The organism is Paenibacillus pabuli NBRC 13638, assembly GCF_001514495.1.
GTDB lineage: Bacteria > Bacillota > Bacilli > Paenibacillales > Paenibacillaceae > Paenibacillus > Paenibacillus pabuli.
Genome location: NZ_BCNM01000022.1, coordinates 1 through 57,671 on the forward strand (window position 1 = coordinate 1; position 57,671 = coordinate 57,671).

Here is a 57,671-nt window from a genome sequence, read left to right on the forward strand (position 1 = left end):
TTGCCCCGCGAGCACACGCACGAATGAACCATAGCAAGATCAAACCAGCCACCCCTGCACCGCTTGTTTGGCGGGTGTCCAGAGGGCCTGCCAAGGTCCTATGGGGTCCTCCCGGGCGGGAGGATTTAGGAGGGGCGAAAAAAAGGAGATGATTCCACTTGTCCGAAGCATATAAAAAGGCCGGCGTCGATATCGCGGCAGGTAATGAAGCGGTTGAACGGATGAAAAAACACGTAAAGCGCACCTTCCGTCCGGAAGTGATGACAGATCTGGGGGGCTTTGGCGCCCTGTTCGGTTTGAACAAAGATAAATATGATGAGCCGGTACTCGTATCTGGAACAGACGGTGTAGGAACCAAGTTAAAAATCGCGTTTGCCATGGACCGTCACGACACGATCGGTATCGACGCGGTAGCCATGTGTGTGAACGACATTGTGGTACAGGGGGCAGAGCCACTCTTTTTCCTGGACTACCTCGCATGTGACAAAGTCATCCCTGAGAAGATCGAAGCAATCGTTGCGGGTATCGCGGAAGGCTGTCATCAATCGGGCTGTGCATTGATTGGCGGCGAAACGGCTGAAATGCCGGGCATGTACAGCGAAGGGGAGTATGATATTGCCGGATTTACCGTAGGTATCGTGGACAAAGCCAAGATCATCAACGGTACAACCATCGCTCATGGTGATGCGGTGATTGGTCTGGCTTCCAGCGGTGTGCATAGTAACGGGTTCTCGTTGGTACGCCGACTGCTGCTAGAAGAAGCAGGATTGGATCTTCACACTGACATAGCGGAACTGGGCGGCAAGCTTGGTGATGCACTGCTGGAACCTACGAAAATCTATGTGAAACCACTTCTATCCCTCCTTGAAAAGGTAAACGTAAAAGGCATGGCTCACATTACTGGTGGCGGCTTTATCGAGAATATTCCGCGCATGTTGCCAAGCAGCGTAAATGTAGATATTGATTACGGCTCTTGGCCGATCCTGCCGATCTTCAACCTGTTGCAGGAAAAGGGAACGGTCTCGAACCGTGACATGTTCACCACATTTAACATGGGTATTGGACTTGTACTGGTCGTGAACGAAGCAGATGCAGCTGAAGCGCTGGAACATTTGAAATCTTCTGGCGAAGAAGCGTACATCATTGGACGTGTTACAGAAGGAGATGCGCGAGTAACCTTCACGGGAGCGGATGTTTAATGGCGAACTACCGTATTGCTGTATTTGCCTCTGGTGAAGGGTCGAACTTTCAGGCATTGGTTGATGCAGCACGGAGCGGAGGACTGGGTGCATCCATAGATCTGCTGGTATGTGACAAGCCGACTGCACGTGTGGTGCAGCGAGCACAGGATGCTGGCGTGGAATGCCATCTGTTTACTCCCAAAAATTATGATTCCCGCGAAGCCTACGAGGCTGAGATTGTGGAAGTGCTTGAATCCAAGAAGATCGACTTGGTTGTTCTTGCGGGATATATGAGATTGCTGACTGCTGTTGTGGTGGATCGTTACGCAGGGCGGTTGATTAACATTCATCCATCCTTGCTACCGGCATTTGCAGGTAAGGATGCGATTGGACAGGCTCTTGACTATGGCGTGAAAGTTACGGGCGTGACCGTGCACTTTGTGGACGGTGGCATGGATACAGGGCCGATTATTGCCCAGCATCCCGTTCCTATTTTGCCAGAGGATACTGCTGAATCCATCAGCCGTTCCATTCATGCGGCCGAACAGCAGTTATATCCTGAAGTTGTTTCCTGGTTCGCTCAAGGTCTGGTTCAGTTAGACGGACGTCACGTCACTGTTAACAAATCGGTTTGATATAAGTTGAAAATTTTTTTTACACATTCACGGAGAGGACAGAAAAAACCTGAAAAAGCGAAGCTAAAAGCTTTCTGCAAGAAAGCTGCATCGGAAGCATAAACTTCGCCTTTATCACCGGATTTTCCCTTTAAGAAAAGGGAATCAAAAAATCTGGGGATAACAGCGATTGGAAGGTTGTTCTGTAATCGGAGTGTCCCGTGTAAACATCTTGGTTCCACTTATATAACAGAAGTCGAATATTGGTACGCATTTTGTGATATTTCTCGGGAAATAAATCGGTTGTGTTTCGTCATGAAACGCGAAGCCATGGGACATTAAAGGAGGAGCATATTGTGAGTATCAAAAGAGCGCTGGTCAGCGTATGGGATAAAACAGGCATCGTGGACTTTTGCCGCGAGCTGTCGCAAATGGGTGTGGAGATTATTTCGACAGGAGGTACAAGCAGCCTGTTGTCGAAGGAAGGCGTACCTGTCATCGGAATTTCGGATGTGACCGGATTTCCGGAGATCATGGATGGACGTGTCAAAACATTGCATCCGGCAGTTCATGGTGGTTTGCTGGCTGTTCGTGACAGCGAAGAGCACAAGCGCCAGATGGAAGAGAACGGACTGGGTTATATCGACCTTGTAGTTGTGAATCTGTATCCGTTCCAGGACACCATCGCCAAACCAGACGTAACGTATGAGGATGCGATTGAGAATATTGATATCGGTGGTCCAACCATGCTTCGTTCTGCTGCCAAAAACCATGCATATGTTAGTGTCGTTGTAGACACCGCAGATTATGGCAAGGTGCTTGAAGAAGTTCGCAGCAATGGGGACACCACACTCGAAACACGCAAACGGCTTGCGGCAAAAGTGTTCCGTCATACGGCGGCTTACGATGCAGTCATTTCCGATTATCTCTCCAACCTGAATGGTGATCCATTGCCAGAGCGTCTGACGGTTACTTACGAAAAACTCCAGGATTTGCGCTACGGCGAAAATCCACATCAGCAGGCGGCATTCTACCGCAAACCGCTGGCAGCCCAAGATACGTTGACAACAGCCGAGCAAGTGCACGGCAAAGAATTGTCTTACAATAATATCAACGATGCAAATGCAGCTTTGCAGATCGTTAAAGAGTTTGAAGAACCGGCCGTTGTGGCGGTTAAACATATGAATCCTTGCGGCGTAGGTATTGGCGAAAGCATCTACGAAGCTTATGGCAAAGCCTATGCGGCAGATCCAACTTCCATCTTTGGCGGAATTGTGGCAGCTAACCGCATTATTGACAGTGATACAGCAGGCAAATTGAGTGAGATTTTCCTGGAAATTGTGCTGGCTCCTGACTTTACACAAGAGGCGCTTGATATTCTGACCAAAAAGAAAAACATTCGTTTGCTCAAAACGGGTGAACTGAACACTGCCCGCAAACGGGAGAGCCAATTCGTAGTCACTTCCATCGACGGCGGCATGATTGTACAACAAAGCGATGTGCATTCGATCGAAGCGAGCGAGTTGAAAGTTGTTACTGATCGTGCACCATCGGAAGAAGAACTGAAACAGCTGCTATTTGGCTGGAAAGTAGTTAAACACGTGAAATCCAACGCAGTTGTACTTGCTGCGAATGATATGACGGTAGGTGTGGGCGCTGGACAAATGAATCGTGTGGGTGCAGCCAAAATTGCGATTGAGCAAGCTGGCGAGCAAGCAAAAGGTGCCATTCTGGCATCCGATGCGTTCTTCCCAATGGGTGATACGCTGGAACTGGCAGCAAAAGCTGGAATTACGGCCGTTATTCAACCAGGTGGCTCGATCAAGGACGAAGAGTCTATCAAAGTAGCGAATGAATACGGAATTGCCATGGTCTTCACAGGCGTTCGTCACTTCAAGCACTAAGCAACAACAATATATAAATCCCATGTGATGTTATCTTGGGGAAAAACAGATTAAGGTCCTACAGTTGGAGGGAATAACGTCTCTGTGATCCGTTAAACTGCAAATCTGTAGAAACTGGCGTAAATAGAGTGCATTCAATTCTTTAAAGTGGAAATGCACTATCAAGGGGTGTCCCCGTCATGCTCATGACTTATGGGACACCCTCTCTTTTTCAGCTTTTTTGCGAGCATAGGCAGACAACATCCTGTAATTCATGGAGGGGGAAATGAGCAAATGGATATTCTGGTAGTGGGCGGCGGAGGCCGGGAACATGCAATCATTTGGGCGCTGGCAAAGAGTCCAAAGGTAGACAAGATTCATTGTGCGCCTGGAAATGCAGGTATTGCACAACTCGCCGAGTGTCATCCGATTGCGGTCAATGAATTCGATAAACTGACGGCGCTTGCCGTGGAACTTCAAGTGGGTCTGGTGGTGATTGGGCCAGACGATCCGCTTGCAGAAGGCATTGTAGATGCTTTTGACAAGACTGGCATTCCGGTATTTGGTCCACGCCGTAATGCAGCGGAGATTGAGGGCAGCAAAACGTTCATGAAAGATCTGCTGCACAAATACCATATTCCGACTGCAGCCTATGAGAAATTTGATAACTACGAGCAGGCACAGGCTTATCTGGATGAGCAAGCGATTCCGGTGGTCATCAAGGCAGATGGACTTGCAGCGGGTAAAGGTGTTACAGTCGCCTATTCCCGTGAAGAAGCGAATCAGGCACTTCGCAGTATCATGGTGGACAAGGTGTTTGGAGAAGCAGGAGCCAAGGTTATCATCGAGGAATTTCTGGCAGGTCAGGAAATGTCGATTTTGGCTTTTGTCGATGGGGAGACCGTTCGTCCAATGGCGGCTGCACAGGATCACAAACCGGTATTCGATAACGACCAAGGGCCAAATACAGGCGGTATGGGGACGTACTCACCATTGCCGCATATTCCCGCATCGATCATTGAGGAAGCCGTGGAGACGATCATCAAACCAACAGCCAAAGCAATGGTTTCCGAGGGACGTCCGTTTCAAGGCGTATTGTTTGCAGGATTAATGATCTCGCCGGATGGCAAACCCAAAACGATCGAGTTCAATGCCCGTTTCGGTGATCCCGAGACACAGGTGGTATTGCCGCGTCTGAAGAGTGATCTGTTCGATATCTTCTGGGCGACCGTTCACGGCAAATTGGCTGACATCGAGATTGAATGGAGCGATGAAGCTGCGGTATGTGTAGTGCTTGCTTCAGGAGGTTATCCGGGTCCTTATGCGAAAGGCGTAGCCATTGAGGGACTGGATCAGATTGATGATGCGGTGGTATTCCATGCAGGTACAGCTCGGAGTGAATCTGGAGAATGGGTGACGAACGGTGGGCGGATTCTAGGCGTTGTGGGTCTTGGCTCTGATATTGCCGCAGCCAGAGCGAAAGCCTATGCTCAAGCGGAACGAATCCATTTTGACGGAAAACATCAGCGTTCCGACATCGCTGCCAAAGCTTTGGTTTAACCCGTTTTAATTGAATACAATCACACATGAGGGTCCGTAAAGATGTGCACCGGAAAAAGGTGTTTGCATCCTGCGGGCCCTTTTCAACGTATACAGGGTTATGATGTAATTTGCTGGACTTTCACTGTCTGGATCCGGCCAAGAGAATGGTTGTAAATAAAGAAGCCTAATAGGTTTAATTCAGTAAAGTAGAGGGTAGTACTTCTATAAATGTCTATACTATACATGTGAACAATATCACAAAAAATCTGTGGTAAAAGTGGGAAGACGATATACATAAAAGTTTATTTTGTGAACTCATTCTAGAACTCATATGTCAAACCATAACGTGCAACTGGATGGTTTGACGTAGATCATGTTATACTTTTCCGAAACAGGAATGAACAAGAGGGGAGGTGGATATCTATTGGGAAGGCGATATTGTAAACTGTCCAAATGGAGAATTTTGGTGGAGTAAATCGAGAAACCATGACAGCATGAGGGGAAACCCTGTTTTAGTGAAGTTGTTTCTGTAAATGATGGACTTCATCCTGAATTCCTGTTTTGAATTTACAAGGTCAGAGTACAACCTATACGAACGTTATGATCAGATTGATTTTATATAAGGCATATGCTGTGTTTGAACGAAAATCAGCGGTTGAATGGTTAACACAGTTAACAGATCACGCTGTAACTAACTCTGGAGGTGAATCCCTGAGAAGCGGGGAAATCATTGGACATAATTACCATATTGAATATTGTATTACTCATTATTTTGATTGCGTTAACCGCATTTTTCGTTGCATCCGAGTTCGCTGTGGTCAAGATTCGTACGTCAAAAATAGATCAGCTTGTTGCCGAGGGTAATAAGAAGGCTGTTTTGGCCAAAAAAGTAGTGTCGGATCTGGATTATTATCTGTCAGCCTGTCAGCTCGGTATTACCGTCACTGCCCTTGGATTGGGTGCGCTCGGTAAACCCACTGTTGAGAGGCTCTTATATCCGGTATTTAATTATCTAGACATACCGGCTTCAATCTCGTCCGTTGCATCGTATGCGATTGCATTTATCCTCGTCACGTTCCTTCACGTTGTTGTTGGTGAGATGGCTCCCAAAACGATGGCCATTCAATTCTCGGAGAGATTGACCCTGCTGCTCTCCCCGCCATTGTACTGGTTTGGAAAAATTATGTACCCGTTCATCTGGACTCTCAACGGGGCATCCCGTGTCATTCTTCGGGCTTTTGGCGTAAAGCCTGTCGGTCATGAACAAGCCTACTCGGAGGATGAGATCAAGATCATCATGAACCAGAGTTATGAGGGTGACGAGACCAATCAAATGAAGCTTTCATATATGGCAAATGTATTTGTGTTCGATGAACGTGATGCCAAAGATATCATGGTTCCGAGGACGGAGCTTGTGACACTGAATCAGAATATGACTTATAACGATATTATTCCAATACTGGATGAATATAATTATTCACGTTATCCCGTGATCGAGGATGGAGATAAGGACCGAATTGTCGGTGTAGTGAATGTGAAAAAGATTTTGCCTGATATGGTTGCCCTTAGGGAGCACCAACTTGTCGATTTTGTTCGCGAAATCCCTTTCGTTTCTGAAGTTACAAGTATCCAGGATGCCATGATCAAGATGCAGCAGGAACGCGTGCACATGGCTGTGGTCGTGGATGAATACGGAGGTACTTCGGGAATCATTACAATGGAAGATATTCTCGAGGAGCTTGTCGGCGAGATACGTGATGAGTTCGATGCCGATGAAGTTGCTGATATTCAGGAAACTGGACAGAACCAATATCTCATTAACGGCCGGGTGCTTCTGGATGAGCTGGAGCGGCAGTTTGGGCTTGTTTTTGAAGGCAATGAAGAGATGGATACCGTGGCCGGATGGATTCAGTTCCAGAAGGGTGTCGGTGTGGAAAAAGGAGATACGGTAGACCACGGTGATTATATCTGGACCGTTGTGGACGCAGAAAATTTCCACATTAAGCAGGTTCTGCTTGAACGTGTAAAGGGTGCTGAGGTCGATGAATCTTCCAGTGATCTGGCGTGATTTTGATTCGATCAGGGCTGTAATTTTGGGTTTGACTGCGCAATTGGCTATGCCCTCAGGATTTAAAAGTTTTGGCAACGTAGCAATGTAGGGACGGAATCGCTTCTGAAGAAGCGTAGCGCGCGTTTGCAAACAAATTTTAAACCTTTGAAAACAACAATCAGGGAAATTTGGAGGCAATGGCGATCGGAAGAACGAGCCGTCACCGGAACGTCAATCGTGCAACCTTATTTTAAATTTTAATGGAGGTGAATCCCTCATATTGAGGGAAATCATTGGACGGAATAATAGCCTTAAACTTATTTTTAGTAGCCGTATTTATAGGTCTGACCGCCTTTTTCGTTGGAGCGGAATTTGCAATTCTGAAAGTACGGATGTCCCAAGTCGATCAGCTGATCCTGGAAGGGAACAAAAAAGCGGTATTGGCCAAAAAAGTGGCTCAAAATCTAGATTATTATCTATCTGCGTGTCAATTGGGTATCACAATCACGGCTCTTGTATTGGGTGCATTGGGAGAACCTACTGTTGAGAAAATGCTGCATCCCCTGTTTGAGCGACTGGAAGTGCCAGCAGCCTTGTCTACAGTGCTCTCTTACGGGATTGCCCTCGCGATCATCACGTTCCTGCATGTCGTTATCGGGGAATTGGCACCAAAAACACTGGCGATTCAGTTTGCCGAGAAGATGACACTTATGCTGGCACCACCGCTGTACTGGTTTGGCAAGATCATGAATCCGTTCATTTACGCGCTGAATGGGGCTGCCCGTCTATTGCTTGGCATCTTTGGTATAAAGCCTGCCGGTCATGATACGGTTCACTCTGAAGAGGAATTGAAGCTGATCATGGCACAAAGTTATGAGAGTGGGGAGATTAATCAGACGGAGCTGGACTACCTGAAGAACATTTTTGCTTTTGATGAGCGTCTGCTCCAGGAGATTATGATCCGCAAAGAAAAAATCGTCACGCTGGACAAAGAAATGCCGCTCAATCGTATGATTGAGATTCTACAGCAGCATGAATATACACGTTTCCCTGTGATCGAAAGGGGAAATTCGGATCAATTCGTTGGATTTATCCATACCAAAGAGATGCTTACAAGTGTTGCCGCAGGTCGGGCATTTAACATGGATACCTATATACACGACATGTTGAAATTTTCGGAGTTATCGCCAATTAAGGATGTTTTGGTCCAGATGCAGCAGAGTCGTTCCCATATCGCTGCGGTGCATAATGCAGCGGGGGAAACGGTTGGTCTGGTTACGATGGAGGACATTCTTGAAGAAATTGTTGGGGATATTAAGGATGAGTATGATAGCCATGATCTGGTTCAACCGCCAAAGCGATTAAAGTTAACTAAAGCCTAACACGACTTTTGAGGATCGATGCTGGGTGGCGGGAAATAAACAAGATCAAGGAAGGCGGGTTTCCGAGTAATCGGGAACCTGTTTTTTGTTAATGAAGGGAGCTCTAGCTATGGCGCAGCAGGGTGAAGAGCGATAATATCTTTATTTTAAAACAAAAGCTTGCATATTGACCGAGAATGAATTAATATAAATTTAAAGAATCTTAATTTAAAGATAAATAACAAAATGCAATGCATAACCAACTGCCAAATATAACAATGCTACGAATAAAACCAAAGGGAGTGGAGATTAATGTTCAGAACTTCAGGGATCCATCACGTTACGGCTTTTGTAGATGACGCACAGAAAAATGTTGATTTTTACGCAGGTGTATTGGCACTGAGACTGGTGAAAAAAACAATTAACTTTGATGCACCGGATGTATACCATCTGTATTATGGCAATGAGGATGGGGCACCGGGCACTATTATCACATTCTTCCCGCAGCAAAATGCCAGAAGAGGTGTGATCGGCTCAGGACAGACTGGTGTAACGGTATATGCCATTCCGATGGGCAGTCTGCCATTCTGGAAAGAACGTCTGACTTCCTTCGATATTCCATTTGAAAATAAAACCAGATTTGGCGAGCAGTACATTCGCTTCTTCGATAAGGGCGGCCTATTGCTCGAATTGGTCGAGCGTGAAGGAGGTCAACCAAGTCAATGGGCTTTCAATGGTGTACCGACTGAACATGCGATCAAAGGCTTTGGCGGGGCTGTATTATTCAGCCATGTACCTGACAAAACAATGGATGTGCTGACAACGATGCTCGGTCTGGAGCAGGTTGGAGAAGAGGATGGAATCATTCGCTTGCAGGCGACTGGTGACATCGGTCAACTGATCGACATTCAATCGACGGGAATCCAGCGGGGGATTGGCGGAGCAGGTACGGTTCACCATATTGCATGGCGTGCAAAAGATTATGTCGAGCATGAACAAATGCAGCAGGATCTTCAAAAAGCAGGATACCATCCTACGCCGGTCATTGACCGCCAGTACTTCAACGCCGTCTATTTCCGGGAACCGGGAGGTATACTGTTTGAACTGGCTACGGATCCTCCAGGATTCGCACGGGATGAACCACAGGAGAGCATGGGTCAGAAACTGATGCTGCCTGAATGGTATGAACCACAGCGTGAGCAGATTGAACAGCTGCTTCCACCTATTCAAGTACGTGAATGGAAAGGAGAGTCCAAATCATGACTACTACCAATACAATGAAACATATTTATAAAGCAGGTGCACAACCGGATGCCCCTACACTGCTGCTGCTGCACGGGACAGGTGGAACGGAGAATGATCTGGTAGGGTTGGCCGAGATGATCGCGCCAGGAGCAGGTATTCTGGGTGTGCGTGGTAATGTATCCGAAAATGGAATGCCCCGTTTCTTCCGCCGTTTGGCGGAAGGGGTGTTTGACGAAGAAGATCTCATTGCGCGGACAGCAGAACTGGGTTCATTTGTGGATGCGGCTGCTGTAGAGTATGGCTTTGATCGTGCCAATGTCTTCGCACTGGGCTATTCCAACGGTGCTAATATCGCAGCAAGTCTGATCTTCCATCAGGCTGACGTATTCAAAGGAGCCATTCTGCACCATCCGATGGTACCGCTGCGCGGTCTTGAACTGCCGGATCTGAAGGGACTGTCTGTATTTATCGGAGCTGGAGAGAATGATCCAATCGTGCCAAAACGCGAAACGGATGAACTTGCTTCACTTCTGAGTGGAGCAGGCGCAGGCGTTCACATGCACTGGGAGCGTCAGGGTCATCAGTTGACCCGTACGGAGGCGGAAGCCGCCGCGGCTTGGTTTAAGAACCAAGGCTGAAAATCTGACTCACTGCCTAAATAATTCTTTGAAAAGGGATGCCCCGTTAGTCATGTAAATGACGAGGGACACCCTTTTTGGTGTTTATACAGGTTCACAACCCGAGCACACGCTATGAGTGCCAATTTTCACAGGTCTACGTTTTTATGAATCAGAGCGACACTATGCCTTGTCCTAAAGAGTGGAATAATCTATAATCAAGTAATTGATAATCATTTTCAATTAGATTCGGTTTATGATGACGATGCGTGTAATCAGGAGGGGAAGATGAAGCCTAACCATAGCCCTGGGGGCTGGTAGCACCTGCTGTTGCTGTCGTCAAACAGTGAGTACACTATCTAATAACAAAAGTGATACAATAAAAAGAAAAAGCAATGCTTGCATTGCCAACCAAGATAAGCGGAGTGTGGAGAAGAGATGAAACCAGTGGAACAAGAGCCAACGGGAACTACAAATCCCGGCCGTGCCAGTGTTGGCATGGAAGATATCGTGCGCGCACATCATGTGCTGCGTGAAGTCATTGTAAGAACGCCGCTGCAGCGGGACGCTGTATTGTCGGCCAAATATAACTGTAACGTATATCTCAAAAGGGAAGACTTGCAAGTGGTACGTTCATTCAAAATTCGCGGTGCGTACAACATGATTCGCAGTCTGACTCCGGCAGAGATGGAGAAAGGCATTGTCTGTGCCAGCGCAGGAAACCACGCACAGGGCGTTGCTTTTTCCTGTAATGCGCTAGGCATCCACGGCAAAATCTTTATGCCGAGCACGACTCCCAACCAAAAGGTAAAACAGGTGCGCCGGTTTGGTGGAAATAATGTTGAGGTTGTGCTTACGGGCGATACGTATGACGATGCTTATGAAGAAGCAATACGTACGTGTAATGAACAAGGCATGACATTTATCCATCCATTCGACCAACCAAAGATTATTGCGGGCAATGGTACGGTAGCGATGGAAATCATGGAGAGCCTGGATGAGAATGCGGACTACATGTTTGTTACGATTGGCGGCGGCGGTCTCGCTGCTGGAGTCGGAACCTATATGAAGACGGTCAGTCCGGAAACACGTATCATTGGTGTAGAGCCACTTGGCGCGGCTTCCATGAGTGAAGCCATGTTCCGTAAGCAGGTAGTCACGCTGGATGATATCGATAAATTCGTGGACGGTGCTGCGGTAAAACGCGTGGGTGACCTGACCTTCGATATCTGTAGTGGCACGCTGGATGACATTGTGAAGGTACCAGAAGGTAAAGCCTGCACCACCATTTTGGAGTTATATAATGAAAATGCCATTGTTGTGGAGCCTGCCGGTTCTTTGGCGGTTGCTGCACTGGAGCAGTATCGTGAGCAGATTGCAGGCAAGACCGTTGTTTGTGTAATCAGCGGTGGGAATAATGACATCGACCGGATGCAGGAAATTAAGGAGCGTTCATTAATCTACGAAGGTCTTAAATATTATTTCATGGTTAATTTCCCACAGCGTGCGGGAGCTTTGCGTGAGTTCCTTGAGGAAGTATTGGGACCGAATGACGACATTGCCCGTTTTGAATATACGAAGAAGACTGATAAGGAAAACGGCCCTGCCTTGGTAGGCATCGAGTTGATGTACAAGGAAGATTACCAGCCGCTGATTGAACGCATGAATCGCAAAGGCCTCGCGTATACGGAGCTGAACAAAAATCTTAATCTGTTCAACATGTTAATCTGATGAATCATTCCCATGTGAAGTCGGACCGTAGGGAGACACAACCTCTGTTGAGACCTGCTCGCAAAGAAGATGCAGCACAAGTCATTCCTCTGCTCTATCAGGCGATTGGTGATATTGCCTATGCTCTGGCCGGTGAAGAGGACCATGAGAAGGCGATGCAGATTTTGCAGCAATTTTATGTGCAGGAAGACAATCGGATCAGTTATCGCAATATAACGGTAATGGAGCAGAATGAGCAGGTCGCGGGAATCCTGGTAGCGTATGATGGCGGAGAAGCGGACATTCTGGATCAGCCGATTCTGGATCGGCCTGGTCGGAGTACAGATAAGAAATATACGTTGGTCAAAGAAACCCGTCCGGGGGAGTATTATCTGGATACTTTATCGGTAAGCGAAGCATATCAGGGGCAGGGGATCGGCAAGGCGTTGATGGCTGCTTTTGAGCAGCGTGGCCGAGAACTTGGACACTCGCAGGTGTCTCTCATTGTAGAACGTGACAATGGCCGGGCCTTGATGTTATACGAACGGCAAGGGTACACCAAAGATGATGTGATTGTAATTGCCGGACATGAATATCATCATATGGTCAAGCCAATTCTATAGTTCTTAACTCTGAGTTAGCCTGGAGAAGGACATTCAATTCATCGATAGAATCCAAAGAAAACCGACATGGGAGCGAATCCTATGTCGGTTCTTTTGCGTTCATTAGGTGGTTAATATCATGAAGCATTAGTAGCCGGCATTCGCCCCGGTCGGAACATTCTGTTCCAGCCATTTCTCCACCGCTGCTGTTTTCTCATACTTCGCTTCCTTCACCACATCCATAAAGGCATCCAGCTTGGTGAGGAATTCGCTATCGACCGATGCAAGACGCTGTAAAACGCCGTTGTAGCCTCTCTGAGCGTTCGCAACCATTTTGTTCGTGTCATAATCAAACAGCGGTGTGTTGTTCAGCCCATAAAAGGTATACAGGGTATAACTGTTCAACAGATCCTGCACCTGTTTAGCCCGATTCGATTTCGGATGCAGCTCCAGGAATCTTTCCTGGCTGAGTGCTCGATGGAGAATTTCCTGATAGCCAATGACCAGAGCTCCGTCATCCGCAGGCAAGTTCTTCGTTTCCTTCGTCATGATAAAGATGTAGCTTGAGATATCCTCAGTAATATCAGAGGTATATTTCACGAGTGCCGCATAATTCATAATGGGGTAGAGGGAGCCTTCGAGCATGACGAGGCGATAGCCGCTGTCACGGGCTTCTTTTAGCAGTGCACGCAGATCGGAGTCCTGGGTACGCTCCATGAGTTTGGTGAAGCTGTCGTTCGCTTGATATGCCTTGAGCATCTTATCCTGAACGTTTGGCACGAGCAGACGGTCCGTCATGGCGGTTAGAGCCTTCAGGCGTGCATTCTCCAATTGGAGCACCATGAGGGTAGCGTGATGCGTTGTTACTTTTTTGATATTGGATTCCAGATAAGTGTCAGCGGCGGGTAAGCCGTTCTTTTTTTGGAGCATGGACTGAAATGTTTTATATATGGTGGTTGAACTGCTGGTGGTTACTTTGGCATCCGGACTTGTGGGAGCTGCAGCAGCGAGTTCAGGTGTGGCCGCAGTTCCTGTGACGATTGCAGCAAGGGCAGCGAGGGTGATGTAGAAACGCAGCCCTTTACGCTGGCCTGATCCATCTGTTGGTGTCATTCTGTAAACCTCCCGTAGTTTTAGAGATATTAAGGTGTTATTTCCTATACATTAACCGAAATGGGGCAGGATGTGGTTGCGGAATAATGACAAAATATTCTGTTATTTTTAACCTTTCGCAGGTAGATGATGGAAGGGTATTTCTGCGAAAATATTTTTTGTGGGATTGGAAACTTTTACGCTTATTCAAACGTCTTAGTTGTGCACAGGAAATTACAGGAATTAATGAAATTCAAAAACGAACACAATTATCTTAAATAATGAAGAGAATGGGGATACTGGATATGAAGAAAGCGGGAGGACGCCAAGTAAAAAAGGTGATGTCAGCACTGGCCGTGTCGGCCATGTTGATGTCTGCACTACCAACGTCGGTTATGGATGCAGCTGCAAGAATCAGCATATATATTAACGATGCGGAGCTGGCATCAGCACAAGCGCCTGTCATGAAGGGTGGACGCGTACTGGTTCCGTTGCGCTCCATTTTTGAAGGCTTGGATGCAACAGTAAAGTATACGAACAAAACCAAAACGATTACCGCAAGCCGGGATGATCAGGAAGTGATCCTGAAGTTGGGCTCCAAAACGGCATACATCAACGGAGAAGCGATCTCATTGGATGTACCTGCGAATACAATCAAAGGCAATACGATGGTTCCCATTCGTTTTGTCAGTGAAGCATTTGGAGAAAAAGTATTCTGGAACTCTCGTAAACAGCGGGTAGATATCAAAACAACATCCACCCCTCCTGTGGATGAGACGAAATATGCAGCATGGAACGTTTATGGTTCTGTATCCGGAAGCAATGGGGATGGTCGTGATCTGACCGTAAGCTTCACGCGTCCATCGTCCGAGAAAGCTGTATCCGCATATCGAATTATGCTGGTGAAAACACGTGATGTGAATAGCTTTAATGAGTCTGCGGCATCGGCTGTGCCTGCTTCAAACTATACATCCGTTACTCCAAATGGCAGTAACCCTAGACTGACGCTTAATGCACAGACCCGTGACGTGAACGGGGATCTGTTGAATTCCAATGAGACCTATCGTCTGTATGTGCTTACAGTGGGGAACAGCAGCAACAGCTACAAAAATCAGCTGGCGTGGTCTTCCCAGTCCTTGAAACTTAACAATGTGAAAACGACGGTTCAACCTGTCACGGGCCTGAAGATCGCAGATATCAGTGACTATGGGGATGGTCGTGACCTGGAAGTGAACTTCACACAACCGAGCACCACATCCAATATTACGTATTACCGTGCTTTTGTAGTCAAGGCGAAAGACGCTTCTTCCTTCAATCTGACTGCGGCGAATAATGTGTCCAGTTCGAATTCAACCATTATATATAAAGGTAACAGCACAACAGTCAAAAGCCAGCTAAGTTCCTCAACGCGTGATACATCCGGGGAATTGATCAAAAGCGGTACATCCTATGTCGTCTACATTATGTCCGTAAGCTCCAATGCGGCAACAGCAGACAACAAACTGTCGGCAGTATCATCTTCGCTTACGCTGGGAGTAAATACAGCAACAGCCCCTGTCATCACGTCAGTGAGAGATATTACGGATTATGGAGACGGCCGTGATATTCAGGTGAGCTTCAACCGTTCATCGGATGAGTCCAAAGTTGCTAATTATCGAATTTTCGTAGTTCGCAACTCGGTATCCAGCAGCTTTAACCTGACTACGGCGAGCAATCTGTCTTCGAGCTTGTACTATACTGTGAACAAAACAGGCAACAACATTACAACCACACTGCCATCCTCCATGAAGGATACCAGTGGTTATAACGTAACGAATCTGCAGGATTACCGGATCTATGTGATGGCAGTGGGTAATCAGCAGAATGGATATACCAATGCGCTGTCTTTCTCGTCAGGGCAGTTGAGACTGACAACGAATAGTAATGCTGGAGTCGCAAGCAACATCGGCGTGGCTGATGTGAGTGACTACGGCGATGGGCGTGACTTGAAGGTTTCGTTTACGAAAGCTTCAGATGAATCCAATGTGTCTGCGTATCGGGTGTATGTAGTGCGTTCCAACATTGCAGGCAGCTTCACGCTGAGCGCGGCTAATGCATCGAATAATTATTATCAGGTGAACAAGACGGGTGGAAATCAGTCCTTTACTCTTCCTAGCAATGCGGTCGATACCAGTGGTTACAGAATTGCTAACAATGTAGGCTATCGTGTATTTGTCCTGTCGGTAAGCACAAGCGGGAACTCCAGCCAGAACGCGCTGTCCTCGTATTCTTCACAGATTACGTTAACACAGAACGCCACTGCAGCGGCTCCGACCAGCGTGACTGCAGCAGACATCGGAGATAATGGAGACGGTCGTGATTTGCAGGTGACATTTAATAGATCGTCTAATGAGGCGAATGTTTATCATTACCGTGTTTTCGTAGTCAAAACTGGGAACTTGAGTGGGTTTGATTTGGCAGAAGCAAATCGGAACTCAAACTTTAAGGTTGTAAATAAAGCTAGCGGAAGCGGAAATTATACGTTGACTTTAAATGATGTAAAAGCAACAGATGGTACAAATATTCGCAATGATGAAAACTATCGTATATTTGTGCTCGCAGTAAGCAATACAGGCAACTCTTCCAACGTGCTGTCGACAGCGTATGCTGACATTAAATTGTCTGTAACGAGTGCCGTTGGAGCAGTTAAAATCACCGATGTAGAAGTTAAAAATGAAGAACAGGCAGCTGGAGATGCAACGGATGTGACTTTGCGATATACAGAACCTGCTTCCAAAGTAGGAATTGGACGTTATGTTGTAATGATTGCCCCGACTGGAAGCGCATTTGATCTCAGTATGGCGAAGAACATTGCATCAGCTAAAAATAGTAGATCTGTAGGGATAAATGGAAGCCCGGCCTTACTGTCAAATGCTCTGTTTGATATCAACGGTCAGAAAATTGAAGCAGGTAAATCGTACACTGCTTATATTTTATCGGAATCTTCAGACAACAAACGTGATTCCAGTCTGGCTTCATCGTCTGAATTCACGATTAATGGCAAGAAACAGGCACCAGTGCCTGTTGAAAAAGCTACTGGTGTGACAGCAACAGCAACTACTTCTTCAATTGATGTCAGCTTCACCAAGCCGGCAAGCGAAACTGGAATTGCACGCTATGATATTTACATTGTCAAAGATACGAGCAACACACTCGATAACGGTCGTGGTATTCGAGTAGGAACGGTGAATAGTGGGGCTGGCAATCCTTCAACAGCGAACGTTAACATTACCGGTAATTCAACGGATTCAGATGGAGTTGCCTTTGGTCCAGGAAAATATAAAATCAGGGTAGTGTCAGTAGCTAGTGATGTGAAATATACAACCACCCAGTCAGAAGTAGCTACATTTCCCATTCCTGCAGCTCCTACGGGTACAGACCAAGGAAGCAGCAATACACCTGCGCCAGCATCCAATCCGGATACTGGTAATCCAGCAACTGCTGGAGACACACCATCTTCATAGTAATAAAGAAAGTTTAAAGTAAGTTAAGTAGTTCGTTTTGATGAGCGCTAAAAGTAGTGGAGGGGACGGAATCGATTCTGAAGAAGCGATAGCGCTCGCCTTTGTCTCCGAATTTAAACCTTATAGAGGTTGAATCAAATAAATTTGGAGACAACAGCGATCGAAAGAACGATCCGTAACCGAAACGGTCACTCAAAGAAAGAATAATCTTATCAATCAGTTTTGTTAACAATCCAGGCTCCCTTTCCATATGAGAAGGGGAGCTTTTTGTTATTATGATCGAAAAGTTGTTCTGTTACCCGAGTAGTACACGTTAGGTCTAAGGATCGAATGAACTCCATTTTAAAAATCCTGTCACCAAAAAGGTTCCTTTGACCGTTGCTGCAACGGGGCAAGCCGAGGGATAATAGGAGAAAGAAGAGCATGATCCGAAAGGAATGATGGAATGCTTGCATTGCGCTTGACTGGCCTGCCGGATTCCCGGTTGCCTCTGTATCTGTATTGTGTCGGAACACAAGAAGAGAAAGTCCAGTTCAGACCGGATGGATTTCCGGTGTATCAGCTTTTTTTGTTACGCAGCGGCAAAGGGGAATTCAGGGTTCCAGGCAAGGGAACATGGAGCGTAACAGCGGGGCAGCTGTTCGTGATGGAACCGGGGACGGCACACGAGTATATTCCACATTCCAAAACACATGGGGAGCTTGGATATATCGGCATTGGTGGAGAGGCGGCGGGGGCGGTGCTTCGGTCGGCAGGACTGCTCCCTATGGGGCCACGAAGATTGTCCGAATTGGAACAGTTCTGGTCACGCATGACAGATATCTGGCACTCGCTGGGCAGGATGACTGAAATGTGGAACAGCTCAACAATCCTCTACCAGCTTATTCTGGACATGTCACGGTCCACCCTCCCGCTGCATGATGAGACAGAAGAACGAGAAGCACGGAGTGGGTCATTAACGCGTTCAGAGCGCGAGTCGGAATCGGCCAATGAAGCATTCACCCGCGCTGTGTCGCTGATGCACACACACTACCAGGATGATCTGCTGCTGAAGCATGTAGCTGAAGCCGTTGGTTATTCGGTGCAGCACCTGAACCGATTATTTCACCAGAGACATGGGGTGACAGGACATCAGTACATGCAGCGATTGCGTTTGCAGAAGGCGTCCGAATGGTTGGACAAACACCCACAAGCAAGTGTAAGAGAGGCTGCGGAGACGGTTGGTATGGAAGTGAACTACTTTATCCGCATGTATAAGCGAGAATTCGGAGAGACCCCGGGCAAGGAGATCAAGCATCGCATTCAGCTCAAAATAATAGAGAAAGATCTTTACCTCTGATTGAGTGAGATCGACACTTGATATTGTCCCCTCACGAAAGTCATTACTTCCTTTTCACACACCATATTCCGTTGTGACTGTGTTGCTGCTCCACAGTGGGCAATACTTATGCTTTCTTCTGTCCGAAGAGTGGTCTCAATGTCGCCAGTCCCACAATCCCGATGACGAGACTTATCCACGGAGCCAGCGTAAATACGGGAAGTCTGTCACGCAGCGGATAACCTACGAATAAGACCAGCACAACGATGACGATATAAATGACGATTCCGCGAAGGTTGATTTGTGGTCTGGCCGTCTTGTCTGCTCCCTGATCGTCTGGTCGCTCAGCGAGACGACGAAGCATTTCTACCAGTGCAATTCCGCCAACTGCCGCTACAATTAGCGAGAACAGGCTGATATGGCTAAACGGTTCCGTATCTCCACCTGTCCAGCCGACAAATAGCCCTACACCACCCTGAATCAGCATGACAAAAGACAAAGCAGCCCAGGAAATCATGGCATACCATTTGGGCGTGCGTCTGATCTGCTCTGGTGTCTCCGAAGATTCGGGTTTATCCGTTGGATCTTTCTTCTTGGTGGAAGCATTGTGTGTGTTGAATTGGTTCCGTGTACCGGATGCAGCTGTACTTGAAGCTCCGGATGGGTGAACCTTGGCATGGACAGCAGTGGCCTCCTGTGTATGCTCTTCAACCCCAAGCTGCGAACGAATATCCTGCTCCAGATCAGGTCCATATAACTCACGAGCAGGCTGTCCATCACGCTGAGCTTGTACGATGGCTTTTCCTGCATAGAGAATCCATTCCTCCTGCGTTCGCTCGTCAGCAGGTGTATGGCGCGCAATGGTGCTGATCTGGTCGAACAGCTTTACATGTTCAGGCGTCATTTTACTCATTTCGGTCATTTGGCGATTCTGTATTTCTTTCAACTTTTTATAGGAAATTCCCAATGATTGCTCCCCCTGTCTACACACGTTCTGATCCCCGACGATCTGGAGACCCTGACGGTATTTTAGTATACGGGAAGGGCTATCGTTTCGCAAAGTCATTCCTTATAAAACAACTGTTTGTGATTCGCCCATAGCCATGCGCAGGCCAGAATGACACAGGTGCACAGCAGCACCAGCTTACCGTGACTGCGAATCCATTCCAAGATGTGTTCCATGAGTTCAATCCTTTCACCGGAAGGAATCGAAAGGCAAATGTTGCCTGAGATATATGGTTTATTTTCCCCTTGATCCGCCGTAAATATGCGCAGGGTTGTGTTCATTTCCAACGATTGTGTGAAGCATGAATAAAGTAGAGCCGAATCCACCACAATAGTAGCATTTCCAACAGAAACCAGGGATTGGAGTGTGCCAGATATGGATGAACAATTAACCAGAAAGCTGTTGTTAAACAGTAACTCTCGTGGAGTTAAGGACGAGGTTGTGCCTATGGAAGAGACGCTGGAGGATACTGAATATGCCGAAGAATATACAGAAGGCACCTTTCCGTCAGGAAGCTTCTGGGAAGGCTCCAACTCGGCACATGAAGAGGATTGGCAGGGACGGGTGGAGACCCATGCGATGTTCCGGCGGAGCTACGAATAGCTGTCTCGCCAGATATTAAGCTCCCAATATCAATACGATCAGGTCACCTTCGACAAGAGACTCGGATGAGCAAGTTATTCGCCTATCTTCATGTATAAACAAGTTTAGGAATGATTCGAGTCAGCTGCTCTCAGCATGGCTCATTTTTTTTGGGGGAAATTCCGATAAAATGGTGACAAGCAGCCTCTTGGAAAAGGACATTTCCTCTCGTTGACTTGAGGATCACAGGATGATAATATACTAATATCATCTTAATACACATTAAACTTATCGGATTTATAGATAATTAACAAAATGAACATGAGCAGGGAAGAATGGAAAGGGGAAATGAGCATGGAGCGTCAGATCAGTATTCGTCATGGGCAGGAGGAATTAACAGCTACGATTCATTATCCGGTTGTGAAAGACATCAAGGAGGAGAATCAACAGAAGCGTGTACCTCTGGCTGTCATTTGCCATGGCTTTGTAGGAAGCCGGATCGGTGTAGATCGTCTGTTTGTAAAAACAGCTCGTGAGTTGGCCGAAGATGGGTATCTGGTTCTGCGCTTTGATTATATTGGCTGCGGGGAGAGCAGTGGGGAGTACGGCGCGGAGGGACTGGAGTCCATGATTCTTCAGACGCGCTCCGTGTTGGATTACGCGGTGAATTGCAGTGATGTAGACCCAACCCGTGTAACGTTAATCGGTCATAGTCTGGGCGGCGCTGTGGCCCTGCTAACCGCGGTTCGAGACAAACGTGTCAAAAACCTGGTAATGTGGTCATCCGTAGGATATCCATTCAATGACATCGTGAAGATTACGGGACGGGAAGTTTACGATGAAGGGGTGAAGCAGGGTTCTGCCGATTATCTCGGTTATAAGTTCACGCCGGCATTCTTTGAGTCACTCGCTGAGCATCAGCCATTCCAGGAAGCTGTTAAGTTTAACGGGGATGTTCTGGTGGTACACGGCACTTCGGATGAGATCATTCCTGTAGATTACGCCTTCCTGTATCAAAAGGTACTCTGGATGCGTCAGGAAGGCCGCTGCGACAAGGAGATTATTTTCCAGGGGGATCATACCTTCTCTTCTGGTAAAGAGCGGGAACAACTGATTACTCGGACGAGAGAATGGCTCGGAGAGCGTCAGAAGATTGAACAGGATTGGCAGCACTGGATGATCTAAGAGCAATATGGATTGAGTATCTTCCTTCCGTGCCGTTGGAACATCACAGGGTCAACATGATCGATCTAAATGGCAACATGGGAGTCCGTAGGGCAACAGATTGGGATGTCTGCTTGGAAAAGCGCCTTCTTCGGAGTAAAATAGGGGAGTAAGCATCCTATCGTGTCTGGAGGTTGGCAGCAATGACATTACCCGCATTTTTCATTGCGCATGGTTCTCCCGCTCTTGCGGTGGAGAGCAATGACTACACTCACTTCTTGAAACAGCTTGGAGACAGGCTGCCGGCTCCGAAAGCCATTGTTGTATTTACGGCGCATTGGGATTGTCCCGAACCGTCCGTCACAATGGATGATACACATCAGACTCTGCATGATTTTTACGGATTTCCATCTAATATGTATACAAAGGATTACCCTGCACCTGGCCAACCAGATATTGCGAATGAAATCTGCGCTTTGTTCGCCCGGAGTAATCTTCCGCATCAACCGATCCGAGGCCGTGGTCTGGATCATGGCGTATGGGTACCGCTGTTACACATGTATCCAGAGGCCCAGATTCCTGTAATAGCGGTGTCCGTGGATTCGCTGCGTTCCCCGCAGGAACAGTATGATATTGGCCGGATGCTGGAGCAGCTGCGTCATAATGATGTGCTGATCCTTGGCAGCGGTGGAACGGTCCATAATTTGCGCTTGCTTGGGAGTGACGATGAACCGCAAGAATGGGCGGTTGAGTTCGATAACTGGATTGGCGAGCGACTCATACAGTGGAATACGAGAGAGCTGTTTCAATATGACAAAAAAGCTCCCCATGCTCGCACAGCTGTTCCATCCTATGGAACGGAGCACATTGCACCTTTGTTCTATGCCATGGGTACAGCGGATATGTCGCGTTCTGCCAAACGTCTATTTCAGTCGTATCCTTACGGTACGCTCAGTTTGAACTGCTGGCAGTTTGGTGACGGCGCGTAACTTGGAGCAGACAACAGAGCGTATATCGGATCTTGAACATCTGGTTGTCCTATGCAAAAAAGACAGACGTTTCGTTGAATAGCAAGAGAAAAAGGTTTCTGCAGCCAGCATGGTGGGCTGCAGGAACCTTTTTTAACTTGGGCAACTTTTGTACGATACGTTAACTACTTGCGAATCTCGAAGAGCTCACATGCTGTACGTGAATGATAAGCCAGTTCACTAACACTAGACTGCACAACAACCGTGTTATTGTCGAACCGGATAATGACGCCACCGGAGTCAATCTGGTGGTTATCTTTAAAAACACGAACCTTATGCTTCATTTCCATGGCTTCCTGGAAGTCGGCATCGGTTTCAAGACGGCGCTGGGTTGGCATGTCATGTACTCCTTTAATTATAATCAATCGATATGTTCATCATAATACGTGTTTCTGTGGATGAGCAAGCGAGACTGAATACGTAGCTTATGAAAAGAACAAAAAAGTTCTGCTCTCCAGGGGGAGAAGAGCAGAACCGAGTGATTCATCGAATGATTAAGCTGTTTTATGTGTAGGGCTGATCGTTGGTGTGTCTTTAGGCTGGTTGCCTTTATTACGAGTAAACAATCCGCGGAGGTAAGGCATTACCCAACGATCCAGACCGATCTTACCAGCGTTGGCACCAGCGACCACAAGGAAGATTTCCAACAGAACCAGTTGTGCATTCGTGCTTACAGTTCCCGAGAAGAGGAACGCGAAGTTCATGACCATGGCCATCAATGCTGCCAGTGTTGTGAAGCATCCAAGAATGAGGCCCAGACCTACAAGGAACTCACCGAGAGGGATGACGAAGTCGAACAGTCCTGCATTCGGTACTGCAAATTTCTCAAGGAAGGTTGCCCACCAAGCTTGAACTGCTGGATGATCACCCGTTGCTTTCTCTACAGCTCCAGCAAGGAAGCCACCTGCTTCAAATCCGCCTGTCAGTTTGCCCCAGCCGTGTGTCATCCAGTCGTAACCGATATACACCCGAAGTACTGTCAAAATCCACATTGCCACTTTGTTTTCTCTAAGCCATTGGTTGAAGCTGAACATATAAACCACTCCTTCATGGAATTTAGTGTGTGTTGTTTTTGTTTTTCTAAGTGATCACCTTTGATGTCTTTATTGTATAGTTCAAAAGTCATCTTGTTTGTGATTAAAATCACAATCTAGTTCAAATTTTAAGTAAGGTTTGAGAAGTTCACATTTAGGACTTATTTTCATGCCCGTATGAAGTTTCATACATAAAATACAGGGTACCAAATGCTCCTCTAATCGAAGACAAATGCGGTAGTGTGTGATTAAATGGAAAGAAATACGTGAAATGGTTACCTGCATAGAGCAACCACAACTTAGATTTCAGCCATACCGTCCAGGAGGTACATATATTGAAGCAATGGAAATGGAACAAAACGACATCTGCGGCGTCGCTGCTCATTCTGGCCATGAGTCTGGTGGCTTGTCAGAACAAGGAGATGGTCCAGCTACCAGAGCCGGAGTCCGTTCCTGCACCTGTACAGGAAGAAACCATAACCGAGGAACCTGCCACGTCACTCTACACAGCACCGCTGACGGGGCTGCCTGCGGATGAAGCCATTACGCGCCGCCCGCTGGCCGTTATGATTAACAATGCACCTGCAGCAAGGCCCCAATCAGGTCTGAGTGCGGCCGACATTATTATCGAAGTGCTTGCCGAGGGTGGCATTACCCGATTTATTGCAATCTTCCAGAGTGAAGGAGGTACGGAGACGGTGGGTCCTGTGCGCAGTATTCGTCCTTACCTGATCGAGCTTGGCGAGAGTTATGATGGTGTACTGGTTCATGCGGGCGGGAGCCCTGAAGCCTATTCCATTTTGCAAAAGCAGCAGAAGCAGCATATGGATGAGATCTCGAATGGCGGCCCCTATTTCTGGCGTTCCTCCGATCGTAAAGCACCGCATAATCTGTACACGTCATCGGACAAGCTGAGAGAAGGAGCGGATACCAAAGGCTATAGTCACGACTTCAAGTCGCCTGTGTATTCGTATAACGAAGAAGGTTCTGCTTCCTCTGGCGAGACGGCCAAGCGATTCGATATTCATTATTTATTGGAGAGTTACCGGGTCACGTATGATTATGATGAAGTTAGCGGACGATATATGAGATTGGTGAACGGGAAGACAGATCAGGATATGGATAACGACGAACAGATCGGAGCGGCCAATATTATGGTCGTCGGTGCGAATCATAAGGTGCTCGACAACGTGGGCAGACTGTCCGTTAATCTGGAGCAGGGCGGGGAAGCTATGCTGTTTCAGAAGGGGAAGGTCATTCATGGACAGTGGGTAAAGAAACCGGGTGATATTATTCGTTTTGTGCAAAATGGGACCGAAATGGCCCTTGTTCCTGGCAAGACCTTTATTTGTATCGTTCCGAATCAGCCTGACTTTGCAGAGCATGTCGAAATTCAAAATTAATCCAATTTCAGGAGAAATGTAAACGCAGTGTAAAATTTCATCATCATTTTTCCAGTCATTCCAAATAATTAAGATTCATTTCAGATTTATGTGATAAGAATATAAAAAAGGATCATGCCTTATGTACAAACCGTGAAACATTTATGATAAGATATCAAAGGTTGTCATTTCATGTTTCATCGGTTATCGGCAATTTCTCGTAAAGGGGATAGAGCTATGAAGCTTAAGAAGAAGAAGGATATATTTTTTGAAACACTGGAGAACATGGCAGATACGGTTGTTCAAGCGGCAGATTATTTCTCCCAGCATGTTTCCAACCTTCAGGATGTGACTCTTTTTGCCAATGAAATGAAGAAGTACGAGTCCCAATGTGATGACTATGTGCACACGATCATTACAGAACTCAACAAAACATTTATCACGCCGATCGAACGCGATGATATTATGGAACTGACAACGACACTTGATGACGTATTGGACGGACTCGAAGCAACGGCTTCCCGTTTCTATATGTACCAACTGACTGACCCGGACGAATATATTGTTCAATTCGCTGAAATTTTGCGCCAATCGGCTTACGAAATTCAGAAGGCCATTCATTTGCTGTCTCAGAAAAAATTGCTGGCGATTCGCGAGTACACGATTCGTTTGAATGATCTGGAGAACCAGGGCGATGAAGTGCTGCGCAACTGTATCAAGAACCTTTTCGCAACAGTGCCTGATCCGATTGAATTGATCAAGCGCAAAGAAATCTATGAACGTCTTGAGACAACAACGGATGCTTGTGAACATGTTGCGAACGTGCTTGAATCCATCATCATGCGTAATTCTTAAGGAGCCAGAGAATAATGGAAACAACGATTTGGGTATTGGGTATAGTCGTCTTCCTTGCACTGGCGTTTGACTTCATTAATGGTTTTCACGATACAGCGAACGCCATTGCAACTTCGGTCTCGACACGGGCACTAACTCCGCGCCGGGCAATCCTTATGGCTGCCGTGATGAACTTTGTCGGTGCCATGATGTTTACAGGAGTAGCGAAGACGATTGGGGGCAGCGTAACAGACCCCACCAAGCTGGATAACGGGATAGAGGTCGTCATCGTCACCTTGATCGCCGCGATTATCTGGAATCTGGTTACATGGTGGTTCGGTATTCCTTCTTCATCCTCGCATGCACTTATTGGAGCCCTTGCAGGAGCAGTACTTGTTGGTGCGGGCGCTGATAAAGTGAAATGGAGTGGATTTATTGATATCGTCGGAGGATTGTTGTTATCACCTCTGATTGCATTTGCCATAGGTTATGTGGTCATGACGATTCTCAAATATGTTTTTGCGAAACGCAGTCCGCATAACGTGAACAAAGGTTTCCGTACAGTTCAGATTTTTACAGCCGCTCTCCAGGCGTTTACACATGGTACGAATGATGCTCAGAAAGCCATGGGGATTATTACGTTTGCATTGGTTGCAGCCGGGGTACAGGATCATCTGGATGTCCCGCTGTGGGTTAAAATCTCTGCAGCAACAGCAATGGCTCTGGGTACGTCCATCGGTGGTTGGAAAATCATCAAAACGATGGGAACCAAAATCTTTAAAATTGAACCGATTAACGGTTTTGCCGCGGATTTGTCAGCTGCATCCGTTATTTTCTCAGCAACTTTGCTTCATCTTCCAGTAAGTACAACACATGCGATCACATCGGCCATTCTAGGTGTTGGTTCCGCGAAGCGTTTTTCTGCTGTAAAATGGGGACTAGCTGGACGTATTATTATTACGTGGTTTATTACGATTCCGATTACTGGGGCGTTGGCAGGATTGTTGTACTGGATCATTTTCTAATTCGAAAAAGTGTTCTAGGACAAATTCTGGGTTTAAGGCAAACTGTTCATAACTATGTGAATATCGGGATATGTGGACAATTATACAACCAAAAAGAAGAGACGCCTGTGCATGAGCGTGTGGACAGGCTGGATATGTGGATAGCCATCCGTGGAATGATAAACCAAAAGAAGATATTCCTGTGGATACAGGGAACTGTGGATAGGGAAATGAGAGAAGCCAACAGGGTTGGCTTTTTTTGTTGTCGCGTCCCCAGGATAAGTGGGATCATGGGCCTGCTGCAGGAGACGATTCAGTGGTTAAAGTTGTACAATAACGTAAAGGATACAAGACAAGGACGTGGTCTGATTTATGATTCGTACACTCGCGATTACACGGGAACATCAGGTTTCCGTGAATGTACCGCTGACACAGCTGGACCTGCAGGATTATGCTTGGGTATGGGCAGACTTCAACCAGCCTTCGGAAGAGGAAAGCCGATTGCTGGATACATATTTTCATTTTCACCCATTGGCGATTGAAGATTGCCTACATGTATTACAGCGCCCCAAACTCGACTATTACGACAATTTGCAGTTCCTTGTACTGCATGCATTGAATCCATCCACATTGGAAGCAGAAGAGGTGGATCTGTTCCTCGGGACGAACTTTCTGGTGTCCTTTCATCATGGCGTACTGGAAGAAGTGGATGAAGCATGGGAACGGTTGTTGCATCATGCACACGAACGAACCATTTGGGCTCGTGGCCCGGTGGCAGCAGCATATACGGTGATGGACAAGCTGGTTGATCATTATTTCCCGTCGCTGTTTGCCATTGAGGATGAGCTGGCTGAACTGGAAAACCGGGGTGGAACAGAGTCGGTGGAAGATCTGATGAACCAGGTGTTTGACCTGCGGAGTCGATTGCTGAAGCTTAGACGCACCGTAGTGCCGATGCGGGATCTGCTGTATCGAGTGGTCAATTCCCAACATGTGCAGCGATCAGGGGAGCATACGGCATATTTCACGGATATCTATGATCATCTGCTGAAGCTGACCGACATGATTGAAGCCGATCGGGAGATGACCGCAGACCTGAGGGACAGTTATATTTCACTGAATTCCAACCGAATGAATGCCATTATGAAGACTCTTACGGTAATTACGACCGTCTTTATGCCGCTGACGCTGATCGCCGGAATTTATGGAATGAACTTTGCCTATATGCCTGAGCTGCAATGGAAGTATGGATATGGGGCGGTAATGCTGTTGATGTTCGTACTTGGCGGGATCATGGTGGCTTGGTTTGTAAAGCGCGGCTGGTTTAAGTAGAGTAAATGGAGCCAGATATCAATGTGGACAAGTCCAACGTATGTATTGTAACCAAGCGATGATCTTTTTGGCAATTGTGGCTGCGCCATAAAAAGATCATCGCTTGTTGTCTCCAAAATTCCAGCAGGCGGCTGGATGTTCTAGAATGTAGGGTTACAGTGAGGGTCATCAAGATCGGGATGCTCCGAAATTTCCCGGTAATGCTGAAGCTTATACGCTATAATTTCTGAGGTTTCGTTCAGTCTGGATATCTCCTGCTGAATTTTACGTTGATGCTCTTCAAGGATGGCGTATCTGGCAGACAGGGTTTCAGGGCCCTGTTCAGAGAGCTCCCGATAGTACTTCATTTGTTCTATGGTCATCCCGGTTGCCTTGAGCCGTGTTAAAAAAATGATGCCAAGGATATGATCCTTGCTATATTGTCGATGTCCGTTCGTTTTTCGCTCTGCATAAGGCAGGAGGCCTACTTTTTCATAATAACGGATAGTATCTTCAGTTAAACCGGTTAGCGCTGCTGCTTCCCGGATGGACGTAACGATGTCTGGAATGTCCTGCATGAGATCAAACTCCTTAGTGTTGGATTACCAAGGTAGTTCTCCATCGTTTCCATGGAATCCTCCTGTTGGACCATCTTCATCCAAGACAGCTAACTTAACCACAATAGCAGCAGCTTGCTGCACGGTGCCTATTCCTGTGAAGCCGTTTAGATCGGTTGCCGTAAAGCCGGGATCGGCAGAATTGATTTTGAGCGGTGTATCCCTGAATTCTTTGGCAAGTGTAACGGTGAACATATTAACCGCTGCTTTACTGCTGTTGTAAGCGAGCAGGTTAAATTGAGCATGTTCGTGCTCGGGATCGCTATTAAAGGCAAGTGAGCCGAGACCACTTGTCAGGTTGACGATTCGTCCTGCAGGGGATTGCTGCAATAAAGGCAGCAGGGCCTGAGTAACGGAAATCATACCAAAGAAATTGGTGTCGTAGGTTTTCCGAATGTCCTCCAAAGAAATCTGACTGGGCAGAGCAGCCCCTCCAACAGAGATTCCTGCATTGTTAATCAGGACGTCCAGCGAGCCAAACTTTTGCTCCATTTGACTGACAGCAGCCTGAATGGTATCTTGGCGGGTTACATCAAGCATGATCCCATGAGCCTCGATGCCCTCGTTAACCAGGATTCGGGCGGCTTCCTCGCCTTTGAGTTCATTTCTCGCTCCCAGGAGAATAACATATCCCATTTTTCCTAACTGCCGAGCGGTTTCGAACCCGATTCCCTTATTTGCTCCAGTAATGAAAACGTACTTTTTCGTTTGCATCTGTCATTCCTCTTTTCATGAATAATGTAATGTAGGGTGATGATCTCCGAATGGTACAACTTGGAGTGTACTCCAAGTCAACAGGGAGTTTGGAAGATGATGATCGGGGCGAGTGCTGTGAGTGCGCCAAATAACCGAATACCCGTCTGTAACAGACTTCTGCATTCGGTTAAGGGTGTTTTTAATCTTATCCACATGTGAATAAATCTTTTTATTCATAAGCTGTGCATAACTTTTTCGTTGGACTGTACTATTCTTGTTCCAAAACAAAGGCCGTGCTGGCCGCAGGTTGTCCATTTACAACAATCGTAAGTGTATGCAATCCAGCATAATAAAGTCTGGTCGTAATCACTTTGAACGATTGTTTCGTTGAAACCTTGGTTCTTCCGGTAGGGTAAGTCTTGTCAGAGCACTTAAAACGCTTTGGTGCCTGCTTGCCATTCGCTTTCATGTATCCGATCTCATATTCGATACGCAGCATCTGTGACTGACCACTTTCATTAACGACATCAAAGGAAAAATGAAGATCTTCCCCAATGGCTACGGTATCTCTTGCAAGTTGAAGATGCTCGATATGTGTCGCATCCTGCTCGACATATCCAAAGAGACTCAGCGCTTTCGGATGTCCCTTTTTCAGCAAAGAGCGGCTTGCGTGACGAACGATCCAGTCCGTATGCTCATGTTGTCCGTACCAGCTTGAGGCCAAATCCAGGACCAGTTCCGGATGGTCTTTCGAGATATCGTTCAGATGATTGGCAACACTCTTTCTAACGTATAAGGACTCGTCCTGCTTCAATGTATGCAAAATCGGAAGTACAGGCGTTGGATCGGTAATAAATCCCCGTAGTTTGGACCCCCACGGAAGCCGCGGGCGGCTGCCTTCACTGGCAAGTCTGCGAATATGTTCATTGGAGCTGTCTGCCCACTCCATCATGTGTTTCATCGTTTCGATCGGGTAACGTTCAATAAACGGGCGTACCGCGAACTCGGAACTGGAATAAGGTGTGAAAACGGTCAAGTATTTCATGGATAGCTCGTAGTTTTCCGATGCCAGTCCGTTCACTTCAATAAAATCCGGTACGAACAAATACTCAACGCCACGCATATATGGTGCAGCCTGCTCGATAATCGTCAATGCTTCTTCATAGCTGTCAGGCAGCACTTCAGTCAACGCCAATGTGATTCGGCGAATACGGGCTTTGAATTCCAGTTGATCCCAGCCCTCGGCAAATACAAGTTCTCTGAATTGCTGTATGTTCAGCTGGGGATAGAATTGGTGCAGCTGCTCTCCGGTTCGATGGATTAAAGCGGGAGTATATTTATCTTTGATCAGTTCCATAGTCCGCCTCCTTTACCTGCATCCAGTATACCTCAATTCACATGAATAAGAACATAGGTTCCTGGTCAGCCATGAACAAAAGATGAAGGCACCCTCTTTATGCAAGAGAGTGCCTGGGAATGGAATTAGATTTTTTTGCTGCTTTTGGGACGACGTCTGGTAGAGCTGGATTTACGACTGGGTTTGCTGCTGGAGCTGCGTTTACGCGGTGCAGCAGTCGTTTTCTTACGGCGTTTGCGTGAGCGAGGCGGCGAATATTCTTCATAATCTTTATCCGCAGCGCTGCTGTTGTTTTTTCCTTTGCCAAAAGGAAGCATACCCATTACGAGCTTCATCATTGGTGCCATCTGCTGAAAGCCGCCAACGACCTTTTGCATTTTGCCGATCCCGTTCATGATGCCATCGATTCCTCCAAAGCGGTCGATCATACCCTTCAGTTCTCCGATGTTGGGCAGTGAAAAGCCAGAGGAAGATGCAGGTGCTGTCACCGGAGCAGGAGGGGCTGCAGGGGCTCCTCCGCCAAAGAGACTTCCTCCGGGTCCTCCCGGGCCCCCTGGACTATAAGGCACAAGTCCGGATGCTTCGACTTCCTGGAATGGAGGATAATATGGATCAACTCCAGGATATACGGGGTGAACCTCCACTTCATTCAATGCCCGCGGCGGCATGTATGCAGATGTATAAGCCTGCCGAGGCGAATGGGAAGAGGGACGCTGCCGCGAGGCGGGCTGGCGGTGATAATAATGCTGTGGCATGAACTATCACGTTCCTTCTATGTTGGATTTCGGAATTGCGTTCCATCAGCTGTATGACAGATGTGCATAACATACCGAGATGGAACTCCCTTTTGATATACTGTATGTCATTAGCGGAGAGACGGCGTAGGCGCTTATCCCGGAAAACGGGATATTTGCGGATTTGGGCGCAGAGGAAGATAAGAGGTTTTGAGTTGGGTGATATAGTTTAGACACAAATTTGTAACATTTTAAATGTATAAAATCCTACTTAATTAATCGGATATACACAGGTGAAAAATGGGGAAAATCGCGATATAGTCAGGGGTTGTACACGAGGGAAGGACAATAGTACCTATTGAAAGCGGTAACATGTATTTTTATTCTGTACTGCGTGAAATCGTTAACGCTTGAAATACCAACTCAGGGTGGGTACAATGAAGGTACACAGTAACCGCTAGGGGATGATGATGAAATGCAGCTGAAAAAGCTAAATGATAAAAGTATTGAACAACTATTTGAGGCCATTTTGACTCTGAAAGATATTGAAGAGTGCTATGTATTTTTTGATGACCTCTGCACCGTAAATGAGATCCAATCCATGTCCCAACGGCTGGAAGTAGCTCGTATGCTTGGCAAAGGAAATACCTATAACCAAATTGAAGCAGAGACGGGGGCAAGTACAGCCACGATCTCTCGTGTAAAACGCTGTCTGAATTATGGCAATGACGGTTATAAAATGACGCTGGAACGCCTGGGACGTTAAACAATGAAGAAACCGGGTGTACTCATCATTAGTCACGGTTCTCAGGAGAAAACCTGGGTGGAATCCGTCGATGGCGCGGTCTCCCGGTTAAATCTGCCTGAACCATTACCCGTTGAAGCCGTGTTTCTTGAACTTGTGGAAGGGCGCCTGATCCAGGACGGTATCGACCGACTGGAAGCAGAGGGTGTAACGGACATCCTGGTGGTACCTTTATTTGTTTCCTCCGGCAGTACACATGTGGATGAAATTGAATATGCCATCGGTGCCAAAGAAGCCCCGGAACGCGAGACTGATCTGGAACCGTTTAACGTACAAGCGCGGGTTCACTTCGGTTATCCTGTGGATAATGATCCGGATATTGCGGTCATGGTGTGGGATAAGGTGAAGTCCCTGTCGCAGCACCCAGAACAGGAAACGATTCTGTTGATAGGACATGGAAGTATCCATAATGGATTCCGTCAGCGCTGGGAAACAGGAATTTCTTCCCTCGCACAGCGGGTACAGGAAGTCAGCGGTGTCGCGCATACCGATTATGCGCTGCTTAATCCGGATAGTGTGTATGACAAGGCGAAACACTGGATTGAAGAGCGGGGGAGCCGTGTTATTGTGGCGCCGCTGTTTTTGAGTGCCGGTTATTTCACCATGAAGGTGATCCCAGACCGACTGAAGGAATTGGATTATGCATATAGTGGTGAGACGCTGCTTCCGCATCCGCTGTTAGGAAAGTGGCTGGAGCGTCAGATTCAACGTTTACTGGAAAGATGTGATGAGGTTAAGGTTTCTTTCTGAAAAGGGCCTTGGCTTCACGAATGAGCGTATTACTGGCAGCGAAGCCTGTTCGCGGAGCGATCCGATGGGTTTGCCAAATAAACGAAGCCACGTCCTCGGGACGTGGCTTTTTGTGATTACAAGTGATTTAGCAAACCGATCGGGTTTAACCCTTCACTGAAGAAGGAAGAACCAGATGAAGCTCTAGCAAAGACATCAATTCTTCGACGATCTCCTCTGCTGGATAAGGCATAGAATTCATGATCCACCATTCCATCAGGCCAGCGGCGGCAGAAGCCAGGAATTGCACAGTGATTTCCCTATTGATCCCCTTATGAATGCCACATGCATCAACCTGCTCCTCCACCCCCTGAATCAGGAGCACCATCAGCCGATTACGGAAGGCTGGAATTCCTTTCCGGGTTAATAGCGTGGTATAAACGGAAGCGTGCTGTTCCAGGTAACGGAAGGTGCGAAGCAGTGCTTCCTTAATGGTCATGGGAGTCGTAGGACTCTCGACCATACAGCTGTCCACCAATTGCTGCAAATAGGTCTCAATGCTTTGATCCAGCAGATCGAATTTGTCTGTATAGTGCAAGTAGATGGTACCTCGGTTGACATCAGCCCGATCGGCAATATCATTTATCGTAATCTGCTCGAAATCCCGCGCTTCCAACAACCCGATTAAGGCATCGGTTATGGCTTTTCTTGTTTTGACCACTCGTCTGTCCATGGCGCCTCCTCTGATGTTTTCAACATTATCGATTCATTCGTTGATTATTCAACAATAACGGATATTTTAGCGATTGAAGCATTGCGGTTGCTTTGTTACTCTTATTTTATCAACAACTGTTGATAAAGCAACGATTATCCATAAAATCTGAAATAAAGGGGCAACCAATGAATATATTAGTGTATGGCGCTGGCGTTCTGGGTAGTCAACTGGCTCAGGTTTTGGTGCGCGGGGGAAATGACGTCACCATTCTGGCTAGAGGAAAGCGGGCAGAGGAACTGGAAAGGGACGGGATCGTCATTCGTCATGTGTTCCAGTTTAAAACAACCGTTGATCCGGTTCGGGTAACCCGGAGCCTGGAAGAGGACGACATCTATGATCTTATTTTCGTGGTTATGAAATATAACGATTTTCCATCGGTGCTGCCTATTTTGGCGGCCAATCGGAGCAGTAACGTGGTAATCGTAGGCAACAACGCCGATGCACGAAGCATGCAAACCTTTTTGGAGGAAAACAGCAGAGTGGAAAAGAAAGTCGCATTTGGTTTTCATGTCAGCGGCGGGCGGCGGCAAGAAGATCGCATGTTATCCATTGGTGGAGCAGGTGGACAAATGGTGATTGGTGGGCTGGACGGTGAGATTGCCTTTAAATCCATACTGGATCAAGCTTTTGAGAAGACGAAATACAAGTTGAATTACCTGGACGATATCGATGCCTGGCTGAAAAGCCATATTGTGCCCATTCTGATGCTTAATGGGGTGAGCTTCAATGAGAAGCGTGAGATGATCAAGCTGGACGGAAACAGAAAGCAACTCCAGCATATGATTGGAGCGATGGATGAAGGGTTTGGCGTGCTTGAAGCTATGGGCATATCGATTATACCGGAGATCCAGGCCAAACTGATTCGAAAGCATCAACGGATGCTTTACCTTCTATTGAAGATTTATAGTGTGCTTCCGTTGTATAAACTGGTTGCGGGTTCTTTTGGAGAGATCGAGGCGTTAAATGATGCCTTTAACGGTTGGAAGAAGGTTACCCACATGTCTACTCCTCATTGGGATGTGCTTAAAAAGGGATATTCTAACCTCAAATGAGATGACTATTGCTCGAAATCCCGATCCCGGCTACAATTAAACCAACTAATAAAATGGGGATAAGGTGATATGCAGATGCGGGAAGTACCTATGCGCTATGTCAAAGCGAACCAAATCGGGATTGTGCTAGTTGTAGTCCTGTCATTTCTGTTCAACCAGCCGTTAATTCTGGGAGCGTTATGGATTATCCAGGTCGTCGGTCTGGCATCTGGAGGCAAGCTTAATCTGTTTGTGCAGATTGGTAAGGCCGTGTTAACGGGAAAAGGGACAGAGACACAGGCAGTGGAACTGCAACGCTTCAACAATGTTCTGGCCGTATTGTTTCTTACGCTGGCCCTTGTCTCATTCGGCCTTGGTTGGCAGGTAGCGGGTTATATTTTCTCGTCGATGCTTCTCCTCGCTGCAAGTGCCGCATTGTTCGGTTACTGTGTAGGCTGCACCGTATATTTTTGGTATAAACAGCTCCGCGCTGGCAGAAAGATTGGCTTCTAAACTACATGTGAATGCACAAACAATCCCCTCCAAGTTCTGTGTCTACTTGAAGGGGATTTTACTTTTTTATAAGAGGATGGCTGTTAATCTGTTCTCTGCACGAAAATGTTTCATTTTATTTGTCATCTCGTTCGGTTCTTTTGTAAATTTTTTGAAGTATATAGTTGTTCTCATGATTTGAGAGGATAGAAGACTAATTCCTGTTCAGGCGGGCAGAATGGTGATGGATGGTTCTGGATGACGGGAAATTCATAGGATTAGATTCAAGAGGAGTGGGATAGGTTTATTTTGTAAAAGATAGCAGGATCGGAAATATGGGAAAGCATGCCTGCAATGCTGCCGGAGAGAGGTGGCTCTCTTGAATTTGGTGTTATTGTCCTCGCAATGTAAAAATCAGTTTTCTGAATATGAAAATAATTACTTATCATTCGCAGGCTAGGACATCTTTACATTTGATGATATGATAGTACATAAAGGCTTTGGAATGAGATGGAATTCCTTATGCATAGATATAGGTATGGGTGAATATTTGATCTGTATTAACGGATGTGAATGATTGAGTAAAATGATACCTGATTATATTTGCTCGCAAATGAACGAAAATGAGGTCGATCAGACTCATGGATAATGTGGAATAGGTGGCGTATGAGATGAAAAAAGCTCGCTTAATATATAATCCGACCTCAGGCCGGGAAGAAATGAAGAAACGTCTGGCTGATATTTTGCAGCGTTTGGATCAAGGTGGCATCGAAGCCTCTTGTCACGCAACTACGGGTGAGGGAGATGCAACCCGTGAAGCGGAGCTGGCGATAGAGCGCGGATATGACATGATTATTGCTGCTGGCGGCGATGGTACGCTGTACGAAGTCATTAACGGTATGGCCGAGCGGGAGAATCGTCCTCCGCTGGGTGTGTTTCCTGTGGGAACAACGAATGATTTTGCGCGTGCGTTGGGAATTCCGAGACAGTGGGAAGATTACGTAGATCTGGTCATTAACCAGCAGCTTCGTCCACTTGACCTGGGAAAGGCAAACAATAAATATTTTATCAATATTGCAGGCGGAGGTTCGTTAACCGAACTGACCTATGAGGTGCCAAGCCGTCTCAAAACGATGATTGGGCAGCTTGCCTACTATATGAAGGGTATTGAGAAAATGGCGAGTCTGTCTCCGCAGGAACTGGTTATCCGCGCGGCAGGTCAGGAAACGATTCATGATGAGTTCATGCTGTTCCTGATCGCCAATACGAACTCTGTCGGCGGCTTCGAGAAGCTGGCTCCGGGTGCAACTATTGATGATGGTCTGTTCGATGTGATCGGTGTACGCAAATGTAATCTGGCTGACATGATTCGCCTCGTAACCCTTGCGCTGCGTGGTGAACATCTGAATGACAAGAAGGTTGTTCATTTTCAAACGGATTATATGGAAGTGACGTCACCAGGGTATGTTCAGTTGAACCTGGATGGCGAGCTGGGTGGCACATTGCCAGCGACCTTCAGAAACCTGCGTCATCACCTGATGTTGTATCGTTAAGAATGGTGTGGGCAATGTGTTTTTCCAGTTGCCGTCCGTGTAGGGATCACGTATAATCTCAGGGTGAAACGGTAAAGATCGAATGGAATGAACTCCCCAAGCATGGGGTGATATATAAGAAGAAAGAAGTGAATGTACGTTGTCTAATACGAACCGCAGCGGTCGTGGAAAAAACCGCCGGAATTCGGCTGCCTCTCAGGGGCCAGGGAACGCTTCAACGTCCCGTCAGTCAAGCAAATCAGCTCGTCCATCTACACGTCAGCAAGGGAAAGAGGTGCGGTCACAAGGCGCATCTCTTTCTGCCGTTCGTCCAAAGGGACGGGAACGTCAATCTGCATCAATCGAAGGACTTCCTGTTAGCAAAAATGAAGAGACTGTCATCGACATCATTGGTATGAACCATGACGGTGAGGGTGTCGGTCGTGCCAACGGGTACACGTTGTTCGTGCAAGGCGCGCTTCCGGGCGAAACCGTACGCGTGAGAGTGATGAAAACCAAGAAGCAGTACGGCTACGCCAAACTGCTGGAGATTGTGAAGGCCAGCCCGGATCGTGTATCCGCGCCTTGCCCGATCTACGATCAATGCGGCGGCTGCCAGATCCAGCATATGAGTTACGCCGGACAGCTTGCGTGGAAGCGCCAGCTGGTGGTGGATAATTTGCAGCGGATTGGCAAGCTGAACGTGTTGGTGGAGGATGCGGAGACGCTTGAACAGAGCTTGCAGGATGACACTTCAGTTGGTGAGGTGAAGCTGGAGGAACGGTTGAAACAGAATGCGAACCAGGCAACTGAACCAACACAAGAATCTTCCGAAGTACAACTGAAGGGAAACAATCGTATTCGTCTTCGAATGGAAGGTATTATGGACGAAGAAGGTACTGAGCACGCGATCCGTGTGCTGCCTACCATGGGTATGGACGAGCCATGGCGCTATCGCAACAAGGCACAGGTGCCGATCGGTGTGACCGAAGGTGGTTTGGTAGGCGGATTTTATGCCAAAGGAAGCCATCGGATCATCGACATGGAGACATGCCTCATTCAACACGAACATAATGACGAAGTGGTGGCGAAGGTTAAGGAGATCGGCAGTCATTTTGGAATCAGCGCATATAACGAAGAGACAGGTCGCGGTTTGCTGCGCCACGTAGTCGTTAAGAAGGCATTTCGTACAGGCGAGATGATGCTCGTCCTCGTCACCAATGGGCGAGATATTCCGTACAAGGACGAATGGATCGGTAGCATTCGTGAAGCGATTCCGCATGTCGCGAGCATATGCCAGAATGTGAACAAGAAACAGACGAACGTCATCTTCGGCGATGAAACCCGCGTCCTGTGGGGCCGTGATGTAATCTACGATTATATCGGGGATGTACAGTTTGCGATCTCCCCTCGTTCGTTCTACCAGGTGAATCCGGTGCAGACGGAAGTGCTGTATGGGAAAACGGTAGAGTACGCAGGACTGAGCGGCAAAGAAACTGTCATCGATGCCTATTGCGGCATCGGAACGATTTCTCTTTTCCTCGCGCAGCATGCGGATCAGGTGTACGGGGTGGAGATTGTGCCCGAAGCGATCGAGGACGCTCGCAGCAATGCGCTCTTGAATGAGATGAAGAACGTGATGTTCGAAGTTGGCGCTTCCGAGGATGTTATCCCACGCTGGAAAGAACAAGGCATCGAAGCCGATGTCATCGTCGTCGATCCACCGCGTAAGGGCTGTGATCCACGTTTGCTGGATACGATCTTGGAGATGAAGCCTGAGCGCGTGGTGTATGTGAGTTGTAACCCGAGCACGCTGGCACGTGATCTGCGTGTGCTGGAGGATGGTGGGTATCGGACGGTTGAGGTAACGCCGGTGGATATGTTCCCGCATACGGTGCATGTGGAGTCAGTGGCGATGTTGATCAGATAAGATTAATAGTTGAGGTGTATTGGCGTGGAATAGTAACGAAGTGGGTCAATAGCCCACTTCTTTTTTATGCTTAATGTGGGCTGTGCAGATAAGATGTCCTTTCTGTACCCAATATAAAAGTCCACAAAGGTGTTTTTCAACTTGAATCGCAAGGACGGAGAGTGATTTTTTCTTTGAATCTTATTATTGTTAATGATCTGAGCCACCCCATGTAAGTATCAAAAATGCAGAAAAGGCCGCCCCTGCTGACACAGGGAGCGACCGCTAACCAACATGTGAACGGGCAGGAAGCCTTGGGCTTCTGAACATCTCACAGCTTAATTATACAAAAAGTCTGCATTTCGTAAGAGTACTGTAACTCTCTTATGGTACAACATTAGCGCGGCGGGGGAAATCAAAATCTTACCCACCCCCACCAATAGTTTACTTCCTCTTAGCAGGTCTCCATTTAAAACCGCAGTTCATACAGCCGTTTACAATTTCACTTCTCCCAACGAATCCAATTAGGATGCTTACGGGTAAAGATATAAAGATTGATATCCCGAAAATAACTCCGATGATAGCTATCAAACCTTCAACAACTCCACCTCCACCTCCAGTGCTACTTCCACCAATTCCAACTGCTACATTCATGTGAAAAGAATAAGCTCCAATCGTACCGATTAAGACTAATATGAGAGGAAATAATCCCATCCACCACAGTGTTTTAAACAAGTTTGCGAAACTGTACCCTCTTTTGTTGGCTACTACTTGCTGTGACTTGCATTTGCGGCATGCAACAGCTGCAGTATTCGATTGACTGACCGCTCCCGCTGTTTGGTTTAGAATAGCCTTGTTAGTTTGGGCTTGCGTTGTCCTGTTGGGATGATTGACTATGGGTCTAGTGGTACGTTGCACTTCTTTTGACTCCCTCCTGATGGCCTATTATAGGTATGTATTTAGAACTAATTCGGCAAAACTTTCCAAAATCCTCTTTACAGCCTTTCTATTCTATTATTGTTCGCATTTGCTCAAGCACATAGAGCGAACATTGATAGCAAGGGAGATGATATCAAGGAAAATCGAAAGAAATTCTAATGGAAACAAGTCATTTATTAGTCTGCTACTGCCATTGATTGATGCTGAGATTGACAGGATTATGGAACAGCAGGATGACTTGATGCATAATGATAGTAGCGCCAATACACCTAATAGTGAATAGGTAGCGTAACTATGAGGTGTGCAGTATATATTCATGTGTCAACGGGGATATTGCCACAGTAATTAATTCCACGCAGCACAGTGGATGAGGCTTACGTTCGTCGGATGGAGAATCGTTTTATATAATCATTTGGAGAGTTGATGTCGGTCTGAACAATATCAAGTTGTCGAGTTTTTCAGCTTTCAATAACTTTAATGTTGTTCAGTGTTATCAAGTGCTGTAGTAAGACGTGGTAAAGGTATGCCTAACTTTTTGGCTTCTCTCACAACTTCAAGTACCGCAAAATTTGGTTTGCTATTGTTGTATTCGATGATAAGCCGTGGTATGCTGCCCTTTGCCAAAATAAACTTGTTAAAAAGCGTGCCGAGAAGTGCCGGTGGAATCTTGGTTAGCAGGAGAGAAATCATATCAATTTTTGCACCTCTTGCTTTGAGTACAGGTACAATTTCCCTCATATTCTTCCCAACATTTGTGAATGAGTCACGATGATTCATGATTGCTGGAAAACTTCCCACTTTTAGTACTTCGGTTTCCATAGCCGCATTCATGGCAAAGTGATTCCATAGCCAGTTTTGCATATCCTTTATCCAACTAATTTTAAAATGGGCACTTTCAAATAGTTCCTTGACCTTGTTGTTTATCTGTTCCGTGCCTACCCGTGGTTTTTCCAGAAATATCGTTTTTAAAAAGCCGCCCCTAAGCTTATTGTCCTCAATGCCGCCTCCGGCTCCTGGGAACCCAAAGACAACATTGTTCATAGACAAAGGTGAGATCGATGATTTCAAATCTTGCCAAATGTTATTGAATATGAGGACAGGGGTGTTTCCAGCAACAGTCGATAGTAATTGTGCTGCTTTTGGAAGTTGTTCCGTGTTGACACTTACAATAATGAGATCATAATTTGCGCTAATCTCCTCATGTAGTTTGACTTTCCAGTTTTCTTGTATTAGCTGTTTCCCTCTTCGTGCATCCCACATTTCAAGCTCTATATGGCTTCCGAAGGTTTCTTTTCTCCCTTTTCTAACGTAAAACTCTACTGTATGTCCTGCCTTTTCAAAAGCCCAAGCATATTGGGTCGATATTACACCTCTACCAAAGAATAAAATTCTCATATTACCTCCTAAAAATGTATTTCAGTCCTTGTTAATAATCCAACAACGTGTTGTATAATGTTATTGTATTGATTCACTATAGGGTCATCAACCATCAGATTTTTAATATCTGTCGTATGATTGGTTGGACTGATTGAACAGAAATTGGAGGAAAATCATGCATAAGCAACCTGAAATTACGGACAAAACAAGGCAGACATTTGTAAATGTATTCTGCGATTTATATAGCCGAAAACCAATCGAAAAAATATCCATTCAAGAGATTGCTAAACAATCAGGATATAATCGCAGTACATTTTATCAATACTTTACGGATATCTATGAGTTGTTGGACTACGTTGAAGAGCGTGTCTTTAAATCCATTAACGAGGAAATGGCAGGCAGAGAGTTTTCTACACATACTTTTCAAGACGCACTTCAATGCTTGGAAAATGCAGAGGACATTTCAGTTCTTAAGGCCCTCTTGGGCGACTATGGTTCTGTTCATTTTATTGAACGTCTGAAAAGAGAAATTCCCTTTGAGCGATTGATTGTGGACTTTCCAACAAATGATGCTTTAGCGCCATATATCATTGAGTTTTACATATCAACATTAATATCTATGTTTCGTCTTTGGATACGCAACGGCAAAGATCTATCGTCAGAAGAATTGGTCGGACTGATCGATAGCCTATTTGCAAAGGGGATAACCCCGTATCATATCTTTGGCAAGGCCAATCCGCATCGCTTTGATTCGAATAAAAAGTAAGGGGACGAGGAGAAAGAGAATGAGGGACTTGCTGTAACAGAATCCCTGATATCAGGGTCGCTTCCCTAATCATTTTGCAAGAGCCTTTTCTGGTGTGCCTACAAACAGATCATACAGATATCCTCGCGAAAATAGTAAAGAGGAGCATTTGCTCCTCTTTACTTCTTTAACTATAGTAGTCTAAAACTCTCCATCATCCCAGGCGGTAATTAATATACGTGCACACCCGTACCAAGCACGGATTTGTTTTGTACGGAATTACCGGTTAGATATACCTTTTGCAGATTAGGCAGCTGGCTTAGGGTCTCGATATTGGAAATGGCATTGTTCTCGAGATGAAGCTCTTCTATGGCCTGCCAGTTACTCATAAATTCCAGAGAAGCCAAATTGCTGTCCTGCAGGGTGAAGGAACGCAGAGCGGACATTTTGGCAAAGTAAGGCATCATTTGGTCAACTTCAGTAACAGAGGTGTTGTTTATGCTGAAATATGGCTGCTCTAAGGTCAAGTGTTCAAGCACGCTGTTCTCCCCGGCCGCCTTTTGTTCAAAGTTCAGCCTGCATTCGGAGCACACCAAAGATTTCACTTGCTTTAAACGAAATAAAGCATCGCTCTCCTTGTACAGTGACGAGTCGTAAATTTTTAGAGTCTGTAGGCGTGGCAAGCCGTCCAGGGCGCCAAGACGGGTTATTTCACTGATTTCCCAAAGGGAAAGCTGCTCCAGTTTCGGGAACTTTCCCAGCTCAGCCAAATTTAACTCACCGCTTCCGCCACGGAGCGTCAGGCTGGTTGCGGCGGGAGCCTTCAGCCCGGAGAGAAAGGAGCCTGGGATTTCCACTCGTCCTACATTAGGTAAAGATAGCGCCTCTGCGTTCTCGTAGTAGCCGGACAACGTTAATTCTCGTAGAGAAGACAGACTGTTTATGGTCTTTACCGAGCTAAGTTTGCTTAAGGAAGCCAGGCGTAGTTTGGTAATGGAGGTCTTGCCGGCTAGGCGCTCCAGACTGGAAAAATTTAAATTTTCGATATCTAGCGTTTGTAGTGCAGGCATATTTTGCACAAAGTCGATGGACTTTACGTTGGTTAAATAGGAAAGCTGAAGCTCCTGAAGCTGGGTTAAGGCATACAGCGGCTGTAGGTCTGTAGCTTCACTGTAATGTATAGACAAGGATGACAGCCCGGTCATGGACGACAACCATCCCAGTTCATTGACATAGGTGAGTGACAGAGACTTGAGCGGCAGCTTGTTTAACAGAAAAAAATCCGTTACGGACTCATCCACATAGGTAATGGATAAAGAGTTCAGATTGGGGAATTCCAGAAGTAAGGCTAATTCCTGATTGCTGCGAAGCTGGGTAGAAAGCTCCGTAATTTTAGACTTGTCACCAAAGTAGCCAGAAAACGTGCTAAAGGATTCGTTAAAAGCACCACCATAGCTTTTTAAACCGGACATATGGGCAAGAGTGGTTTGATCCGTCTGGGAGATTTCATAGTTATTCGTCAGGTCCAATGCCGTCAGTCCCTTAAAAGCTTCAAAATCTCGCTGATCAATCTTCTGGGCATTCAGTCTCTTGTCCTGAGTAACATAAGTGATCTTCTCGGCGTGCTCATCGCTGAAGGGATCGGAGAAGCTATAGGTAAACTGCCACTGGTCATTATCCGAATACTCCACGGTCAAATAGCGCAGACGAGCCAATTCCTCCTCTGTCGGCAAGGCAGATCCTTTATCGAAGATATCCTGCAAAAAGGAGAGCAGAACCTCGCTTTCAGGCATCTTCCGTACAGACAGATTGGCCTCTGTTTTCGGATGAGTGGAGCTGACGCTGTAATAAAAATAAGTACCGATGGCGCCTGATATGACGAGCAGCAGGACCAATACCAGCCTTAGGGGGACGGAGACGGAGACGGACGGCTTCGGCGTGGCCTCAGGAACTGTCCCGTGGTAATGGTTAATGGTCTGATCCACATAGTAGACATGATTTTGTTTCAATAAAAGCTCTGTTTCACAATAGGGACACTTTAAAACTTCATCCTCCTTGTATTCAATTCTTCCGTTGCAATTGGGACAGTTTAACGGAATAAATGCCACGGATGCTCCTCCTTCATTATGATAATAAGATCATGCTGAACTGTCATTTGACTTCATTATACCCGGTCTATTCTATGAAACCTTCTCTATGTAAAAAAACAACTTCGAATTTTACCTTAGAGGTGGGCTCCATACCGTTACTCCGGCCAATCAAGTTAACTTTATCCCGAATCATGGACCTTTGTATACTATAGATTGGAAGAGCTTCAAAACAAGCACCCTTCAAGTATATTAAAATAATGTTCAAACCTAGAAAGGATCATGTGTATCGTTTATATCCAAAATGGAAGTTTAACTTTTGACGCTGAGCGAGAAGTGTACTTCTGTCCAGGAACTGAAGTACCGAACGACGGATTACAAAGGTTAACAGCAATATGCGTCCGATCCAGAGCAGTACCAAAGCTGTCCGGTTTTATGGCGGCTTCAAACCTGGGTTGCCGGAGGGCTCTGTCAGCTTTCTAACCTGATCTATTGGATGACGCTGCACACACCGCTCGCCGTTGTTGAGCATCATCCGCACACAACCGTTTGGAAGCGGGGCAACGTGTGCATATAACTATCTGGATCTGATGATCTCGAATCCGATGACAACATGTTACCAGCTTCATCTAGAATTGAAAGATCATGTGCTGCGAGGAGAATGGCGTGCAGACGAGAAAGCACTGCATTCTTATGAAATCTATGAGAAGCAGCACCGCATTGAGCAGCAGCATTGGGGAGGTTACGTGAGGAGAAATGTGCTTCATCGGCAGCACTCATGATGTATTCCCCCTAAATAACTGAAACAGCGAGCATTGGTTAGCTACATGTTGCTTTGGCTGGGCAGGTTATCTAATGGATAACATGCCCATTTCCTTTTTACGAAATCGCATATTCCCTACTCTTGTCCATCAATCTACGGCAAAATGTACAACCGCACTATATAGCATTTTGTTGCGAATCGGGTCGAACGTCACTTGATGCTGAACCTGCCTCACTCGCAGCATTAGCGCCTTATTCATTCCGATCCTGTCTTCGATCGCTCGTTCCAGTTCACGGAAGTCATAAGCCTGCAGGCATTCGACTTTGTCTTTGATAATATCCAGCGTAATTTCCATGTTTGATCCATGCCTCTCCATGTAAGGATTTGCAGGTTAAAAGCCTGCCGAGCTTCATTTTAGAGGAGCTTTTCCAGATCGGCAAGAGAAATCACGCTGAAATTCAAACAAAGACATGATAAAATCGGTAATGGGGAATTCCGGATTCAATGAACATTTCAGTAAATAGAAGATCTATTGGAAGTACTAACAGATAATGCTGTTTGAGCGAAGTTCATTTGCATGGTATAAGTGAAGAAGAAGCAAGGACATCAAAATGTAAATTGTAATGAAACGGCTAATGCTAATTTAAAGGATAAGTATGCAAATGCATGAGCTGCGATTTTTTACTATTAATGAGGACAACAAATTGTCCTGGTATATATAGAGGGGTTTTGGATATGACAAAGGAAAACTTTTGGCGTGATTTGCCACGGCCATTTTTTATACTTGCGCCCATGGAAGATGTGACGGATGTTGTGTTTCGGCATGTCGTAAGTGAAGCAGCCAGACCGGATGTGTTTTTTACGGAGTTTGCGAATACAGAGAGTTATTGTCACCCGGAGGGGAACAAAAGTGTGCGCGGGCGTTTGACTTTTACAGCAGATGAACAGCCGATTGTGGCGCATATCTGGGGAGATAAACCTGAGTTCTTTCGAGAGATGAGCATCGGTATGGCGAAAGAAGGTTTTAAAGGCATCGATATTAATATGGGGTGCCCTGTAGCGAATGTAGCACAGAACGGAAAGGGAAGCGGTCTAATCTGCCGTCCCGAAGTTGCAGGGGAAATCATCCAGGCGGCTAAAGCGGGGGGACTGCCCGTCAGTGTAAAAACAAGGCTCGGTTTCACTGCTGTAGACGAATGGCGTGACTGGTTAACCCATATTCTGAAACAGGACATTGTGAATCTGTCCATTCATCTTCGGACAAGAGAGGAAATGAGCAAAGTAGACGCTCACTGGGAACTGATTCCGGAGATTAAGAAACTTCGTGATGAGGTGGCGCCCCATACACTACTGACGATTAACGGGGATATCCCTGACCGTCAGACCGGATTGAAGCTTGCGGAGCAATATGGTGTGGATGGTATCATGATTGGGCGCGGTATTTTCCAGAATCCGTTTGCTTTTGAGAAGGAGCCGAAGGAACACAGCAGTGAGGAGCTGCTTGATCTGCTGCGGTTACATCTGGATCTCTATGATCAATATTCAGCACAGGAGCCACGTTCGTTCAGCCCGCTTGCTCGCTTCTTCAAAATTTATGTCCGTGGATTCCGCGGGGCAAGTGAACTCAGAAACAGCTTAATGAACGCCAAATCAACTAATGAAGTGCGTGCGCTGCTTGATGAATTTGCAAGTAAGGATCACGATGAGGCGGAGTAACGTGGAAGTTAACTTTTCTTTGCTAAGGGAATGTGCGAAATAGGAGAGGGAAGACTGGAAATCCATGTGGCTGTTTGAAATATAATTAAAGCTAAACGGCAATTCTTCCAATAATTTTGGGAGAGAGCTGTTTAGCTTTTTTGCATTATTTCTAATTCAATAGATAAAGAATAAGCCCGCGATTTTATTGAAAAGGCCTAGAGCGTTAACGCGTATACTCCGGTTGTGCCATCGGGACGGGCTGAGGATTGGCAAGCACCCATAGCACGGCCAACTCGCATAATCTGGCAGGCGCATCATAATCCGATCCATTGCGAAGCCTGCTGGCCAAATCTGCTGCCTCTTGAAGGAGTGCCGGAGCTAATGGCGCTCCAGTGCCCAGGTAGCGAATCAGGGCATCCAGCATCTTGCGATACTCCGCATCCCAGTTTCCACCGCCATTATCCAGTACTTCATGGGACACGCGCCCTGTGATGCGGATAACCTCTCCCTGCACCGTTTGAGCGTGGCCCTTGGCCGGGATGAGATATTCCCACAGTTCCTGGTGTTGCTCGGGCCAAGTGGTTGCCTTTACCTGAATGGGTGCAGTCCCATCATGGATGATCCGATTCGCTACCGGCTCGACATCAAATAGCTGGTACAGCTTGATCAATGCGTCTGAGACTTCGTCAACCTTGTCCTTATTGAACTTGTCCCGTGCGAATTCAAAATCTTTGCCAATTCGCTTCACCGACTCTTTCATCGTTGGGGTGATGGATGCTCCGGCATCCAGCAGGATCGTGGAAATCTCCGCCAGATTGACAATATCCCCATTCCGGCTATTAACTAATCCCTTAGCTAATGGGGTATTCCCCTGTTTATTCTCTACATTGATATTAGCACCTTGGCTTACTAGTTCTCGTACCGCATCCGTTCTATACGCATTGACTGCTGCGTGCAACGGTGTTTCATTGCTATAATCAACAGCGTCCAGCTCCGCACCCAATTCGAGGAGCAAAGCTGCATTTCCCGACCAGTGTGCAGCATGAGCGTGTAAAGGCGTGCGTTCATATTTGTCCCGTGCGTTGATATCGGCCCCTTGCTCTACCAACCAGCGAATCAATTCATCGGAAATCTGCCGAAAGCTGAGGGCGGTACCTTTGCTGTAGCCTCCGCGGGCATCCCATTCGCATTGCTCAAAGACTTCTTTTACAGCAGCAATATCATTTGTTTTAATAAGTTGATTCATATTAGCGGGTAATGTTGATTTCTTCTTGGTCATTAAACTGTTCCTCTCCTTTGTGAATAGGAATGTGTGATCAATGATAGGCAATGATAGTTTAATAGGATGCAGATAATTTTCTGCAAGTCTATCACATAGGGAAGTTGAAAACCAATCATTGGGGTGCTCTCGTTTGAGTCGTGCCTTATTATATGACGTCGATTTGTTGTGCTGTGTTATAATTTAAGTGAAAGTCGATATTGGAGATAGGTTGAAAAAAGATAATTGAAATGATTGCCGCAATTTTGACGGCAGGCTTTATAAAATAGGAGGATATATGTCCTGGAGCAAATTGAAGCAGCAGCTGGAGAGTTTCCTCTGTCCTGCGTTAGTAGGTAGGGTCGAATACCGCGCAACAAGTTACCGTTATTTACTTGGTAAATCAGGGGATTGTTACATTACCGTAGATAAAAAGAACATACTCAATATGAGTGATACTACAACCTCAATCCGATGGTATCAGACCGATCAGGAGATTAAGAACGATCCCAATATCCTGATTCCTGTGAATAATGAAGAGATTGAAGCCATCCGAAAAGAGTCCAAAGGGAACGTTCCCGAGGATCGTCTTCAAGTCATGGCAAGAAGCAGAAAAATCTCCGTACATGCCAAAGAGCTTCTGTTGGTGCAGGCCGCATTAAGTAAATCGAATTTTACCGTTGCAGCTACAACGTTTTTATCCACTTCTATAGAGGAAAACTTGGAGAGTAGTGATATCCTGTTAAATATTCTGGCTTTGGTGGACAGACGGGTTGGCAAAAAGCGAATCTTAAACATGACTGAACAGATGAAATTAAAGCACCCAGCTGTGCAGTATTTTTATGAACTACGGCGCAGTACATTGTAGGTCGGTTTAGCCGCTTTTAAGGGCGGTGAGCTTAGCAAGAGGATATACGTCAAGTAGACCGCAACCTTTGCATGGGGGGCGGTCTACTTGTGTTTATTGAGAAAGTTTATTTGTTTGCTATAGCCTGTACCTATAACCAGTTATGGTTTTTAAGTATCTGATCTAACCCCATTCAGCATGATATGATAATCCTATACAACGAGGGGGTTTTTTACATGACTGATAAGTTCCAGATCGTAGGAAGTTTATTGCGGCCCGATGAGCTGCTGACATATAAAACGCAAATTGAACATCGTGATGACATCCAATATCCATTCTATGAAAACTTCGAAGGTTATGAGAAATGTGAGACGGAGGCAATTCAACAGGTTGTGAAAAAGGAGATTGAGCATGACCTGTCGATTATTACAGATGGCGAGTTCTCCAAATCGATGTGGCATCTGGATTTTGTGTGGGGCTTTGGCGGAGTTGAGCGTTATATCGCGGATCACGGATATTTTTTCAGAGATGTTGATGGGACTTCGAAATATGAAACACGCAAGGATATTGGCCTGCGCATTACGGGCGAACTGAGCGGCAAGAATCATCATTTCATTCAATTGTTCAAACAGCTGCAAGACACAGCGGGCGATCAGCAAACAAAACTTTGCGTACCGTCACCATCCCATATCTTCGGCGAACTTTCCTGGTCGGATAACATTGGCGGTACGGATGCTGTTTATCAGAACAATCAGGAACTCAAAGCGGGCCTTGTGAAGGCGTATAAGGAATTTGTGGAGGAATTCGCTGCGGCAGGCGGCAAAATTCTGCAATTCGATGATTGCTTGTGGGAGTTGTTTGCGGACGATAACCCGAACTCTCCGTTTACAGGGGAGCATATTAATCAAGAGGAAGTACAGGGTCTCGCTACCGAATTTATTGATATTAACAATACGGTGATTGACTTCGGTCATAGCCTGGGCTTGAAAATGTGGACACACAACTGCCGGGGGAACTATGATTCCCGCAACATGGGTGGTGGATCTTACGCGAAAATTGCGAATCTGTTCCTGAAGCAGTTGAAGTATGATCGTTTCTTCCTGGAGTGGGATGATGATCGTGCGGGTTCGATTGAAGCACTGGAAGTGTTCAAGGACAGACCTGAAACGGAAATTGTACTGGGTTTGCTGTCTTCCAAAACGAGTACCCTTGATGATGAGGCCCGTGTCGTTCGTTTACTTGACGAAGCATCCAAAATCATCGATAAGGATCGCCTGTTGTTGTCCCATCAATGCGGCTTTGCGTCCTGCGATGGCGGAAACGAACTAACCGAAGCCGAGCAATGGGCAAAGATCGATCAAGGCCAAAAGATTGCCAAGCAGTACTGGAGCAACTAAATTGTAAAAAAAGAGAACGTTTATATAGAGCGGCGGTCTTTTCCTGAATTCAATCCGGGAGAGGTCGCCGCTTTTGTTGTAGAAACGTTCCTTGGTGTGAACCGATCTGGATGGATATTCGGATATGGTCAACTCTATTGTGCACGCTGAGCAAGCCACTCTTTTTTCAGTAATGCATACTGATACGTATTCTCGTATTTTGGCGTGCCGTCTTCATTTTTAACAAATGAAACGAATTCGATGAAACAGCCTTCCTGGCGCATGCCCAGTTTCTCACACAGCTTCTGTGACCTGAAGTTATCGTCCTCGACATAAGCGTACAGTCTTCTTACTTCCTGTTGCGTAAAGAGGTACGCTATGAAGGCGTTCGCGCTCTCACTTGCGTATCCTTTCCCTTCAAATCTGGCATTAAAATTCCATCCGATACCATACGTATCCGAATCTCGTTCTTCTTTCATACCAAATAGCTCCCCGATCAGTTCGTTGCTGTCTTTCAGGCAGACCGCGATATGGGAGTCGTCACTGCTTCTTTTTTCGACCTCCGCAGAAGCTTCTTCCAACGTCGAAATCTGGTGATCTCTAAAGCAGTTTACTCTGGGATTTGCCGTATACTCCAATAATCCTGCTGCGTCGGTTGTGGTAAAATTTCTTAGCTTCAACCGATTGGTTTCGAGTGTTTGCATGAGTAATACCTCCATATCATTGTTCAAAAATATAGGCAAAACGTAAATAATGAATAGCTTTTCTCTGAGTTTGAATTCCGCATTTGAATGCAATATTTCATATTCTTGTAATTTTGAAAGTCTGGCCTTCATTCCATAATGTAAAATGTACAAGTATATATGAGCTGTGACAAGTAAAAAGCTGTGGAATAACAGGTTGTTTTTCGACTGTGAATTTACTAGAATTTAGTTGGACAAGAATGATTGAAATTGTACCCATTAAAGAAGCTGGCATATTCTCTAGCTTGCACTTACGCTTTATTAGCCCGATGAATTCTAATAAATTCGGCAATACTATTTTAACATCTAACAAAGAAACAGCCTATTGAAGGGAGAAATGTAAATGACAACAAGTCCAGTTGGAAGTGAGAGGGAATTATCACCAGAACAACGTGAGGGGCTGCTCACAACGTTGAAAGCCCGTTTTGAAAAAAACATGAACCGCCATCTAGGTTTGGAATGGGCCAGCGTGCAAGCCAAATTCGAAGCTCAACCTGAAAAACTGTGGTCACTCCATGAAATGGAGAGAACTGGCGGCGAACCGGATGTTGTTGACTATGACAGCAGGGCAGACGAATATACTTTTGTGGATTGTTCAGCGGAAAGTCCCAAGGGTCGGAGAAGTGTCTGTTATGACCGAGAAGCATTGGAGTCAAGGAAAGAACATAAACCACAAAATAATGCGATTGAAATGGCAGCAGCTATGGGTATTGAGCTTTTAACTGAAGAGCAGTACCGGGAGCTGCAGAAGCTGGGAAACTATGATTTGAAAACGTCAAGCTGGGTGACAACACCCGCTAATATTCGAAAGTTGGGCGGAGCCATCTTTTGTGATCGCCGCTATGACACGATTTTTGTGTACCACAATGGAGCAGAATCCTACTATGGTGCAAGAGGATTTCGCGGATCATTAAGGGTCTGACTTGTTAAGGGCATAAACCTGAATAGTTCTACCTGTGTTTTAAGCTCAAGTGGTATTGTGACTTGAGTTTTTTTGTTATCGGCAAGCAAAACGTATACTAAGAAAGCTGCAGGGCTAGTGCCAATATTAAACTTATGCAATGAGGGGTTCAATATATGAATAATGAATATAAAGATAGAATGGATAAAGTAGTTCAATATATTAGGCAAAATAGCCAGCAAAAGCTCAACCTCGATATGTTGGCTGACATTTCAGGTTTTTCAAAATATCATTTCACAAGAATATTCACCTCGTTGGAAGGTGTGTCTCCAATTGCATTTGTGAATCGAGAGCGTTTACAGAAGTCTGTATGTCTTTTGGGGGAAAACAATCGAACCATATTGGAGATATCGAATGATTGCGGCTTCGAATCGGTATCCGCCTTCAATGCTCTCTTTAAGAAACACTATGGCAAGACCCCAAGTGAAGTTCGAAATAACATCAGAAAACATAGCAATTATCCTTTACATTTTAGCAAGAAGCAAGAAGAGTTATCCTCTTTGGAAGATTACAATAGAAATGGAAGAAATCATCTTTTGGAGAGGGCTTGGAAAAAAATGATAACGATCAAGGAACTTCCGGAATATGAAGTGGCGTACGTCAGACATGTGGGGAGTTATTTGCATACTCATGTGGCATGGGAGAAGTTGGGTTGCTGGGCAAACGGGCAAGGATTTACTCCGAACGATCATTATTTTATCGGGGTGTCTTTGGATGATGGAAATTTGGTTGAAGAATGGGCTTGCCGTTACGATGCTTGCGTAACATTGCCCCGTGGATTTGAGAAGCTTCAGCATCAAGGGCATGTAGAATTTAAAACGCTATCTGGTGGAATGTATGCTGTATATCCATTCTACGATACCATTGACCATTTCGTTCTCGCTTATGAAAGCGTATTTGGCTTATGGCTGCCGAATAGTGAGTATGATGCCGATGACAGACCAAGCCTTGAATTCTGCATGAATGATCCGGCGAAGGATGAGCAGGGGAAATGCAAAATCGATCTATGTATTCCGATCAAAAAGTCAACGTAACGATGCATCCGATGAATCATAATTATAGCTATAAAAGCTGAGGTGAAGCACGTGCTTGGTGGTTCATGATATCCCAATGAAAAGAGAAAATATGGAGAGGTGAAGGAATGAATTTGGAAGCCGTTTATGATCAATTTCCAATCCTAAAGTCAGATGAATGGATATTGAAAAGAATTGAGGATCAGCATGTTAACGAAGTTTTCGAAATCTACGACAATGACAACGTGTTTGAATACTGCGGCATCATACCGAAACACAATAAAGATACCGTAAAGAAGATGATCGGGCATTTTGAGAGAGATTATAATAAGAGATCCAGGGTGAAGTGGGGCATATTCGCCAATTGTGAACCCGATCGGTTGCTTGGCATTATGGAGGCTGTCGATTTCAACCTGAAAGTGAATATGGTGACGATCGGCTACTTTTTAGCGGAATCTCAATGGGGGAAGGGAATTGCGACCCGCGCGGTGGGGATGTTGCTCGAATTTTTGTTTACGAAGGTTAACGTTAACAGAATTCAGGCAGAAGTGATGCCTGCCAATGAACTTTCAAAGAAGGTGCTATTAAAAAACGGCTTCATCCATGAGGGAACGCTTAGACAAGCAACCTTATGGTCAGGCAAAGGAATTGTCGACTTGGAGATGTACAGTATTCTAAGAGAAGACTATATCATATTACATCGGGATTCTATAGATGGTGGGGAAGGCGCTCGAGTAGGCGAATGAAATAAATGGCTCAATGATCCAACCGGTAAAAAAGAGCCATGCGTTGGCATGGCCCATACATATATCGTTAGAAGACAAGCTTTATGTTTTAAACAACAGGAGCACTCTGTTTCTTGAAATATTGTTCAATTAGAAATGCCAACATCGGTCCAGGGTCTGCCTTCTGTAATTGAGCCTGATCGCCAAACTCCATGAGATATGGCTGCTCCGTGGTACAAGGAATCCAATGAGGCATCGGCTTTCCGGTAGAGTCTGGACCGTTCGGGTCACCCGTAGCAATAAAATTGGACATATAATTGCACATCTGGCGGGCCAGATCGTAATGCTTGCCTACGAAAGGGCGCCAGCACTTGGCGAGCGTTTCAAAGAAAAACCATAGATCGACGGAGTGGAAGGTACCCGGTTGGTCCCAACCCGGAATCTCGGCGTCGAAGTTATAATAGTAAAGCGGCGTTTCAGATGGATGACCGCTGTTTGCACGGATGGCAAGCTGGATAGCATGCTCGATCATGCGGACAGATGCTTGCTGCAGGGCATGCTCCATTGAGTCGGTATCTGTCTCACATAGCTGCAAAAAGGCAGGAGCATCGTCGCCGAACATCTCCACAGCCATCTGTTTCAGTTCTTCCAGATCGGCAGCAGCGGGACGGGTCCAAAACTCGGAAGAAGTATGTCCCAGCATGACGGGGATTGGCTCGCGCTCCTGTTGAATAAAGCGGGTAAACGGATCACCTGCACAGAATTGTTCGTCGATGACGGTTCCCCAGAAGCCTTTGTATTCCAGCGCTTTGTCGCGAACATATTCGGCATCCAGTTGTCTGGCCTCTGCCAGGGAAGATACGCCCAGGAAACGGAAAAATTCAACTCCTTCCTGCTCTGCATCCCGCAGGGTGGAGCGGACAGAGGGCACGCGGACCTTGGGGTACAGCTCGGTGGCTATGCCGCTCATAATGACGGCTCGCTGGAACAAGCCTTTATTTTGCGGAGAGGTCATCTGGCTTAGTACACTGCCTCCTCCAGCCGACTGCCCGCCGATCGTGATCTGGTCAGGATCACCGCCAAAGGCGGCAATGTTGCGTTTGACCCACTGGGTACCTGCTTGCTGATCGAGATGTCCGAAGTTGGCCGGTGCTTGTGGAGATTCAGCACTAATCTCGGGGTGACACAGGAAGCCGAAGGCATTCAGCCGATAGTTAATTGTGACAACGACAATACCTCTGCGGGCGATCCGCTCGCCATCGAACTCCATTTCGGCTGTATTTCCGACCTGCAGCCCTCCGCCAAAATACCAGACAAAGACAGGCAGCTTCTCGTCCGTGCGCTTGGCGGGTGTCCAGACGTTCAGATACAGACAATCCTCGTTCATGGGCAGGTCGGGATCAACAGACCATTCGCGAGTATAAATATTGTTATCGTCGATGACCGTTTTGGCCTGCATGGAGATCGGGGCAAAATCAAAAGCCTTCAGAATGCCATCCCAATTGGACGGCGGCTGCGGAGCGCGCCAGCGATTCTCACCTACAGGAGGTGCAGCAAAAGGAATTCCCTTGAAACTGGTAATCCGCGGGTCCGCCGCGGGCAGCCCTTGCACTTGTCCGTTTTCTACCGTAACCATCCTAAGCAACACAACATTCTCCTCTCTGGATTAAAGCGTATATAGTTCATGCCGACCAAAGATGTGTGGGTGCGCTTACAAATCTGTGGGGTAAGATGCCCTCTATTTCCATAATAAGCAACTTTCAGGGACCTTTCCAGTACCAAACGATAGTAAACCATTCAGTCGACGATATATGTGGAACGGGGGAATCAGGATTGAATCCGATATGGCATGAGAGCAGCAGAAGCAGTCATTTGTATTTTATCAGCGGCGGTCACAAGCCAGCCAACCTTCACCAATGGGGGCCAGGAGTTCGTGACGTTTATGCGCTGCACTATGTTATCCGTGGCCAAGGAACACTGGAGACGGGCGGCTGCGTTTATCAGCTGGGTGCAGGGGAAAGTTTTATCATTTTTCCGCAAAAGGAGATCTACTATTACCCAGACCCGCAAGATTCGTGGGAGTATGTCTGGGTGGAATTCAGTGGTGCGGATGCCGGGCAGTTGCTGGAATTGACGCAGTTTTCAGAGGCACAACCTGTGGTGAAAGTCGCACCGGAGTCGCTGCAGCCCTTTTTCCACCTGGCCTGGAATGCAGGTACATCTCCCTATGACATACTACGGGCCGATGCCCGTTTGCGTCTGCTGCTGTCCTATTACATGGAGTATTATCCAAAGGAGCCGCAGATGGATACGAAGGATTATGTCTGGCTGGCGAGAAAATACATCGAGCAGAATTACTGGAAGCCGGCATTGACCGTCACGGAGATCGTAAAGGCAGTCAATCTGGAGCGCAGCTATTTGTTTCGACTATTTAAGGGAGCTACCGGCAAGTCTGTACTGGAGTATATTACATCCTGCCGAATCCGACGTGCCTGTGAACTACTGAAGACATCGGGTTTGCCCATTCAATCGGTAGCCTACTCCGTCGGCTACAATGATCCGTTATATTTTTCCAAAGTATTCAAGAAAGCCACATCGCATACGCCATCAGCATACATGATGCTGCATACAGAACCGACAGAGCTTCAGCGGAACAGGGCGCAGTTGCCGGATTCCCGGAAATAACGAATCAGCTTCTCAATGGGCTCGCGTCCGCAATTCAGCTTATGGCCAAGGCAGTCGATACACGAGAATTGCTGGGCAGAGCGCGATACCAGCTTCAGGTAGATGGCTACATCGTCCGCCGCAAGCGGAACCTGACAGGACTGGCACAGGCGGTTGCTGACCATCTACTTCACCAGCTTAGCCCGGACAATGAGGCAGTCATGTGCTGCGACAACGGGAGCGAAGCGTTCACGGAACACGCCCAGTTCTTGATGTTCCCAGCAGTCGTACAGTGACAGAGCGTAACCGGCAGCGTAAGGCAGACCCATGTCCCAAAATTGCAGTGACAACTCCCGCTGGCTGTCGCTCAGATTGAAGAAACCGATGGCCAGATCGCCGTCTGTCAGCACTTTTACCAGCATAAATACATCGTCTGAGTGAAACCACTGCGGCTCTGGTTTAATGCGGTAAGCTCCGCGTGCCTCCATATCCTGATTGATGGCGATCATGTCGGGGTTCAGCAAAATATCCTTCGAGACCTGGTTAGCCTTACGCACGTCGCATCCGATCATCAATGGTGAACCCATCATGGACCAGAGCGAGAAATGGGTTTTATACTCGATGTCATTGCATCCGCCGATGCTGCCAATATAATCATTGTTGCTTCCGCCGTACATGCCCACAATCAGCATGTCCATGTCGTTATGGCAGAAGGAGCCGGTGTAGCTTTGTTTACCGAGCTGCGACAGGGCAAGTTCTTTCACCGAATCCCAGTTGTCGCGGATATCGCCAGTGGAGCGGTACATATGAGCACCGGATTCCCGAATCCAGTCGTATACGTCGTCGGCTCCCCAGTTGCAGGCGGAGAACAGGATATCGCGTCCGCAGTTTTTGAGTGCGAGGCTCATCCGTTTGTACAGCAGCTCACCGGAGATATGACGCGGCTTGAAGCAGTAGTCATACTTCAAATAATCGACGCCCCACTCGGCAAAAAGTGCAGCATCCTGGAATTCATGCTCAAAGCTGCCTGGGTACCCGGCACAAGTATGCGTGCCAACGCACGAGTACATGCCGAACTTCAGTCCTTTGTCATGGATATAATTGGCAAGCGCTTTCATTCCGCTTGGGAATTTCTCAGGATCTGCCACCAGATTGCCGCTTGTGTCCCTTTCCTTCAGGCTCCAGCAATCATCTATGACAATATACTCGTAGCCAGCGGCCAGATAACCTTCCGATACGAACACATCAGCGACATCCCGAATTAACTGTTCGTTAATATCCCACGTAAACGTATTCCACGAATTCCAGCCCAGGGCGGGGGCAAAGCCTAACACTTGGTTGTTGCTCATCTTCTCGCATCCTTCCTCATCTCGTTTTCGTAACAGTACTAAACTGAACATAAACGATGAGCGTCGTTTCCTACCATAGCTTGACGTTGCTTGGACATGGACAAATGATGCTCTACTGGTGGACATAGCTTTCCCGCTTTAGACAAGTGGAGGGTATTCAGAATGTTCCCTGGATCAGCATAAAGAAAGGAGAAATGCCTGCCTGCGAAGAAGTTATATTCTTTCAGGTGTCTGTGCGAAATAATGGCATGGATGCTATGATTGGTGATAATATAATCATCCGACAGGATGAAGCGGAAGGCGTATCGAGGCATGAGCATAAAGGAGAGAGCCGATGATATATTTAAGCAATTTCCAATTGTCTTCACAAATTTCCGGCAATCCTA

Annotated in this window: 52 protein-coding genes and 1 pseudogene (1 of these 53 running past the window's edge); 35 read left to right on the forward strand and 18 right to left on the reverse strand. The window is 46.5% G+C overall.

The window, feature by feature from the left end:
• The first annotated feature begins 158 nt into the window (after positions 1-158).
• The 10 genes from purM to PPA03S_RS25120 all read left to right on the forward strand — a co-directional run bounded on the left by purM (position 159) and on the right by PPA03S_RS25120 (position 12,826).
• Positions 159-1,199: a phosphoribosylformylglycinamidine cyclo-ligase gene (gene purM / locus PPA03S_RS25075; protein WP_062326997.1), complete on the forward strand. Its 1,041-nt coding sequence runs from the start codon at positions 159-161 to the stop codon at positions 1,197-1,199.
• The gene (purN, locus tag PPA03S_RS25080; protein WP_062327000.1) at positions 1,199-1,816 is read left to right on the forward strand and encodes a phosphoribosylglycinamide formyltransferase; all 618 of its coding nucleotides are present in this window, start codon (positions 1,199-1,201) and stop codon (positions 1,814-1,816) included. Before purM ends, purN begins: the two co-directional genes overlap by 1 nt.
• A 335-nt stretch (positions 1,817-2,151) precedes the next feature.
• The gene (gene purH, locus PPA03S_RS25085; RefSeq protein WP_062327002.1) at positions 2,152-3,699 is read left to right on the forward strand and encodes a bifunctional phosphoribosylaminoimidazolecarboxamide formyltransferase/IMP cyclohydrolase; all 1,548 of its coding nucleotides are present in this window, start codon (positions 2,152-2,154) and stop codon (positions 3,697-3,699) included.
• Positions 3,700-3,972: 273 nt separating this feature from the next.
• The gene (gene purD / locus PPA03S_RS25090; RefSeq protein ID WP_062327004.1) at positions 3,973-5,238 is read left to right on the forward strand and encodes a phosphoribosylamine--glycine ligase; all 1,266 of its coding nucleotides are present in this window, start codon (positions 3,973-3,975) and stop codon (positions 5,236-5,238) included.
• 712 nt (positions 5,239-5,950) lie between these two features.
• Positions 5,951-7,288: a hemolysin family protein gene (locus PPA03S_RS25095; protein ID WP_062327006.1), complete on the forward strand. Its 1,338-nt coding sequence runs from the start codon at positions 5,951-5,953 to the stop codon at positions 7,286-7,288.
• Between the two features lie 275 nt (positions 7,289-7,563).
• Positions 7,564-8,652, forward strand: coding sequence for a hemolysin family protein (locus PPA03S_RS25100; protein WP_062327008.1), 1,089 nt, complete (start codon positions 7,564-7,566; stop codon positions 8,650-8,652).
• A gap of 291 nt (positions 8,653-8,943) precedes the next feature.
• Positions 8,944-9,894, forward strand: coding sequence for a ring-cleaving dioxygenase (locus tag PPA03S_RS25105; RefSeq protein WP_062327010.1), 951 nt, complete (start codon positions 8,944-8,946; stop codon positions 9,892-9,894).
• A gap of 14 nt (positions 9,895-9,908) precedes the next feature.
• Positions 9,909-10,514 carry an alpha/beta hydrolase gene (locus PPA03S_RS25110; protein WP_062327267.1) on the forward strand — a complete coding sequence of 202 codons (606 nt, stop codon included), beginning with the start codon at positions 9,909-9,911 and terminating at the stop codon, positions 10,512-10,514.
• Between the two features lie 417 nt (positions 10,515-10,931).
• Positions 10,932-12,224 (forward strand): threonine ammonia-lyase IlvA, encoded by a 1,293-nt coding sequence (gene ilvA, locus PPA03S_RS25115; protein ID WP_062327012.1) that lies wholly within the window; start codon positions 10,932-10,934, stop codon positions 12,222-12,224.
• Between the two features lie 47 nt (positions 12,225-12,271).
• Complete coding sequence (locus tag PPA03S_RS25120) at positions 12,272-12,826, forward strand: GNAT family N-acetyltransferase (protein WP_245683723.1); 555 nt, start codon at positions 12,272-12,274, stop codon at positions 12,824-12,826.
• A 126-nt stretch (positions 12,827-12,952) separates the two neighbouring features.
• Here the strand turns inward: PPA03S_RS25120 and PPA03S_RS25125 are convergent, their stop codons facing one another.
• Positions 12,953-13,918 (reverse strand): hypothetical protein, encoded by a 966-nt coding sequence (locus tag PPA03S_RS25125; protein WP_062327014.1) that lies wholly within the window; start codon positions 13,916-13,918, stop codon positions 12,953-12,955.
• Positions 13,919-14,202: 284 nt separating this feature from the next.
• Between PPA03S_RS25125 and PPA03S_RS25130 the strand changes: the two genes are divergently transcribed.
• Both PPA03S_RS25130 and PPA03S_RS25135 read left to right on the forward strand, forming a co-directional pair.
• Entirely contained in the window at positions 14,203-17,400 is a 3,198-nt protein-coding gene (locus PPA03S_RS25130; RefSeq protein ID WP_062327023.1) for a copper amine oxidase N-terminal domain-containing protein, read from the forward strand.
• 445 nt (positions 17,401-17,845) lie between these two features.
• Positions 17,846-18,739, forward strand: coding sequence for an AraC family transcriptional regulator (locus tag PPA03S_RS25135; RefSeq protein WP_062327025.1), 894 nt, complete (start codon positions 17,846-17,848; stop codon positions 18,737-18,739).
• 106 nt (positions 18,740-18,845) lie between these two features.
• Here PPA03S_RS25135 and PPA03S_RS32520 read toward each other — a convergent pair whose 3' ends face one another.
• Together PPA03S_RS32520 and PPA03S_RS33435 are read right to left on the reverse strand one after the other, a co-directional pair.
• Positions 18,846-19,685 (reverse strand): hypothetical protein, encoded by an 840-nt coding sequence (locus tag PPA03S_RS32520; RefSeq protein ID WP_062327027.1) that lies wholly within the window; start codon positions 19,683-19,685, stop codon positions 18,846-18,848.
• A 95-nt stretch (positions 19,686-19,780) separates the two neighbouring features.
• Complete coding sequence (locus tag PPA03S_RS33435) at positions 19,781-20,011, reverse strand: hypothetical protein (protein ID WP_217998970.1); 231 nt, start codon at positions 20,009-20,011, stop codon at positions 19,781-19,783.
• 88 nt (positions 20,012-20,099) lie between these two features.
• Here PPA03S_RS33435 and PPA03S_RS25150 point away from each other — a divergent pair, with 88 nt between their 5' ends.
• The 3 genes from PPA03S_RS25150 to PPA03S_RS25160 all read left to right on the forward strand — a co-directional run bounded on the left by PPA03S_RS25150 (position 20,100) and on the right by PPA03S_RS25160 (position 22,459).
• The gene (locus tag PPA03S_RS25150; protein WP_062327031.1) at positions 20,100-20,327 is read left to right on the forward strand and encodes a hypothetical protein; all 228 of its coding nucleotides are present in this window, start codon (positions 20,100-20,102) and stop codon (positions 20,325-20,327) included.
• A 333-nt stretch (positions 20,328-20,660) separates the two neighbouring features.
• The gene (locus PPA03S_RS25155) at positions 20,661-21,491 is read left to right on the forward strand and encodes an alpha/beta hydrolase (RefSeq protein ID WP_062327037.1); all 831 of its coding nucleotides are present in this window, start codon (positions 20,661-20,663) and stop codon (positions 21,489-21,491) included.
• 182 nt (positions 21,492-21,673) lie between these two features.
• Positions 21,674-22,459: a DODA-type extradiol aromatic ring-opening family dioxygenase gene (locus PPA03S_RS25160; RefSeq protein WP_062327039.1), complete on the forward strand. Its 786-nt coding sequence runs from the start codon at positions 21,674-21,676 to the stop codon at positions 22,457-22,459.
• A gap of 164 nt (positions 22,460-22,623) precedes the next feature.
• Here the strand turns inward: PPA03S_RS25160 and PPA03S_RS25165 are convergent, their stop codons facing one another.
• Both PPA03S_RS25165 and PPA03S_RS25170 read right to left on the reverse strand, forming a co-directional pair.
• Complete coding sequence (locus PPA03S_RS25165) at positions 22,624-22,836, reverse strand: hypothetical protein (RefSeq protein ID WP_062327041.1); 213 nt, start codon at positions 22,834-22,836, stop codon at positions 22,624-22,626.
• Between the two features lie 156 nt (positions 22,837-22,992).
• Positions 22,993-23,532 carry a DoxX family protein gene (locus PPA03S_RS25170; RefSeq protein ID WP_062327043.1) on the reverse strand — a complete coding sequence of 180 codons (540 nt, stop codon included), beginning with the start codon at positions 23,530-23,532 and terminating at the stop codon, positions 22,993-22,995.
• 335 nt (positions 23,533-23,867) lie between these two features.
• On the opposite strand from PPA03S_RS25170, the gene PPA03S_RS25175 reads away from it, so the two are divergent.
• The 4 genes from PPA03S_RS25175 to corA all read left to right on the forward strand — a co-directional run bounded on the left by PPA03S_RS25175 (position 23,868) and on the right by corA (position 28,084).
• Positions 23,868-24,935: a DUF3048 domain-containing protein gene (locus PPA03S_RS25175; protein WP_062327045.1), complete on the forward strand. Its 1,068-nt coding sequence runs from the start codon at positions 23,868-23,870 to the stop codon at positions 24,933-24,935.
• A gap of 216 nt (positions 24,936-25,151) precedes the next feature.
• Entirely contained in the window at positions 25,152-25,769 is a 618-nt protein-coding gene (locus PPA03S_RS25180) for a DUF47 domain-containing protein (protein WP_062327047.1), read from the forward strand.
• Between the two features lie 14 nt (positions 25,770-25,783).
• Positions 25,784-26,773, forward strand: coding sequence for an inorganic phosphate transporter (locus PPA03S_RS25185; RefSeq protein WP_062327049.1), 990 nt, complete (start codon positions 25,784-25,786; stop codon positions 26,771-26,773).
• A 351-nt stretch (positions 26,774-27,124) separates the two neighbouring features.
• On the forward strand, positions 27,125-28,084 hold the full coding sequence (corA, locus tag PPA03S_RS25190; protein WP_062327051.1) for a magnesium/cobalt transporter CorA: 960 nt from the start codon (positions 27,125-27,127) through the stop codon (positions 28,082-28,084).
• A gap of 140 nt (positions 28,085-28,224) precedes the next feature.
• Here the strand turns inward: corA and PPA03S_RS25195 are convergent, their stop codons facing one another.
• The 4 genes from PPA03S_RS25195 to PPA03S_RS33050 form a co-directional block, all read right to left on the reverse strand.
• Positions 28,225-28,641, reverse strand: coding sequence for a MerR family transcriptional regulator (locus PPA03S_RS25195; RefSeq protein ID WP_062327058.1), 417 nt, complete (start codon positions 28,639-28,641; stop codon positions 28,225-28,227).
• Positions 28,642-28,665: 24 nt separating this feature from the next.
• Complete coding sequence (locus tag PPA03S_RS25200; protein WP_062327065.1) at positions 28,666-29,394, reverse strand: SDR family oxidoreductase; 729 nt, start codon at positions 29,392-29,394, stop codon at positions 28,666-28,668.
• A gap of 250 nt (positions 29,395-29,644) precedes the next feature.
• Positions 29,645-30,733, reverse strand: coding sequence for a DNA alkylation repair protein (locus PPA03S_RS25205; protein WP_062327067.1), 1,089 nt, complete (start codon positions 30,731-30,733; stop codon positions 29,645-29,647).
• A gap of 125 nt (positions 30,734-30,858) precedes the next feature.
• The gene (locus tag PPA03S_RS33050) at positions 30,859-31,488 is read right to left on the reverse strand and encodes a hypothetical protein (protein ID WP_157284364.1); all 630 of its coding nucleotides are present in this window, start codon (positions 31,486-31,488) and stop codon (positions 30,859-30,861) included.
• Positions 31,489-31,942: 454 nt separating this feature from the next.
• Here PPA03S_RS33050 and PPA03S_RS25220 point away from each other — a divergent pair, with 454 nt between their 5' ends.
• Both PPA03S_RS25220 and PPA03S_RS25225 read left to right on the forward strand, forming a co-directional pair.
• A complete protein-coding gene (locus PPA03S_RS25220) occupies positions 31,943-32,233 on the forward strand; it encodes a YerC/YecD family TrpR-related protein (protein WP_017690665.1) in 291 nt (96 codons plus the stop codon).
• Between the two features lie 3 nt (positions 32,234-32,236).
• Complete coding sequence (locus PPA03S_RS25225) at positions 32,237-33,022, forward strand: sirohydrochlorin chelatase (protein ID WP_062327073.1); 786 nt, start codon at positions 32,237-32,239, stop codon at positions 33,020-33,022.
• A 145-nt stretch (positions 33,023-33,167) separates the two neighbouring features.
• Here the strand turns inward: PPA03S_RS25225 and PPA03S_RS25230 are convergent, their stop codons facing one another.
• Positions 33,168-33,734, reverse strand: a complete 567-nt coding sequence (locus PPA03S_RS25230) for a TetR/AcrR family transcriptional regulator (RefSeq protein WP_062327075.1) — start codon at positions 33,732-33,734, stop codon at positions 33,168-33,170.
• A 167-nt stretch (positions 33,735-33,901) separates the two neighbouring features.
• Here PPA03S_RS25230 and PPA03S_RS25235 point away from each other — a divergent pair, with 167 nt between their 5' ends.
• From PPA03S_RS25235 to rlmD, 4 genes are all read left to right on the forward strand, one after another.
• Positions 33,902-34,828, forward strand: coding sequence for a ketopantoate reductase family protein (locus PPA03S_RS25235; RefSeq protein ID WP_062327077.1), 927 nt, complete (start codon positions 33,902-33,904; stop codon positions 34,826-34,828).
• Between the two features lie 75 nt (positions 34,829-34,903).
• Positions 34,904-35,320 carry a DUF4395 domain-containing protein gene (locus tag PPA03S_RS25240; protein WP_062327273.1) on the forward strand — a complete coding sequence of 139 codons (417 nt, stop codon included), beginning with the start codon at positions 34,904-34,906 and terminating at the stop codon, positions 35,318-35,320.
• Positions 35,321-35,970: 650 nt separating this feature from the next.
• Positions 35,971-36,852, forward strand: a complete 882-nt coding sequence (locus PPA03S_RS25245) for a diacylglycerol kinase (protein ID WP_062327079.1) — start codon at positions 35,971-35,973, stop codon at positions 36,850-36,852.
• 394 nt (positions 36,853-37,246) lie between these two features.
• Complete coding sequence (gene rlmD / locus PPA03S_RS25250) at positions 37,247-38,761, forward strand: 23S rRNA (uracil(1939)-C(5))-methyltransferase RlmD (protein WP_411835331.1); 1,515 nt, start codon at positions 37,247-37,249, stop codon at positions 38,759-38,761.
• A gap of 423 nt (positions 38,762-39,184) precedes the next feature.
• On the opposite strand, the gene PPA03S_RS33440 is transcribed toward rlmD, so the two are convergent.
• Entirely contained in the window at positions 39,185-39,475 is a 291-nt protein-coding gene (locus PPA03S_RS33440; RefSeq protein ID WP_245683724.1) for a hypothetical protein, read from the reverse strand.
• A gap of 678 nt (positions 39,476-40,153) precedes the next feature.
• Positions 40,154-41,074 carry a ketopantoate reductase family protein gene (locus PPA03S_RS25265; RefSeq protein ID WP_062327085.1) on the reverse strand — a complete coding sequence of 307 codons (921 nt, stop codon included), beginning with the start codon at positions 41,072-41,074 and terminating at the stop codon, positions 40,154-40,156.
• 157 nt (positions 41,075-41,231) lie between these two features.
• On the opposite strand from PPA03S_RS25265, the gene PPA03S_RS25270 reads away from it, so the two are divergent.
• On the forward strand, positions 41,232-41,822 hold the full coding sequence (locus PPA03S_RS25270; protein ID WP_062327088.1) for a TetR/AcrR family transcriptional regulator: 591 nt from the start codon (positions 41,232-41,234) through the stop codon (positions 41,820-41,822).
• Between the two features lie 209 nt (positions 41,823-42,031).
• Here PPA03S_RS25270 and PPA03S_RS25275 read toward each other — a convergent pair whose 3' ends face one another.
• Positions 42,032-43,810: a leucine-rich repeat domain-containing protein gene (locus PPA03S_RS25275; protein ID WP_245683725.1), complete on the reverse strand. Its 1,779-nt coding sequence runs from the start codon at positions 43,808-43,810 to the stop codon at positions 42,032-42,034.
• A 523-nt stretch (positions 43,811-44,333) separates the two neighbouring features.
• Here PPA03S_RS25275 and PPA03S_RS25280 point away from each other — a divergent pair.
• Positions 44,334-44,661: pseudogene (locus PPA03S_RS25280) on the forward strand (VanW family protein); the annotation flags it as partial.
• A 138-nt stretch (positions 44,662-44,799) separates the two neighbouring features.
• On the opposite strand, the gene PPA03S_RS25285 reads toward PPA03S_RS25280, so the two are convergent.
• A complete protein-coding gene (locus PPA03S_RS25285) occupies positions 44,800-45,006 on the reverse strand; it encodes a DUF2536 family protein (protein WP_062327098.1) in 207 nt (68 codons plus the stop codon).
• 380 nt (positions 45,007-45,386) lie between these two features.
• Here PPA03S_RS25285 and PPA03S_RS25290 point away from each other — a divergent pair, with 380 nt between their 5' ends.
• Positions 45,387-46,367 carry a tRNA dihydrouridine synthase gene (locus tag PPA03S_RS25290; RefSeq protein ID WP_062327100.1) on the forward strand — a complete coding sequence of 327 codons (981 nt, stop codon included), beginning with the start codon at positions 45,387-45,389 and terminating at the stop codon, positions 46,365-46,367.
• Positions 46,368-46,572: 205 nt separating this feature from the next.
• Here the strand turns inward: PPA03S_RS25290 and PPA03S_RS25295 are convergent, their stop codons facing one another.
• The gene (locus PPA03S_RS25295) at positions 46,573-47,628 is read right to left on the reverse strand and encodes an ankyrin repeat domain-containing protein (RefSeq protein WP_062327102.1); all 1,056 of its coding nucleotides are present in this window, start codon (positions 47,626-47,628) and stop codon (positions 46,573-46,575) included.
• Positions 47,629-47,905: 277 nt separating this feature from the next.
• Between PPA03S_RS25295 and PPA03S_RS25300 the strand changes: the two genes are divergently transcribed.
• Positions 47,906-48,475 (forward strand): SF0329 family protein, encoded by a 570-nt coding sequence (locus tag PPA03S_RS25300; RefSeq protein WP_062327104.1) that lies wholly within the window; start codon positions 47,906-47,908, stop codon positions 48,473-48,475.
• Between the two features lie 215 nt (positions 48,476-48,690).
• Positions 48,691-49,851 (forward strand): cobalamin-independent methionine synthase II family protein, encoded by a 1,161-nt coding sequence (locus PPA03S_RS25305; protein WP_062327106.1) that lies wholly within the window; start codon positions 48,691-48,693, stop codon positions 49,849-49,851.
• Positions 49,852-49,985: 134 nt separating this feature from the next.
• Here the strand turns inward: PPA03S_RS25305 and PPA03S_RS25310 are convergent, their stop codons facing one another.
• The gene (locus PPA03S_RS25310; RefSeq protein WP_062327108.1) at positions 49,986-50,534 is read right to left on the reverse strand and encodes a GNAT family N-acetyltransferase; all 549 of its coding nucleotides are present in this window, start codon (positions 50,532-50,534) and stop codon (positions 49,986-49,988) included.
• Between the two features lie 382 nt (positions 50,535-50,916).
• On the opposite strand from PPA03S_RS25310, the gene PPA03S_RS25315 reads away from it, so the two are divergent.
• From PPA03S_RS25315 to PPA03S_RS25325, 3 genes are all read left to right on the forward strand, one after another.
• Positions 50,917-51,495 carry a DUF4256 domain-containing protein gene (locus tag PPA03S_RS25315; RefSeq protein WP_062327110.1) on the forward strand — a complete coding sequence of 193 codons (579 nt, stop codon included), beginning with the start codon at positions 50,917-50,919 and terminating at the stop codon, positions 51,493-51,495.
• A gap of 155 nt (positions 51,496-51,650) precedes the next feature.
• Positions 51,651-52,568 (forward strand): AraC family transcriptional regulator, encoded by a 918-nt coding sequence (locus PPA03S_RS25320; RefSeq protein ID WP_062327112.1) that lies wholly within the window; start codon positions 51,651-51,653, stop codon positions 52,566-52,568.
• Positions 52,569-52,675: 107 nt separating this feature from the next.
• Positions 52,676-53,293: a GNAT family N-acetyltransferase gene (locus tag PPA03S_RS25325; protein WP_062327114.1), complete on the forward strand. Its 618-nt coding sequence runs from the start codon at positions 52,676-52,678 to the stop codon at positions 53,291-53,293.
• Positions 53,294-53,381: 88 nt separating this feature from the next.
• Here PPA03S_RS25325 and PPA03S_RS25330 read toward each other — a convergent pair whose 3' ends face one another.
• A complete protein-coding gene (locus PPA03S_RS25330; protein ID WP_245683726.1) occupies positions 53,382-54,908 on the reverse strand; it encodes a carboxylesterase/lipase family protein in 1,527 nt (508 codons plus the stop codon).
• Between the two features lie 197 nt (positions 54,909-55,105).
• On the opposite strand from PPA03S_RS25330, the gene PPA03S_RS25335 reads away from it, so the two are divergent.
• Positions 55,106-55,957 (forward strand): AraC family transcriptional regulator, encoded by an 852-nt coding sequence (locus PPA03S_RS25335; RefSeq protein ID WP_062327119.1) that lies wholly within the window; start codon positions 55,106-55,108, stop codon positions 55,955-55,957.
• A gap of 164 nt (positions 55,958-56,121) precedes the next feature.
• On the opposite strand, the gene PPA03S_RS25340 is transcribed toward PPA03S_RS25335, so the two are convergent.
• Positions 56,122-57,285: a glycoside hydrolase family 27 protein gene (locus PPA03S_RS25340; RefSeq protein ID WP_062327121.1), complete on the reverse strand. Its 1,164-nt coding sequence runs from the start codon at positions 57,283-57,285 to the stop codon at positions 56,122-56,124.
• Positions 57,286-57,643: 358 nt separating this feature from the next.
• Between PPA03S_RS25340 and PPA03S_RS25350 the strand changes: the two genes are divergently transcribed.
• On the forward strand, positions 57,644-57,671 hold the 5' portion of the coding sequence (locus tag PPA03S_RS25350) for an AAA family ATPase (protein ID WP_245683727.1). Its footprint extends 764 nt past the window's final position; only the first 28 of its 792 coding nucleotides appear in the window; it begins with the start codon at positions 57,644-57,646; its stop codon lies beyond the right edge, outside the window.

Excerpts from the sequence above, each read along its gene's own strand:
- purN (WP_062327000.1), top strand. The coding sequence starts at position 1,199 with ATGGCGAACTACCGTATTGCTGTATTTGCCTCTGGTGAAGGGTCGAAC.
- purD (WP_062327004.1), top strand. The coding sequence starts at position 3,973 with ATGGATATTCTGGTAGTGGGCGGCGGAGGCCGGGAACATGCAATCATT.
- PPA03S_RS25105 (WP_062327010.1), top strand. The coding sequence starts at position 8,944 with ATGTTCAGAACTTCAGGGATCCATCACGTTACGGCTTTTGTAGATGAC.
- PPA03S_RS25110 (WP_062327267.1), top strand. The coding sequence starts at position 9,909 with ATGAAACATATTTATAAAGCAGGTGCACAACCGGATGCCCCTACACTG.
- ilvA (WP_062327012.1), top strand. The coding sequence starts at position 10,932 with ATGAAACCAGTGGAACAAGAGCCAACGGGAACTACAAATCCCGGCCGT.
- PPA03S_RS25125 (WP_062327014.1), bottom strand. The coding sequence starts at position 13,918 with ATGACACCAACAGATGGATCAGGCCAGCGTAAAGGGCTGCGTTTCTAC.
- PPA03S_RS25130 (WP_062327023.1), top strand. The coding sequence starts at position 14,203 with ATGAAGAAAGCGGGAGGACGCCAAGTAAAAAAGGTGATGTCAGCACTG.
- PPA03S_RS25135 (WP_062327025.1), top strand. The coding sequence starts at position 17,846 with ATGCTTGCATTGCGCTTGACTGGCCTGCCGGATTCCCGGTTGCCTCTG.
- PPA03S_RS25150 (WP_062327031.1), top strand. The coding sequence starts at position 20,100 with ATGGATGAACAATTAACCAGAAAGCTGTTGTTAAACAGTAACTCTCGT.
- PPA03S_RS25155 (WP_062327037.1), top strand. The coding sequence starts at position 20,661 with ATGGAGCGTCAGATCAGTATTCGTCATGGGCAGGAGGAATTAACAGCT.
- PPA03S_RS25160 (WP_062327039.1), top strand. The coding sequence starts at position 21,674 with ATGACATTACCCGCATTTTTCATTGCGCATGGTTCTCCCGCTCTTGCG.
- PPA03S_RS25165 (WP_062327041.1), bottom strand. The coding sequence starts at position 22,836 with ATGCCAACCCAGCGCCGTCTTGAAACCGATGCCGACTTCCAGGAAGCC.
- PPA03S_RS25170 (WP_062327043.1), bottom strand. The coding sequence starts at position 23,532 with ATGTTCAGCTTCAACCAATGGCTTAGAGAAAACAAAGTGGCAATGTGG.
- PPA03S_RS25180 (WP_062327047.1), top strand. The coding sequence starts at position 25,152 with ATGAAGCTTAAGAAGAAGAAGGATATATTTTTTGAAACACTGGAGAAC.
- PPA03S_RS25185 (WP_062327049.1), top strand. The coding sequence starts at position 25,784 with ATGGAAACAACGATTTGGGTATTGGGTATAGTCGTCTTCCTTGCACTG.
- corA (WP_062327051.1), top strand. The coding sequence starts at position 27,125 with ATGATTCGTACACTCGCGATTACACGGGAACATCAGGTTTCCGTGAAT.
- PPA03S_RS25195 (WP_062327058.1), bottom strand. The coding sequence starts at position 28,641 with ATGCAGGACATTCCAGACATCGTTACGTCCATCCGGGAAGCAGCAGCG.
- PPA03S_RS25200 (WP_062327065.1), bottom strand. The coding sequence starts at position 29,394 with ATGCAAACGAAAAAGTACGTTTTCATTACTGGAGCAAATAAGGGAATC.
- PPA03S_RS25205 (WP_062327067.1), bottom strand. The coding sequence starts at position 30,733 with ATGGAACTGATCAAAGATAAATATACTCCCGCTTTAATCCATCGAACC.
- PPA03S_RS33050 (WP_157284364.1), bottom strand. The coding sequence starts at position 31,488 with ATGCCACAGCATTATTATCACCGCCAGCCCGCCTCGCGGCAGCGTCCC.
- PPA03S_RS25220 (WP_017690665.1), top strand. The coding sequence starts at position 31,943 with ATGCAGCTGAAAAAGCTAAATGATAAAAGTATTGAACAACTATTTGAG.
- PPA03S_RS25225 (WP_062327073.1), top strand. The coding sequence starts at position 32,237 with ATGAAGAAACCGGGTGTACTCATCATTAGTCACGGTTCTCAGGAGAAA.
- PPA03S_RS25230 (WP_062327075.1), bottom strand. The coding sequence starts at position 33,734 with ATGGACAGACGAGTGGTCAAAACAAGAAAAGCCATAACCGATGCCTTA.
- PPA03S_RS25235 (WP_062327077.1), top strand. The coding sequence starts at position 33,902 with ATGAATATATTAGTGTATGGCGCTGGCGTTCTGGGTAGTCAACTGGCT.
- PPA03S_RS25240 (WP_062327273.1), top strand. The coding sequence starts at position 34,904 with ATGCGGGAAGTACCTATGCGCTATGTCAAAGCGAACCAAATCGGGATT.
- PPA03S_RS25245 (WP_062327079.1), top strand. The coding sequence starts at position 35,971 with ATGAAAAAAGCTCGCTTAATATATAATCCGACCTCAGGCCGGGAAGAA.
- rlmD (WP_411835331.1), top strand. The coding sequence starts at position 37,247 with ATGAACCATGACGGTGAGGGTGTCGGTCGTGCCAACGGGTACACGTTG.
- PPA03S_RS25265 (WP_062327085.1), bottom strand. The coding sequence starts at position 41,074 with ATGAGAATTTTATTCTTTGGTAGAGGTGTAATATCGACCCAATATGCT.
- PPA03S_RS25270 (WP_062327088.1), top strand. The coding sequence starts at position 41,232 with ATGCATAAGCAACCTGAAATTACGGACAAAACAAGGCAGACATTTGTA.
- PPA03S_RS25285 (WP_062327098.1), bottom strand. The coding sequence starts at position 45,006 with ATGGAAATTACGCTGGATATTATCAAAGACAAAGTCGAATGCCTGCAG.
- PPA03S_RS25290 (WP_062327100.1), top strand. The coding sequence starts at position 45,387 with ATGACAAAGGAAAACTTTTGGCGTGATTTGCCACGGCCATTTTTTATA.
- PPA03S_RS25295 (WP_062327102.1), bottom strand. The coding sequence starts at position 47,628 with ATGACCAAGAAGAAATCAACATTACCCGCTAATATGAATCAACTTATT.
- PPA03S_RS25300 (WP_062327104.1), top strand. The coding sequence starts at position 47,906 with ATGTCCTGGAGCAAATTGAAGCAGCAGCTGGAGAGTTTCCTCTGTCCT.
- PPA03S_RS25305 (WP_062327106.1), top strand. The coding sequence starts at position 48,691 with ATGACTGATAAGTTCCAGATCGTAGGAAGTTTATTGCGGCCCGATGAG.
- PPA03S_RS25310 (WP_062327108.1), bottom strand. The coding sequence starts at position 50,534 with ATGCAAACACTCGAAACCAATCGGTTGAAGCTAAGAAATTTTACCACA.
- PPA03S_RS25315 (WP_062327110.1), top strand. The coding sequence starts at position 50,917 with ATGACAACAAGTCCAGTTGGAAGTGAGAGGGAATTATCACCAGAACAA.
- PPA03S_RS25320 (WP_062327112.1), top strand. The coding sequence starts at position 51,651 with ATGAATAATGAATATAAAGATAGAATGGATAAAGTAGTTCAATATATT.
- PPA03S_RS25325 (WP_062327114.1), top strand. The coding sequence starts at position 52,676 with ATGAATTTGGAAGCCGTTTATGATCAATTTCCAATCCTAAAGTCAGAT.
- PPA03S_RS25330 (WP_245683726.1), bottom strand. The coding sequence starts at position 54,908 with ATGGTTACGGTAGAAAACGGACAAGTGCAAGGGCTGCCCGCGGCGGAC.
- PPA03S_RS25340 (WP_062327121.1), bottom strand. The coding sequence starts at position 57,285 with ATGAGCAACAACCAAGTGTTAGGCTTTGCCCCCGCCCTGGGCTGGAAT.